Annotated in this window: 64 protein-coding genes (2 of these 64 cut by a window edge); 60 read left to right on the top strand and 4 right to left on the bottom strand. The window is 51.7% G+C overall.

Features of this window, described 5'->3' with window-relative positions:
• The 28 genes from MKY59_RS07740 to MKY59_RS07875 form a co-directional block, all read left to right on the top strand.
• On the top strand, positions 1-425 hold the 3' portion of the coding sequence (locus tag MKY59_RS07740; RefSeq protein ID WP_339276931.1) for a radical SAM protein. 535 nt of this gene lie to the left of the window's left edge; only the last 425 of its 960 coding nucleotides appear in the window; its start codon lies off the left edge, out of view; its stop codon occupies positions 423-425.
• Positions 426-606: 181 nt separating this feature from the next.
• Positions 607-1,593, top strand: a complete 987-nt coding sequence (locus tag MKY59_RS07745; RefSeq protein WP_339276933.1) for a phosphodiester glycosidase family protein — start codon at positions 607-609, stop codon at positions 1,591-1,593.
• A 2-nt stretch (positions 1,594-1,595) separates the two neighbouring features.
• Positions 1,596-2,615 (top strand): bifunctional glycosyltransferase family 2/GtrA family protein, encoded by a 1,020-nt coding sequence (locus tag MKY59_RS07750; protein WP_339276935.1) that lies wholly within the window; start codon positions 1,596-1,598, stop codon positions 2,613-2,615.
• Positions 2,616-2,775: 160 nt separating this feature from the next.
• Positions 2,776-3,522 carry a metallophosphoesterase family protein gene (locus MKY59_RS07755; RefSeq protein WP_339276937.1) on the top strand — a complete coding sequence of 249 codons (747 nt, stop codon included), beginning with the start codon at positions 2,776-2,778 and terminating at the stop codon, positions 3,520-3,522.
• A 42-nt stretch (positions 3,523-3,564) separates the two neighbouring features.
• Positions 3,565-4,272 (top strand): AAA family ATPase, encoded by a 708-nt coding sequence (locus MKY59_RS07760; protein ID WP_339276939.1) that lies wholly within the window; start codon positions 3,565-3,567, stop codon positions 4,270-4,272.
• A gap of 16 nt (positions 4,273-4,288) precedes the next feature.
• On the top strand, positions 4,289-5,299 hold the full coding sequence (locus MKY59_RS07765; protein WP_339276940.1) for a hypothetical protein: 1,011 nt from the start codon (positions 4,289-4,291) through the stop codon (positions 5,297-5,299).
• Between the two features lie 14 nt (positions 5,300-5,313).
• Entirely contained in the window at positions 5,314-6,360 is a 1,047-nt protein-coding gene (locus tag MKY59_RS07770; RefSeq protein WP_339276941.1) for a hypothetical protein, read from the top strand.
• 21 nt (positions 6,361-6,381) lie between these two features.
• Positions 6,382-6,873, top strand: coding sequence for an isochorismatase family cysteine hydrolase (locus MKY59_RS07775; protein WP_339276943.1), 492 nt, complete (start codon positions 6,382-6,384; stop codon positions 6,871-6,873).
• A gap of 12 nt (positions 6,874-6,885) precedes the next feature.
• On the top strand, positions 6,886-7,413 hold the full coding sequence (locus MKY59_RS07780; protein WP_339276945.1) for a hypothetical protein: 528 nt from the start codon (positions 6,886-6,888) through the stop codon (positions 7,411-7,413).
• 85 nt (positions 7,414-7,498) lie between these two features.
• Positions 7,499-8,143 carry a hypothetical protein gene (locus tag MKY59_RS07785; protein ID WP_339276947.1) on the top strand — a complete coding sequence of 215 codons (645 nt, stop codon included), beginning with the start codon at positions 7,499-7,501 and terminating at the stop codon, positions 8,141-8,143.
• 67 nt (positions 8,144-8,210) lie between these two features.
• A complete protein-coding gene (locus tag MKY59_RS07790) occupies positions 8,211-8,579 on the top strand; it encodes a hypothetical protein (protein WP_339276949.1) in 369 nt (122 codons plus the stop codon).
• Positions 8,580-8,587: 8 nt separating this feature from the next.
• On the top strand, positions 8,588-8,935 hold the full coding sequence (locus MKY59_RS07795; protein WP_339276951.1) for a hypothetical protein: 348 nt from the start codon (positions 8,588-8,590) through the stop codon (positions 8,933-8,935).
• 51 nt (positions 8,936-8,986) lie between these two features.
• Entirely contained in the window at positions 8,987-9,388 is a 402-nt protein-coding gene (locus MKY59_RS07800) for a hypothetical protein (protein ID WP_339276953.1), read from the top strand.
• Between the two features lie 54 nt (positions 9,389-9,442).
• On the top strand, positions 9,443-9,925 hold the full coding sequence (locus tag MKY59_RS07805) for a hypothetical protein (protein ID WP_339276955.1): 483 nt from the start codon (positions 9,443-9,445) through the stop codon (positions 9,923-9,925).
• A gap of 357 nt (positions 9,926-10,282) precedes the next feature.
• Positions 10,283-10,948, top strand: coding sequence for an HAD family hydrolase (locus MKY59_RS07810; protein ID WP_339276956.1), 666 nt, complete (start codon positions 10,283-10,285; stop codon positions 10,946-10,948).
• A gap of 87 nt (positions 10,949-11,035) precedes the next feature.
• Positions 11,036-11,290 carry a hypothetical protein gene (locus MKY59_RS07815; protein WP_339276958.1) on the top strand — a complete coding sequence of 85 codons (255 nt, stop codon included), beginning with the start codon at positions 11,036-11,038 and terminating at the stop codon, positions 11,288-11,290.
• A gap of 18 nt (positions 11,291-11,308) precedes the next feature.
• Positions 11,309-11,815: a YcxB family protein gene (locus MKY59_RS07820; protein ID WP_236416159.1), complete on the top strand. Its 507-nt coding sequence runs from the start codon at positions 11,309-11,311 to the stop codon at positions 11,813-11,815.
• A gap of 20 nt (positions 11,816-11,835) precedes the next feature.
• Positions 11,836-12,723, top strand: a complete 888-nt coding sequence (locus MKY59_RS07825) for a PhzF family phenazine biosynthesis isomerase (RefSeq protein ID WP_339276961.1) — start codon at positions 11,836-11,838, stop codon at positions 12,721-12,723.
• Between the two features lie 64 nt (positions 12,724-12,787).
• Entirely contained in the window at positions 12,788-13,243 is a 456-nt protein-coding gene (locus tag MKY59_RS07830; protein ID WP_339276962.1) for a GNAT family N-acetyltransferase, read from the top strand.
• A complete protein-coding gene (locus MKY59_RS07835) occupies positions 13,227-14,075 on the top strand; it encodes an inositol monophosphatase family protein (RefSeq protein WP_339276963.1) in 849 nt (282 codons plus the stop codon). Before MKY59_RS07830 ends, MKY59_RS07835 begins: the two co-directional genes overlap by 17 nt.
• Positions 14,059-14,907 carry a GNAT family N-acetyltransferase gene (locus MKY59_RS07840; protein ID WP_339276964.1) on the top strand — a complete coding sequence of 283 codons (849 nt, stop codon included), beginning with the start codon at positions 14,059-14,061 and terminating at the stop codon, positions 14,905-14,907. Before MKY59_RS07835 ends, MKY59_RS07840 begins: the two co-directional genes overlap by 17 nt.
• Before the next feature lie 22 nt (positions 14,908-14,929).
• A complete protein-coding gene (locus tag MKY59_RS07845; RefSeq protein ID WP_339276966.1) occupies positions 14,930-15,538 on the top strand; it encodes an HD domain-containing protein in 609 nt (202 codons plus the stop codon).
• 10 nt (positions 15,539-15,548) lie between these two features.
• Positions 15,549-16,025, top strand: coding sequence for an NUDIX hydrolase (locus MKY59_RS07850; RefSeq protein ID WP_339276968.1), 477 nt, complete (start codon positions 15,549-15,551; stop codon positions 16,023-16,025).
• A gap of 125 nt (positions 16,026-16,150) precedes the next feature.
• Positions 16,151-16,942, top strand: a complete 792-nt coding sequence (locus MKY59_RS07855) for a hypothetical protein (protein ID WP_339276969.1) — start codon at positions 16,151-16,153, stop codon at positions 16,940-16,942.
• Between the two features lie 46 nt (positions 16,943-16,988).
• A complete protein-coding gene (locus MKY59_RS07860; protein WP_339276971.1) occupies positions 16,989-17,684 on the top strand; it encodes a zinc dependent phospholipase C family protein in 696 nt (231 codons plus the stop codon).
• A gap of 28 nt (positions 17,685-17,712) precedes the next feature.
• Positions 17,713-18,273, top strand: coding sequence for a GNAT family N-acetyltransferase (locus tag MKY59_RS07865; protein WP_339276973.1), 561 nt, complete (start codon positions 17,713-17,715; stop codon positions 18,271-18,273).
• A 45-nt stretch (positions 18,274-18,318) separates the two neighbouring features.
• The gene (locus MKY59_RS07870; RefSeq protein WP_339276974.1) at positions 18,319-18,846 is read left to right on the top strand and encodes a PH domain-containing protein; all 528 of its coding nucleotides are present in this window, start codon (positions 18,319-18,321) and stop codon (positions 18,844-18,846) included.
• A complete protein-coding gene (locus MKY59_RS07875) occupies positions 18,846-20,399 on the top strand; it encodes a PH domain-containing protein (protein ID WP_339276976.1) in 1,554 nt (517 codons plus the stop codon). The genes MKY59_RS07870 and MKY59_RS07875 overlap by 1 nt, the downstream gene beginning before the upstream one ends.
• Positions 20,400-20,909: 510 nt before the next feature.
• Here MKY59_RS07875 and MKY59_RS07880 read toward each other — a convergent pair.
• Positions 20,910-22,070, bottom strand: coding sequence for a glycosyltransferase family 1 protein (locus tag MKY59_RS07880; protein ID WP_339276978.1), 1,161 nt, complete (start codon positions 22,068-22,070; stop codon positions 20,910-20,912).
• Between the two features lie 268 nt (positions 22,071-22,338).
• Here MKY59_RS07880 and MKY59_RS07885 point away from each other — a divergent pair, with 268 nt between their 5' ends.
• The 4 genes from MKY59_RS07885 to MKY59_RS07900 all read left to right on the top strand — a co-directional run bounded on the left by MKY59_RS07885 (position 22,339) and on the right by MKY59_RS07900 (position 24,322).
• Positions 22,339-22,911: a Clp protease N-terminal domain-containing protein gene (locus MKY59_RS07885; protein WP_339276979.1), complete on the top strand. Its 573-nt coding sequence runs from the start codon at positions 22,339-22,341 to the stop codon at positions 22,909-22,911.
• Positions 22,912-22,922: 11 nt separating this feature from the next.
• A complete protein-coding gene (locus tag MKY59_RS07890; RefSeq protein WP_339276981.1) occupies positions 22,923-23,483 on the top strand; it encodes a hypothetical protein in 561 nt (186 codons plus the stop codon).
• A gap of 215 nt (positions 23,484-23,698) precedes the next feature.
• Positions 23,699-23,992, top strand: a complete 294-nt coding sequence (locus tag MKY59_RS07895) for a hypothetical protein (protein WP_339276982.1) — start codon at positions 23,699-23,701, stop codon at positions 23,990-23,992.
• A gap of 18 nt (positions 23,993-24,010) precedes the next feature.
• Positions 24,011-24,322 carry a hypothetical protein gene (locus tag MKY59_RS07900; RefSeq protein WP_236416124.1) on the top strand — a complete coding sequence of 104 codons (312 nt, stop codon included), beginning with the start codon at positions 24,011-24,013 and terminating at the stop codon, positions 24,320-24,322.
• A 145-nt stretch (positions 24,323-24,467) separates the two neighbouring features.
• Here MKY59_RS07900 and MKY59_RS07905 read toward each other — a convergent pair whose 3' ends face one another.
• Complete coding sequence (locus tag MKY59_RS07905; RefSeq protein WP_339276983.1) at positions 24,468-25,241, bottom strand: sporulation protein; 774 nt, start codon at positions 25,239-25,241, stop codon at positions 24,468-24,470.
• 182 nt (positions 25,242-25,423) lie between these two features.
• On the opposite strand from MKY59_RS07905, the gene MKY59_RS07910 reads away from it, so the two are divergent.
• Genes MKY59_RS07910 through MKY59_RS07920 form a run of 3 tightly spaced genes read left to right on the top strand, consistent with a single transcriptional unit; the run spans position 25,424 to position 27,135 of the window.
• A complete protein-coding gene (locus MKY59_RS07910) occupies positions 25,424-26,101 on the top strand; it encodes a class I SAM-dependent methyltransferase (RefSeq protein ID WP_339276985.1) in 678 nt (225 codons plus the stop codon).
• A gap of 30 nt (positions 26,102-26,131) precedes the next feature.
• A complete protein-coding gene (locus MKY59_RS07915; protein WP_339276987.1) occupies positions 26,132-26,587 on the top strand; it encodes a hypothetical protein in 456 nt (151 codons plus the stop codon).
• Entirely contained in the window at positions 26,584-27,135 is a 552-nt protein-coding gene (locus MKY59_RS07920; RefSeq protein WP_339276988.1) for a GNAT family N-acetyltransferase, read from the top strand. The genes MKY59_RS07915 and MKY59_RS07920 overlap by 4 nt, the downstream gene beginning before the upstream one ends.
• Here the strand turns inward: MKY59_RS07920 and MKY59_RS07925 are convergent.
• The gene (locus tag MKY59_RS07925; protein WP_339276990.1) at positions 27,117-27,770 is read right to left on the bottom strand and encodes a hypothetical protein; all 654 of its coding nucleotides are present in this window, start codon (positions 27,768-27,770) and stop codon (positions 27,117-27,119) included. The genes MKY59_RS07920 and MKY59_RS07925 overlap by 19 nt on opposite strands.
• Positions 27,771-28,009: 239 nt before the next feature.
• Here MKY59_RS07925 and MKY59_RS07930 point away from each other — a divergent pair, with 239 nt between their 5' ends.
• From MKY59_RS07930 to MKY59_RS07995, 14 genes are all read left to right on the top strand, one after another.
• Positions 28,010-28,540 carry a YfiT family bacillithiol transferase gene (locus tag MKY59_RS07930; protein ID WP_339276992.1) on the top strand — a complete coding sequence of 177 codons (531 nt, stop codon included), beginning with the start codon at positions 28,010-28,012 and terminating at the stop codon, positions 28,538-28,540.
• Positions 28,541-28,544: 4 nt separating this feature from the next.
• Entirely contained in the window at positions 28,545-29,054 is a 510-nt protein-coding gene (locus MKY59_RS07935; protein WP_339276994.1) for a GNAT family N-acetyltransferase, read from the top strand.
• A gap of 374 nt (positions 29,055-29,428) precedes the next feature.
• Positions 29,429-29,830 carry a hypothetical protein gene (locus MKY59_RS07940; RefSeq protein ID WP_236416113.1) on the top strand — a complete coding sequence of 134 codons (402 nt, stop codon included), beginning with the start codon at positions 29,429-29,431 and terminating at the stop codon, positions 29,828-29,830.
• Positions 29,831-29,852: 22 nt separating this feature from the next.
• On the top strand, positions 29,853-30,629 hold the full coding sequence (locus tag MKY59_RS07945) for a class I SAM-dependent methyltransferase (protein ID WP_339276995.1): 777 nt from the start codon (positions 29,853-29,855) through the stop codon (positions 30,627-30,629).
• A 73-nt stretch (positions 30,630-30,702) separates the two neighbouring features.
• Entirely contained in the window at positions 30,703-31,392 is a 690-nt protein-coding gene (locus MKY59_RS07950; RefSeq protein WP_236416111.1) for a response regulator transcription factor, read from the top strand.
• Positions 31,389-32,393, top strand: a complete 1,005-nt coding sequence (locus MKY59_RS07955) for a sensor histidine kinase (RefSeq protein ID WP_236416109.1) — start codon at positions 31,389-31,391, stop codon at positions 32,391-32,393. Before MKY59_RS07950 ends, MKY59_RS07955 begins: the two co-directional genes overlap by 4 nt.
• 100 nt (positions 32,394-32,493) lie before the next feature.
• A complete protein-coding gene (locus tag MKY59_RS07960; RefSeq protein WP_339276996.1) occupies positions 32,494-33,249 on the top strand; it encodes an ABC transporter ATP-binding protein in 756 nt (251 codons plus the stop codon).
• Positions 33,246-35,171, top strand: coding sequence for an ABC transporter permease (locus MKY59_RS07965; RefSeq protein ID WP_339276998.1), 1,926 nt, complete (start codon positions 33,246-33,248; stop codon positions 35,169-35,171). The genes MKY59_RS07960 and MKY59_RS07965 overlap by 4 nt, the downstream gene beginning before the upstream one ends.
• A 493-nt stretch (positions 35,172-35,664) precedes the next feature.
• A complete protein-coding gene (locus MKY59_RS07970; protein ID WP_339277000.1) occupies positions 35,665-36,597 on the top strand; it encodes a hypothetical protein in 933 nt (310 codons plus the stop codon).
• An 86-nt stretch (positions 36,598-36,683) separates the two neighbouring features.
• Positions 36,684-37,184, top strand: coding sequence for a GNAT family N-acetyltransferase (locus MKY59_RS07975; RefSeq protein WP_339277002.1), 501 nt, complete (start codon positions 36,684-36,686; stop codon positions 37,182-37,184).
• A gap of 42 nt (positions 37,185-37,226) precedes the next feature.
• Entirely contained in the window at positions 37,227-37,664 is a 438-nt protein-coding gene (locus MKY59_RS07980; protein ID WP_339277004.1) for a GNAT family N-acetyltransferase, read from the top strand.
• Positions 37,665-37,776: 112 nt separating this feature from the next.
• Positions 37,777-38,199 carry a hypothetical protein gene (locus MKY59_RS07985; RefSeq protein ID WP_339278351.1) on the top strand — a complete coding sequence of 141 codons (423 nt, stop codon included), beginning with the start codon at positions 37,777-37,779 and terminating at the stop codon, positions 38,197-38,199.
• A 201-nt stretch (positions 38,200-38,400) separates the two neighbouring features.
• Positions 38,401-39,627 (top strand): RtcB family protein, encoded by a 1,227-nt coding sequence (locus MKY59_RS07990; RefSeq protein WP_339278352.1) that lies wholly within the window; start codon positions 38,401-38,403, stop codon positions 39,625-39,627.
• 46 nt (positions 39,628-39,673) lie between these two features.
• Positions 39,674-40,852 (top strand): DUF4272 domain-containing protein, encoded by a 1,179-nt coding sequence (locus MKY59_RS07995; RefSeq protein ID WP_339277005.1) that lies wholly within the window; start codon positions 39,674-39,676, stop codon positions 40,850-40,852.
• Positions 40,853-41,043: 191 nt separating this feature from the next.
• On the opposite strand, the gene MKY59_RS08000 is transcribed toward MKY59_RS07995, so the two are convergent.
• Entirely contained in the window at positions 41,044-42,078 is a 1,035-nt protein-coding gene (locus MKY59_RS08000) for a LacI family DNA-binding transcriptional regulator (RefSeq protein WP_339277006.1), read from the bottom strand.
• Positions 42,079-42,630: 552 nt separating this feature from the next.
• On the opposite strand from MKY59_RS08000, the gene MKY59_RS08005 reads away from it, so the two are divergent.
• The 11 genes from MKY59_RS08005 to MKY59_RS08055 form a co-directional block, all read left to right on the top strand.
• Positions 42,631-44,013 (top strand): extracellular solute-binding protein, encoded by a 1,383-nt coding sequence (locus tag MKY59_RS08005; protein ID WP_339277008.1) that lies wholly within the window; start codon positions 42,631-42,633, stop codon positions 44,011-44,013.
• A gap of 116 nt (positions 44,014-44,129) precedes the next feature.
• Positions 44,130-47,060, top strand: a complete 2,931-nt coding sequence (locus MKY59_RS08010; RefSeq protein ID WP_339277010.1) for an extracellular solute-binding protein — start codon at positions 44,130-44,132, stop codon at positions 47,058-47,060.
• 81 nt (positions 47,061-47,141) lie between these two features.
• The gene (locus tag MKY59_RS08015; protein WP_236416334.1) at positions 47,142-48,047 is read left to right on the top strand and encodes a sugar ABC transporter permease; all 906 of its coding nucleotides are present in this window, start codon (positions 47,142-47,144) and stop codon (positions 48,045-48,047) included.
• A gap of 1 nt (position 48,048) precedes the next feature.
• Positions 48,049-48,912 (top strand): carbohydrate ABC transporter permease, encoded by an 864-nt coding sequence (locus MKY59_RS08020; protein WP_236416089.1) that lies wholly within the window; start codon positions 48,049-48,051, stop codon positions 48,910-48,912.
• A gap of 10 nt (positions 48,913-48,922) precedes the next feature.
• On the top strand, positions 48,923-50,422 hold the full coding sequence (locus MKY59_RS08025; protein ID WP_236416088.1) for a gluconolactonase: 1,500 nt from the start codon (positions 48,923-48,925) through the stop codon (positions 50,420-50,422).
• Positions 50,403-51,023, top strand: coding sequence for a Yip1 family protein (locus MKY59_RS08030; RefSeq protein ID WP_339277012.1), 621 nt, complete (start codon positions 50,403-50,405; stop codon positions 51,021-51,023). The genes MKY59_RS08025 and MKY59_RS08030 overlap by 20 nt, the downstream gene beginning before the upstream one ends.
• 14 nt (positions 51,024-51,037) lie before the next feature.
• Positions 51,038-53,635 carry a DUF5696 domain-containing protein gene (locus MKY59_RS08035; RefSeq protein WP_339277013.1) on the top strand — a complete coding sequence of 866 codons (2,598 nt, stop codon included), beginning with the start codon at positions 51,038-51,040 and terminating at the stop codon, positions 53,633-53,635.
• Positions 53,632-54,531 carry a sugar ABC transporter permease gene (locus tag MKY59_RS08040; protein WP_236416082.1) on the top strand — a complete coding sequence of 300 codons (900 nt, stop codon included), beginning with the start codon at positions 53,632-53,634 and terminating at the stop codon, positions 54,529-54,531. The genes MKY59_RS08035 and MKY59_RS08040 overlap by 4 nt, the downstream gene beginning before the upstream one ends.
• A gap of 28 nt (positions 54,532-54,559) precedes the next feature.
• On the top strand, positions 54,560-55,570 hold the full coding sequence (locus MKY59_RS08045; protein ID WP_236416080.1) for a carbohydrate ABC transporter permease: 1,011 nt from the start codon (positions 54,560-54,562) through the stop codon (positions 55,568-55,570).
• Between the two features lie 298 nt (positions 55,571-55,868).
• A complete protein-coding gene (locus MKY59_RS08050) occupies positions 55,869-56,411 on the top strand; it encodes a hypothetical protein (protein ID WP_339277015.1) in 543 nt (180 codons plus the stop codon).
• A gap of 191 nt (positions 56,412-56,602) precedes the next feature.
• Positions 56,603-57,671: the 5' portion of an extracellular solute-binding protein gene (locus MKY59_RS08055; protein ID WP_339277016.1), read on the top strand. The gene runs 566 nt beyond the window's last position; 1,069 of the gene's 1,635 nt are visible here — the first part of the coding sequence; the start codon lies at positions 56,603-56,605; its stop codon lies beyond the right edge, outside the window.

Genomic DNA, 57,671 nt, shown 5'->3' on the forward strand with positions numbered 1-57,671 from the left:
AGAAGGTGTATGAGCTTGGCGTACGCATCCATGAAATACAGAACAGTATCGTCATGCCGCACAGCAATTGGGACAGGATTGCGACGCAGGAAGCGCTAGTTCAATCGGTGAATGAATTGATTGCGAACAAACGGGAGGATACGACGCTGTATTTCACGTGCATGGATCGCTTTGCCGAGCGGCTCGGGTTACATGAACAGCCGGGTGTATACTTCTCCAACTGCGTGGACGGCACGAAGCAGCTGCATTTGCACGGCAACGGAGACATCCTGATCTGCGAATTATGCCACCCGGTCGTCATCGGCAACATTTATAACGGTACATCGCTGAAAGACATTTATGTCCAGCAACCGGAAGCGCTTACGGAGTTTTTGACCCAACGCCCTTGCCCGGCCTACGATGCACTCTTTGCAAATAAAGCATAACGATTGGAACGATGATTTACTTCCAAGGTATATCAAAAGTAATGAAGGCAGCCTTATCCCTGAATAAAGGGAGGGCGGCCTTCTTTTTTTTGCCATACGGCAGAGCCGGCATGTTTCAGATTCATTTAAGCAACCGGCTCTATCATGTGCTTAAGAAAGAACTTGATGAGGTGAACGTCCAATGATGAAACCATATAATCCCCCACGGGAGCAGCGCTCCGGCACGAAAAGCAAACGAAAACGCATCTGGCTGACGGCTTCGATGGTTGTGGTTCTGGGCCTCGGAACCGTAGTGTACAGCCTCGCGGACCGTTATTTGATCCGGCACGTCGAAGTCGTCGTTGCGGCTGACAATACCGCACAGGCCAGCTCATCGACCGACGTCACGACGACTGCCGCGGAAGCCAATGCCAATTACGATGACTGGAACTATTCCAGCGACAGCCTGAACATCAGCATTGATAAGGTGCAGACTGGCTCCGGTTCGGACCAGATTACCTACTATGTTGCCGACGTTGTGATGAAGGATGCCAGCAGCCTGCAAGCCGCTTTGGCAGACAACAGCTTCGGAACGAACATTACCGAAGATACGTCGGACATTGCTGCAGCGAACAATGCGATCTTTGCCATCAACGGCGACTATTACGGTTTTCGTGACGATGGCGTCATCATTCGCAATGGCACGCTCTACCGGGATGAACCGGTCCGGGACGCGATGGCTTTGCTCAGCGACGGTACGATGAAGACGTACAGCGAAACGGAGGTCTCCTCCTCGGAACTGCTGGCCGAAGGAGTGACCAATACGTTGTCCTTTGGGCCGATCCTGGTAAAGGACGGCGAGATCACGAGTGATTTCAGCCATGTCGAGATCGACAAAAATTTCGGCAACCGATCCATTCAGGATGCGAATCCACGCACCGCCATCGGCATGATTGCACCGAACCATTATGTGTTCGTCGTTGTTGACGGTCGGCAGCAAGACAGCCGGGGCATGACGCTCGCCGAGCTGGCGCAGACGATGAAGGATCTGGGGGCGACCGAGGCTTACAATCTGGACGGCGGCGGCTCGTCAACGATGTATTTCATGGGCAGAGTCGTAAACAATCCGCTGGGCAAAAACAGTGAACGCGGCGTAAGCGACATCCTGTACCTGAAGGAGAGTGAATGATCATGACGATTTTAATACCCGCATATGAGCCGGATGTCCGTTTGCTCAACCTGATCATGCAGCTCCAGACGTTCCGGCTTGGTCCCATCGTCATTGTGGATGACGGCAGCGGCCCGAAATACCGGGGAATCTTCGAAACGGCAGAAGCTTATGGCTGTACTGTCCTGACTCATCCCGTCAACCTGGGAAAGGGGCGGGCGCTTAAAACGGGTTTCGGGCACATACGCGAATTCGGCCCTCAAGGATACGTGGTCTGCGCGGACAGCGACGGACAGCATTTGCCGCATGACATCAAACGCGTCATGGACGCGCTGCAGCAGCAAACCGGGCCGGGCATGGTGCTCGGCAGCCGGAAGTTTGCGGGCAAGGTCCCGCTTCGCAGCCGTTTCGGCAACAGCGTGACGAGAGGTGTATTCAAATTAACGACCGGAACGAAGGTGTATGATACCCAAACGGGTTTGCGCGGTTTTCCGTATTCCATGCTGGACTGGCTCTGCGAGGTTCCGGGCGACCGTTTCGAGTACGAGATGAACATGCTGCTGAACGCCAACAAGGAAGGGTACCCCGTCACGGAAGTGTTCATTGATACGGTGTATCTGGACCACAACAAATCTTCCCACTTTCGTCCGCTCGTCGACTCGTACCGCATCTACTTGCCGATTCTCATGTTCAGCACCTCGTCCGTCATATCGGCTTTGATTGATTTTGCGCTGCTGTTCCTCATCCAATACATGACCAGCAATCTGTTCCTGTCGGTGGTGACCGCGAGGTTGTGCAGCTCGATCTTCAATTATACGATGAACCGCAAATATGTCTTCTCAGGCGGCAAAACGTCGAAGATCAGCAAATCGATGCCAAAATATTTCGCGCTCGTTGTTCTGGTTTTGTTCATGAACTACGGCCTGCTGTATTTCTATAACCAACAGTTGATCATTCCACTGATCATTGCCAAGGTGCTGACGGAAGTGACCATTTTCCTGTTCAGCTATTGGGCGCAGCGCAGATTCGTATATCGTTCTTGAAAGGGGCAAGCGTGAAGCTTGCTCCTTTTTTGACTTGAAACGTGACCCGAGGAATGCTGGCAAGCGATCCCCATGAGAAGTTACGGCGACGAAATAAGTCCCGAAACTCCGTTGGCGTGGTGTATGATGGAATAACATACAGCTCTATAGGAGGGAAAACATGAAAACGATTGCTGTCATATCCGATATTCATGGCAACCATCTTGCGCTGGAGGCGGTGCTGCAGGACATTGCCAAGCGAGATGCGGATCTGGTCGTTAACTTGGGAGACAGCCTGTTTGGCCCCATCGATCCGCTGGCGACCGCAAAACTATTGATGGGACATGAACGTATGATTCACATTATGGGGAATTGCGACGCACTGCTGCTAAAGGCAGAGCATGAATCGCTTACCCATGCTTTCGTCAGGCCGCTGCTGGATGAAACCATGCTGTCATGGATCGGTACGTTCCGAGCAACCTGGTCTTACGAAGGGTTAATGTTCTGTCACGGGACACCTTGGCTGAATCATGCGTATTTGCTGGAAAAGGTAACTCCCGATGGGGTTCATTATAAGGATGCTGACCGATTGGAAAAGGAGCTTGATCCGATCCCGGAGAAGGTCGTGTTTTGCGGGCATAGCCATGTGTTCAAATCGCTGCACTTACCAGGAGGGAAAATGGTGGTGAATGCCGGCAGCGTCGGACTGCCCGCCTATGAGGACGAAGAGCCCTATCCACATGTCATGGAATCCGGAACTCCCTATGCAGAGTATGTTCTGGCGCATCGTCAGGAAGCAGGGAACTGGGTTGTGGAGCATGTCCTGGTCGAATACGATTGGGAACAAGCCAGCCGGATTGCCTTGCAGAACGGACGAGAAGACTATGCGTTTGCATTGCGAAACGGGGAAAGCCAAACCTTAAGGTAAGGTTGCTTTATAGACTGACCCATCAAGAAAAGGAGTGAGCCCATGTTTTTGCGGAGCGTGGAATTGATGAAAGAGCACGTGGACAAGCCGCGTCAATATCCGTTCACCATCCCGGCGATCAAACATTTGACCCGGCTGAAATTCCGCTGCAACGTCACGTTTTTCGTAGGGGAGAATGGATCGGGCAAGTCGACGCTGCTGGAGGGCATTGCCCACCAATGCGGCTTCAACACGGCCGGAGGCGGAAAGAACAACGTCTATGACGTGCATGCCTCCGAATCGGCGCTGGGCGATTATTTGCGTCTGGCCTGGTTGCCCAAAATGTCCAACGGCTTTTTCATGCGTTCGGAATCGTTCTATCAGTTCGCCGAGCATATTGACGATGTAGGAGCAACTGGACGATATGGCGGACGCTCTTTGCTGGAACAATCTCATGGTGAATCTTTTTTGAGCCTGTTCGTGAATCGCTTCGATTCGAAAGGCATCTATCTGTTGGACGAGCCCGAGGCAGCGTTGTCGCCGGCCCGGCAGCTGTCCCTTTTGCGAATATTGCATGACATGTCATCCACGTCCCAATTCATCATCGCCACGCACTCCCCGATTTTGCTCGGATATCCGGATGCGGAGATTTGGAGGTTTGACGAGAACGGCATTTGTACGGTGGACTATGAGGAGACAGAGCATTATCAGATCACGCGCAGCTTTTTGGAAAACCGGAGGCGGATGCTGGATGAATTATTTAGAGATTAAAAGAGGAGGTTGTTATATGAAAACCGTTCATTGGGCTGATCTATGCATGACTTACACGATTGATCGGCCTAAGACGAAGGAAGAACTGAAAAGAATGCTGCTGACCCTTAAACGTTTGGCAGAAGAGGGATTGAATTTTGCGGTTTACGGGGAAGAGGTTCGAAAACAGTTCATCATTGCGGTACAAGGGGAGCAACAATTCAATCAGATGATGGAGCGGCTAAGGCATGAGTTTGGGTTGGAAGTGATGGTTGCGGAGCAGGAACCCAAGGTATTGTATAAAACGACGATTGGAAAAACGGTAGAATCGGAAGGGAAATACATTAGGGGGTATGCAGGAGGCATACCTAAATTCGGCGTTTGCTCACTCAGGTGTGAACCTCTTCCGCGAGGCGAAGGGTATGTATTTGTAAATATGATTGAAGATGATGAAGTGATTCCCGAGGAGTACATTCCAGCGGTTGAAGAAGGTGTGAAGAGCACGATATATAGGGGACTTACCGGCGGTTTGCCTATCGTCGATGTCTTAGTCCGTTTGTATGACGGGGCATACCATGAAAAAGATTCAAGCGTATTTTCATATAAGGTTGCTGCATTTATAGGTTTTAGGAATGGGTACAGTCAGGCCGATCCTGTTCTTCTTGAGCCGTATATGAACGTTGAAATGAAGGTAACCCACAACAATGCCAACCTGCTGTTACTTGCTGCACAACTCCTTGGTCCTAACAGTAATGTGAGCGAACATGTGGATGGCAGCATTTCGTTGACGGCTGAAGTTCCTTTACGGGAGTGGCTTCAGTATCGTGAGCAGATTCAAGAAAACCTGACAGTTGCCGGGCAATGTAACGTGGAGTTGGCGTATTATGATCCGGTCCCGGAGGATCTGAAGGACACGATAATTGAGACATCCCATTTGGCTGATGCGTATTACGAAGATCTTTTTCAATGGGAAAAGTGGGGCAAGGAGTCTGAGGATCATTATTTGAATGACTATGTGGATTCATTCTGGGGAGATCCGAGAGGCTAAAACAGGAGGGAGGAGTGAAGAAAGTGCAGATCAGCAACACTGAAAATTATATGTACATAACGGTATCGAGACCGGATACCAAAGGAGAATTTGAAGGTATGTTCCGTGCCTTAAAGAACATGGCTGACGAGGGTTTGAATTTTGATATATACACGGATGAGGATCATAAACAGATCATTCTTGCAGGTCCGGGCGAATTGTATCTTAGAGAAATGGCAGAACAATTGAAAGATCGGTTTGGAATGAAATTGTCGGCAGGAGAGCCGCAAGTATTGTACAAAACGACGATTCGCCAAGCGGCCACCGCTGAAGGACGGTTCATCAGACAGAGCTCCGGCAGGGATAGTTACGGGCATTGCTGGATCGCCATCGAACCGCTCCCCAGAGACGAGGGTTACATGTTTATCAATGAGGTTGAGGATGAGAACATTATCCCGGCAATATATATTCCGGCGATTGACGAAGGTATTCAGAGCATCATGCACCGTGGAATTCTAGGACGCTTTCCCATTGTGGACATCCGCGTACGCCTGCTCAACGGTTCCTACAACAGCACGGATGCGAGCATGATGGCTTACAAAATCGCCGGATTTCTTGGGTTCCGAGAAGCCTACAATCAGGCGTCGCCCGTTGTACTCGAACCATGGATGAAGGTCAGGTTTCCCGTTGAAGAGAAGCACATTTTACAAGTGAACGATGTACTGGAACGCATCAATGCACGCAATATAGAATATGTGGAAATGACGGGAGGAGGCGCTGTTGTTGCAGATGTAGCGCTGCGACTCCTTATGCCGGGGCAACTATACCAGATCGTGAGCGGCATGGAAGCTTCCACCCGATCTTATTTCAATAATAAAATACGAAATAACAGGGATTTCATGGTACAATTTTCATATTATGATGAAGTTCCTCCTGAACTCGAAAACGATATCATTGATCGGTCCGACTTGAAAGATGCCTATCATTACAGTCATGAATATCACTTTTCTGAACACTGGGATACAGAAGAAACAGAGCGGCATCTGAAGCAATTGATTGAATCGTTTTGGGGAGAGGGTTGAACCACGATAGGAGTCGATATATTGAGTATAGCTTTGGTTATAGTAGACATGCAGGAAACGGTCGTAAGGAACAAGCTGGATCAACAAACGATTGACCACGCTTGCGAGTACATCAATCACGTGGCGGACCAGCTTCGGTCCAACAGTCACTTTGTCGTTCATGTGCAGGACGTGGAGGGTATGGACGAAGCCGGCCGGGAGCAGCTTCATTTCATTCCCGAAGTCGATCTGCATGACGTTGATTTTATCATCACCAAGGAGAGCTCGAATGCGTTCTGGCAGACCGAACTGGAGCAGGTGCTCGAAAGCAAAGGCGTGAAACTGGTGATTATCGCCGGATTTGCTGCAGAGGAATGTGTTCTGTTTACATACAACGGTGCGCTCGAACGGGGCTTCAAGGCAGTAATGCTTCAAAACGGGATTCTCAGTATACATACGGATGCGGTAGCTTCTGTGTATCGGGATCGAAACGTGATTTCGTATCCGGTTGTCGATTATCTGACGCGAGTCTAGGCGTACAAACAAATGAATCAAATATCGGTGCCTGAACGATTGGAAAACGAATTGGAGTCCCTGCGCATGTCCAATACGTCGATGCAGGTTTTCATGGAATTGCTTGCACTAAGCGGATCGTCGCTAGCTTCAACCGACCGGGACAAACAATTTGTCATTTGGCTTGCCCAGAGGGACCAGAACGTTTTGGGCAGGGGGACGGTAGGTTTCGATCTTGAGGAGATGCCGTGGCTGCCCGAAGACGTTGAAGAGAGCAAGATCTTTTTGTTATCCGTCATTGATGGGGTCATCGCTCGAACACGATGGTCCGTGTTGGATTACGAACCGAATGAAGAATGGGTGCTTAGCCGTTTTGAACATTTTCGCCGGATGATCGAAGCCTTTGAGGAAGAAGATGTGGATGCCCGGCATTACCTGGAGTGGAGTGCGTTGGATGATGACGAGGACGAAGGAACCATCCCCGATGGATATCCCATGTGCGCGGCTCATGGCGTATATTTGTCCTGCTTGGGCTGCATCATCTGCAATGCCGACGAGTAAATCCCGGCTGTCCTCGCAGTGTCTGCATCCCCTCCCTTATGGATGTGCCCTCTTTCCAAAATAAAAAAGAATGGAGTAATGCCAGATGCCATGGCCCATGGTTCATTTTGCGATTGCTGCTGCGATCGAGCCCAATCCGTCTCCCGAGTTTTTGCTCGGGAGCCTTGCTCCTGATGCCATACATACCAGAAGTAATGATCGGTCCGAAAAAGCCAAAACCCATCTGATGATTGAAGCAGGCAGGTTTGCGACCGATGAGGAACTGGGAGATTTCCTTGAAATTAACAGACACCGGGCGATCTCTGATCCGGCTTTTATGGATTACTTACGCGGATACATCGCCCATGTGTACACGGACCGTGTATGGACGTTTGATATCTACCCTCCTTATGAAACGCATCCCGATGGCAGAAGAGTATACAACCAGGATGTGGCGAAGCTGGAGTTCATGCTGCTGCGCAACCGCTCTGATGCCCGTCAATGGTTGGATCGGCTGAGCGAAGGCAAAGCTTATGCATTGGCAGGTTTGGGGGAAGAGGAAATTTATCCATACCGGGAAGCTAAGCTGGATTTCCTGAATGATGCCTCGCAAGAGCCTGATACAGATTTGACTGTAATCTCGATGGCGGAAATGGATACGTTTATTCAGGATACGGCGGATTCGCTTAGAGCATTGTTTGAACAATGGGGGTGCAGTTCATTTATCGCTCAAGTCGGGGAGCCGGAATGAAGGGGAATAAGCTGGATTCGTGTTGAGACTCGATGAAGTTCGTCAGCGAAACAGAGGTGAGTTTTTTATGTATGCGGTCATCGCAAATGTCATTACGGATAACCAGCTTCGAGTTGGGGCCAAGGTATACATTTTATTTCATCACGGCATGGCAGAAAGCGCATTGGTATATGGCATGTCCAAGTATGGGAGAAGGATCGAAAAGTACATCTCATACAAAAAGCTGGAGAGATTCCGGGTCTGTTGGGTGCCTGAACATATTCGGCCTCGGATGCACGAAAACTGGATGCATGAGGACCGTTGGGAAGCGGCTCGGCGTGCTGACTGGCTCAATCAGATGTGGGGCAGGGTACGGGTATTCGATCCGCAAGGCAATCTGGTCAAGGACGGCTTATCTGCTGAAGAGGCGTATCGCTCCTTGATGCATGGAAGGTAGATCAAACGATGAAATTTGTTTATGAAAAATTTTCATGCGACGTAGATATTTTCCGTCAGGGAAACGATATCATGGTCCGATTTTATAATGGTCAGAACGAACCTGCCGCCGATGAAATCGTGAATCTGGTCTTCGTTGATCCGGGATACGGCTATTTATCATTGAAATGCAAAGGAGAACATGAGGGACTATTGAGCGGTTTTTTGGATGAATCGTGGTTTGTTTCCGAGGATATGGTGGATGCGGCCATCGCGTTCATCGAAATCCTTTCTCCTCACTCGCATGGTATCTATCTTCCATATCACGTGTCACGATTCAAACGTACTGATTATGTGGAGTACAACGGAGAGTATTGAAATGAAGAGTTCGGTTAAATAAAATACTGAAAAAAGCGGGAAGGGACTTCGATGAACGAAGAGGCTGTACTTGAGCTGTACGGATTGGACCCTGATCCTGCGTACCGGGAACCGATCCGTCAGTTGTTGGAGCGCGAGATTGAACATATGGCGGCTGAGGATCACGAGCTGCTGCGAACGTTGTGCGTTATGCTGTTTTGTATCGGGCAAGTGGAGGACACGCAAATGATATGGCAAGCCAAGCGAAAAAATCAGGATGCCGCCAGTTACATCGATGTTCAATTGTTATGTGGAGCTGGATATCAGGCAACGGTGGACTATCTTGAGCGACATGACGATCCTCAGGCGAAAAAGGAACTCCAGTATCTTAAAGAATGCGAACCTTTTGATTTCATCGACTTTTCCAAGGAAGAGTGGGTGCAAGGGTATAAGCAATATTACGGCGTCACGTAATTTTGATAGCATATTTCGCAGGGAGAGAGACACAAATGGGGAATTTTAAGAGCGATGGATAAGTTAACTGCCGAGTTTCAGATGGCAACCAAGGAGGCATTCCACCATGTTTCCAAACACAAGCGTGTGCGAAAGCCTGTCGTGGAGTGGTCGCTTCGGCTGTACATTAACGGTATGAAGCTGAGTGAGGACGAGGTTTTTGTCCAAGCGGAATTTTTCCGCTCGTTGTTGAAGCCTGGGAAGTATCCCATGTTTACCTGCACTTGCGGTATCTTTGGCTGTGGAGGATATTACGTCGACGTGCTGCATGAGGAAACAGGGATCAGGTGGATTACAGAAGAGGCTCCTTTTGAAGACAAAACACTTCCTCACTCCCACAGGTTTTCCTTTTCCAGAGATGACATGATCCGCTTCGCAGAAGATTTGCTGCATGGTTATGAGCAATTGGATCGGTTGATGGCGTCCGTCAACCTGAAGTTCATGGATGACTTGGAGACATATCGCCAAACCGTTCATTTTCTAAAAAAAGGTGATTGAGATGACGCAGCAAGATGGAGCCGATTCACGGACTGTGCCTGAAACCGGAAGGGGATGGAACCAGGTAGTATATGTGCGCTGGCGAGTATTCGGATGTGGATAACTTCTTTTTGATCAATTTTTACTTTGGGGTGAATACCCGATTTTATCATAACGCTGCGTCATTCAGGTGGAATTTTCTCGCCTGTGGCGCAGCTTTTTTGTTGAAACGAAACAGAGGCGCGGGGCGTTTTCTTTATATCCGCTCAGGCGGTTCGCAAAATGGGAGAGATCGGTTATGATAGATTTGTTGTGTTTTTCCAACATATCCATATTCATCATAAGCGCGTGCTGATTTCATTCCTGAGGAGGAAACGAATGGACGCCATTTTCTTGGACTTCTACGGTACGGTCGTGCATGAAGATGATCATATTCTTCCATCGATCTATGAGCAGGTGCGGGCGGCGGCAGGTGTGGACTGTACAACGCACGACATCGGGAGCTATTGGTGGCAGGCCTTTTCGCGAATGTTCCACGATAGCCATGGCAGCCGTTTCGTATCGCAAAGGGAACTGAATGTACGGTCTTTGGCGGAAACGCTCAGGCACTTTCAAGCAGACCTGCAACCACGGGAATTGAATCGCGAGCAATTGGCGCATTGGCGGCGCCCCGGCATTTTTGCCGACTCGATTCCCTTCCTGAAGGCCGTACCGCTGCCGGTATATTTTTTGTCCAATATCGATACGGACGACATTATGGCATCGATGGCACATCACGGATTGAACTCAGGAGGAGTCATCACGAGTGAAGACGTTCGTGCCTACAAACCAAGACCGGAGATGTTTCAAGAAGCACTCGCCCGGTACGGACTGCAGCCTGAGCGGGTTATACATGTAGGCGATTCTTTGGTCAGCGACGTGTATGGTGCGCAGAGCGTCGGTATTCGGGCCGTTTGGTTGAACCGGAACAGCAGACCTTTAAAAGGAGATTGTATCCCAGATAACGAATGCAGCGATCTGATGCAGGTCCTGGATTTGCTATGAAGGTTGATTTTGGGGAAGGTACTGCACTCGTAGTGGTCTTGTGTGATTGATTATTGCGGTTTATATAGAAAAGAGGTGCGCGATGAGGTGAACGAAGTGGATCTGTTTCAACTTGTAAACAACGTGCAGGACGAGTCGTCCTTTCTACAATTTATGCTGGCGTTAAGTCGTGATCGGCAGGATAGAGCCGATGAATGGCAGAACGATGATATCGCTTCTTTTGCGGAATCGGCAGCGAGATGGGGGGCAGCGTCCAGCGAAGGATTGCCATTTTATGAAAAGCCGGACAACGCATGGAAGCGATGTGCCCAGATTTTGTACATGGGCAAAATTTATGAATGACAGGGAGTGCAAGTCAGCGTGGAACAACAAGACAATACGATTCGGATTCATATTACGGAAGAGGATTACTGGCATCTGAACAAAACAGCGATCCTCAAAATGTACGGCATCGGCATGCTCATCGCGGTGGTGGCGCTACCGATCCTTATGACGGTCATCTTTATGCAAATGGGGCGCTCCTTGACGTATAGTATTATTGCTTCATTGTTGTTAAGTGCATTTGTCGATATCTATACATATCTTCGCACGAAGGGCAAAATCAAAAAGCTGGCTCGTCAGAGCAAAGGCATTCTGGGTGACCAGCAGCTGGAAATCACAGCGTCGGAAATTCGTTGGAGCAATGATATGACTTCAGGGACGACGCAGTGGCAGGGATTGGAAAGCTTTCAGGAAACGAAGGCATATTATTTTATATTCATCAATAAAGCAAGCGCGCACATTATTCCGAAACGTTCTTTTCAAACAGAAGTCGAGGCAGCTGACTTTGCACGACAAGTAAGGACCTATATGCAGGCTGCCAAATAAAATAAGTGGGGAGTTAATCCATGAGCGAAATTACCGTATACCATTATGATGCCTTTGCATCCACACCGGGCAAGGGCAATCCGGCAGGGGTTGTATTCGGCGCAGATCACCTGAGCGAATCCGACATGCAGCTTATTGCGCACAACGTCGGTTTCAACGAGACGGTGTTTGTGCTGAGCTCGGATACAGCCGATCTTCGGTTGCGTTATTATACCCCAGGACATGAGATCAATCTGTGCGGCCATGCCACGATGGCTTCGCTGTTTGGTTTGAAAACGAGAGGGATGTTAAACGGCAAAACGTCGGTAGTCATCGAGACCAATGTAGGCAACCTGCCGATTCGTTTTGAGCAGGACGAGGAGACGCTGCGCATGGAAATGAAACAGGATCAGCCTCGCTTTTTGCCGTTTAACGGCGACATGGACAGGCTGGCGGCTTCCATGGGTCTCAGGGCAAGCGATATTGATCCGACGGCTCCAATCGTATATGGAAGCACCGGTACGTGGACGCTGCTGATTCCGATCCGCAGCCTGGAAGCATTCGATCGCATGAGGCCGGATAGTCAGCTTTTTCCCGACATTTTGCTTGAAAATCCCAGATCCTCCCTGCACCCGTTTTGTATGGAAGCCCATGATTCGTCGGCATTCATGCACGCCCGGCATTTCTCCTCTCCGTATTCGGGGACGGTGGAGGACCCTGTAACCGGAACGGCATCCGGAGTGATGGGAGCTTATTATCTGACCTATGTTCAACCCGGACAATCCCATGCCGAGTTTACAGTCGAACAGGGACAGGAGATCGGGCGGGATGGAAGAGTTGGAGTCAAAGCGCAAAAAACTGCGCAAGGCATGGAGATTTATATTCATGGAACGGCTGTTTTTGTGCGTGAGCTAGTCATTCAGTATTGATTTTCAGGTCACCTAAACGAGGTGAAATCCTAGACCCGAACGTAACGCGGAGGGAGAATTGACCATGTTAAAGATCGTGGATATCCGGCAGAGGCCGGAGCTGTTGCAGTCCGCTGTACAGTACTTCTGGAAACAGTGGGGAACGGAAACGAACCTTGACTTTTATCGGGACTGCATCGAACGGTCCATGGTAACCGACAGCGTGGTGCCGCGTTTCTATGTGCTGCTGGACGGAGAGCGGATCGTGGGCGGATATGCTTTGTTGCAGAGCGATTTGAACAGCAGGCAGGATTTATTTCCTTGGTTTGCATGCCTGCACGTCGATTCGGAATATCGCGGCCAAAATCTGGGCGGACAGCTGCTAAAGCACGGAGTGCAAGAGACGCATAAAATAGGGCTTGGCAAGCTGTATTTGTGCACCGACTTGATCGGGTATTACGAGAAGCAGGGTTGGAGCTATAACGGAAAAGGTTACCTGTTCAATGGGGATGAAGTACGAATCTATGAATATTCCATCTGAGCGAATAGGAGTGAGTGAGATCGAACAGACCATCCAAGCCGCCCGCTTATTGGCGGAAAACATCATCCGGAAAGCAGGCCAGGTGGCGCTGGATCAATTTGATCGCATTACCTGTCTGGTGGAGAAAGACGAGTTTGGCGACATCGTTACCGCCGTGGATCACGAAGCGGAGCAGCTTATTTGGGATGCGATCAGCAGCGCCTTTCCTACTCATGCCATCCACAGCGAGGAATGCGGTCACAATGGCATAACCAGCGACTGGCTCTGGATGGTCGATCCGCTGGACGGAACGAACAACTTTGCGATCGGATTGCCGTTATTTTCGGTTTCCATCACGCTGATGTATCAGGCTGAACCCCTGCTTGGCGTCATATATGAACCAATGGTTGATCGTTTATTCGTTGCGGTTCGCGGACAAGGGGCGTTCTGTAACGATAATCAGCTGTTAGTCAAAAAGAAACAGGAGATCCGCAAAGGTACTATTGGCTGGATTCAAGGACATGCAGTACAACATGAACAACGGGCCGTGAAGCTCCGCTATCATCTGGATGTTTCTTTTAAACGAATGATGCGTTTGTGGGCTCCAACCTTGCAATGGTGCATGTTAGCCAAAGGAAATATCGATGGCATCGTGCTCTACAACTCTGAAGGAGACGATCTGTATTCAGGCGTATTGATGGCTCAGGAAGCAGGCGCAATCGTCATGAATTTTCAGGGAAATGCGTTTAAAGGAAGAAACACCGAGCCTTATCTGATCGCCTGTCATCCCGAGCATCGCGATTATTTTCTGAATACAGTCAGGGAGGGTCTGGAAAATGATCACGGAACTTAATCCGCATGAGTTCGGGAAGGTGAGGCATCTCGTTGATTCAAGCGGGGGCGCCGAAGTTAGAGCAGTTGCTGATTGCATAAATCCAGGACGCATATATGTGAATGAAGAGCTAAACGGAGCCTTGTTCTGGATTGAAGGTCAAGGTGGATTTCAACTCATTGGTGATTTTTGGCGCGGGACGCTGCTGGTTGAGTTGGAAACATTCATGCGAGAAACGATTGAGCCGGAGATGCGAAGACTCGGTAAGGACTGCATCGAGATTGCCATGGCGAACGAGCGTGGGGAGAAAGCCTTTCGTCAAGCCATGGTTCATCGAGAGACTTTTTCCGATGTCCAGTATGTATTCGGTTTTCTTGGGAAGCGTGAGCAGAGGGCTGTGGCGCTTGCTCATCCTATGCCGAACGTTTCTAATGGTCCAGATGAAACGGTAAGCGTCGTCAGAATAAGTCGTGAACTTTTGGAAGATGAGAGCTATGGGAACCGCGAATTTCTGGCGGGGAAAATCCTTCAGTTTTGGCATTCTGGCGAAGCTTTTTTCCAACATGGGTTGGGGTACGCTGTAGTGCAGCATCACCAAATCGCCAGTGTGTGCTTCTCGGCGTTCGTGGCTGGACGCATCCATGCCATCGATATTGAAACCATGGAGCTATATCGTTATAAAAGGTATGCTTCATTGGCTGCAAAAGTCTATATCAATGAATGTATAAGAAGAGAAATAGAACCTTACTGGGATTGTTCCCCTGATAATGAAGGATCGATCCGTCTTGCCAAGGGGCTTGGAATGTCTTTGAATTTCGACTACCGGATTTGTTGGTATTCGATATCTAAATAGAGAAACCATGGAGGATAGCGATATGAACGAAGCCTTGCTGGCGGAGATGCAGTTTTTGATCGAAATCGACAAGTTGAAAACGATTGAACGGAAAACAAGGATCATGCATGGGGACAGGCTGGAAAACGATGCAGAGCATTCTTGGCACCTGGCCATGATGGCACTGATTTTGCATCGGCATGCAAACCATGATATCGATCTGTTGAAAGTGTTCAAAATGCTGCTCGTCCACGATCTGGTTGAAATTGATGCCGGGGATACGTTTGCTTATGATCTGAAAGGGCATGAAGACAAGCACGAACGTGAATTGCAGGCAGCACGCCGACTGTTTGGTATGCTGCCACCGGAACAAGCGGATGAGTTGATGGGGTTATGGGTGGAATTTGAGGCCAAAGAGACACAGGAAGCGCAATTCGCGGCATCCTTGGACCGGTTGCAGCCGCTCATACATAATTACCGAAACGAAGGCGATACATGGCAGAAATATGGCATTACAAGCGAACAGGTTACGAATCGAAACCGGGAGATCGAGAATGGCTCCGAAGCGCTATGGGGCTATGCTCAGGAGCTTATTCGCAGTGCAGTAGAACGGGGAATTCTGAGGTCGGAGTACGAACAACAGAACCACTGAGGAGGAGACTATGGGATACATTATGGAGCTTCGGGAAAAGGTTGGGTCTCGTCCACTGATTATGGCCGGTGCGAGCGTGCTCGTTTTCAATGAACTTGGCCATTTGTTGTTGCAAAAGCGTGCAGACAGCCTGGATTGGGGCACGATCGGAGGTTCATTGGAACCGGGCGAATCTCTGGAAGAAGCGGCGCACAGGGAGCTTTGGGAAGAAAGCGGTTTAAAGGCGAACACTCTGCAGCTGATCACCGTTATATCGGGAGCGGATGCGTATTACCAATATCCCAACGGCGATGAAGTCTACAACGTTACGGCCGTCTTTAAAGCGATTGGCATCGAAGGCACCCCTGTCCTGATGGACGATGAGGGATTGGAGCTCCGCTATTTTGATTTGAACGAACCTATTCCGAATCTTAACTCCTATGCAGCACATGTACTAAGCGAATCGGGATTCCTTCAGAACGTGCAAAAGGAGGGAGCAAAGGTATGACGCAGGATTTCTATTGCGAAGAAGTTCTTAAGAAATCTCGCACAATATTATCATTTTTCTCTCAGTGAATTGCTCATTCGTCGCCGGTATAATTGGGCTATACTTCCAATAAAGTGAGGATGAGCATGATGGATGCTTTTCTGGAACAGATTAATGAGTTGAATGAGCTGCAAAAGGAACTGGTGCAGATTCATCCGTTGTTTACGAATCACTATCCGATCGTTGTGGCCAATGAAATGTTATTATACATGTATGATTATTCGCCTGAGAAACAGCAGTACGAGTGGGTCAAAACGGTACCGGATGACCTGAATATTCCCGAAGGATGTTTGGCGGCAATGCCGGTTCATCATTTGAATGAACGTACGTGCGCGATCGTCACCGATGAGGCTTTTCAGAGCTTTGAGATGAAAATATATTTGTTCCATGAGTTCGTGCATTGCTACGTTCACGAGCATTATGAACACATCGGAGACCGGGTTGAAATCAAACGCACCATGGAGAAAAGAAGGCGAGTAACGTGGGAGCTTGATTACGAGTTCCCATATGACGATGAAACCATCGTGCAGCGAATCGGGATCCTGCAGGATGCCCTGAAAGATCAAAAGTTGGATCGCATTCGTCAGGCCAGACAAGCCTTGTTCCAGGCATTAAGCGAGGAAGCGGGCGAATACTGGTGCTGGCTGGAGTGGAACGAAGGTTATGCCAGATATATCGAGAACCGGATTCGCAGCCGTTTCGGCCTGGCCCTTAACCATTTGGGAGAAGATGCGCCGTATAATCGTCTTCTTTTCTATGAATGCGGCTCTGAATACATTCGCTTGCTGATCGAAGGCCATTCAGAACTCCATACCGACCTTGAGCAGCTATTCGACATCCTTCAATCCGAACGATTGGAGCAGCTTCAAACGCATTAACATGTGAATGAAGGATCGTGCCTTAACGAAAAAGGGGGATAAGAATATGCCTTTGCCGATGGTTCATCTGAATATCGCTTCATTACTGGCCAACAAGTGGCATGTCGGTGAGCACCAAGGAGCGTTCTATCTGGGGAATATCGCGCCCGATTCGATCCATATGCGGGATGGAGCGACGCGCGAAGACAAACGGCATACGCATTTTGAGCCCAAGACCGAGGGCGATTACATGGCAAGGCTGCAGGAGCGTTATTCAACGCTTGTCGAGCAAACCAATGACGAAGGGCGAAAGTGGTTTGTGCGTGGTTATTTCATGCATGTGCTGACAGACTACATATGGTTTCGGAGCGTACATCCGCAATTCGTGAAAGAAGTCACCGGCCTGGAGCGGGATGAGGGGATGAAGCAGGCACGGGACCAGTTGAACCGCTTATATTATCAGGAAACGGATCAGGTTGACTTCGACCTGTATCAGCAGGCGGAGTGGAGTTCCGAAGTGTGGCAGTGGCTTGGCCGGACCCGTGGCTACGACATGCAGGATCTCCTGATAGCCGACGAGATGGAGCGCTGGCGGGATCGCACATTATCCTTTTTGAAGGAAGGATCGCAGCAACCCGGCATTGTTCCGCAGTACATTACGGCCGAAATCGTTGAACGATTTGTGTCCGAAACGGCGAAGCGGCTTCAAGCCGTGCTTCAGGCGTGGGATGCCCGAATCCCTCTCTTAGAACAGACATCCTAGAATGATTGAACAGAAAGAGTGAGACGACATGACAGAACAGATTGTGATCCAAAAGCTGGCGCCTTCCGACGTTGAGGGAGCGCATCAAGTATTCGAAGCCTCCATCACAAGGGCGTTTGCGCAGGAGGGGCTGGGTTCGCTGCAGGACGATATCCGCCATGAGATCGAACAGAAAAAGGAGCTTCTTCAGGCTGCATTGCAGCAATGGAATGTGCCGGAGGCAAACGTGTTTTTCCTGCTGGCCAAGCATGAGGGGCGCGTGGTCGGCACGATATCGTATGGGCCTTGCGGCGAGGAAATCCGGATCTGCACGGATCAGCGAATTACGGAGATGGGCGAGCTCGGCAGTTTATACATTTTACCGGAGTTTCAGGGGCGGGGGATCGCTTCGAAATTAATTCGGGCGCTGGCGAGCGAGTTGGACCGCCAAGGAATCCGCCAATTTTGTCTGGATAGCGGATATGGGATTGCCCAGCAGAAATGGCGGCGCAAATTCGGTGAACCGTATGCCGTCGCCGAGGACTTCTGGGGAGAGGGAGTCCATCACATGGTGTGGCTGTGCAATGTGAAGGATTATGCGGTAAAATAAAAATTCCGGAAGATGACGATCTGTATGATGCAGGGGTCATCTTTTTTGTTAACGAACCATATGAAAGGAGTGTTGTATGCCATGCAGTGGAACCTGCCGGAGCAGCGGTTATCTCCGGATGCGGTCAACATATGGAGAACGAGCGCGTACATAAGCAATGGAATTGGATTCATCATTCTCGCCGCATTGCTGGCATTGGATCACGTTTTTGACTGGTGGACATGGATAGGTTGGGTGTTGTGGATCATTGCAGGGCTCTCAGTACTGTATGCGGTTTGGGAAATATGGATTCATCCTTCATTATTGTACCGGTATTGGCGTTACGACGTGAGTGAAGAGTTCCTGCAGTTGAAGCATGGAGCCTGGAAAAGGGTACACCAAATTATCCCGATGGCCAAAATCCAGTCGGTCACGACGGAGCAAGGACCTTTGCTGCGCAGATACGGATTGTATTCCGTCTCGGTCGGCACCATGGGTGCGTCCCACCGCATTCCGGCTTTGTCGGAGGACGTGGCGGTGGCGCTTCGGCAGCAGATCGCTTCCTATGCAAAGATCAACGAGGTGGACGAGTGATGGAGAAGAAACGACATCATCCGCTCAGCATCGTATGGGGAATGTGGAAGCTTGCGAGAAACAGCGCTGCGTTTGTGATCTATTTGTTTGTTGTCCGTTACGATACCGAAGCGAAATGGGTTACGTACGGGCGATGGATTTTCTATGCTGCCATGGTCATCGGCGTTGTTTCGGTGATCTGGAAATGGTATGCCGAGCGTTATGAAACGGACCGGGCGGCATTTCACGCCTATGAAGGCGTGTTTAACCGAAAGAAACGTACGATCCCTTATACGAAAATCCAGAATGTGCATCGGCATACGTCCTTGTTCCATCGTTTGTTTGGGGTGACGTCCATCCGTTTCGAGACAGGCACCAAGGGAGATGAAGCTGCGTTTCATGTTCCGGTGCTGACGTTGGCTGAAGCTGGGCGATTGGAACAATGTGTGGTGGGGGCAACGTCCAACGCTGCTGCCGCAAATGCAACGTTCATGAACGCTTCGGCTGCAGGTGAGGATGCGCAAAGCAATCTGGCGGTAAATCACGTGGAGGAAAACGAGACCGCACATTTTTTGAAGCAAACGGAGCAAGCCAAACGAGCTATTCACTTTGAATCCACGCGCCGGGATACGGTGAGAGCTTCTTTTACGTCACTCAGCTTCCTGGTGCTGATCCCCATTCTGGGTTCGTTGTATTCAGGCATTCAGGATTTTTTCCCGGATGAAACCGTGACGCGAAGCTTTTTGCTGACTTGGCTGGATCAATGGTGGACGGCTGCCATTCTTATCGTGGTGCTGATCATCATAGCCATGCTGGCGGGCATGGTGCATACCTTTATAAAGTATGGGAATTACCGGATTACATCCGATGATTCACGGATTTATATCACCAAAGGCATGCTGGAGCAATCGGCATTCTCGATTCAGAAGCAGCGCGTACAGGCGGTGAAGATCACGCGAAGTCCGATGAAACGGTTGCTTGGCTTGGCCGAAGTGGAGTTGGTCACGGCGGGCGGCGTTGGTGAAGATGAGCAGGAGGTAAACTCGCTATATCCATTTTTGCCGGTGAAACAGGCTTATGCCATCATATCAGAGATTTTGCCATCGTATGAAGTCAGTGAAGACATGCAGAGGCTTCCAACCAAATCGCTATGGTTACGTTTGCTTGCGCCCAGCTGGATATGGCCGATTGCTACAGGGGCACTCTGGTATTTCAAACCGGTGTGGTTGGGTCAGGAAGGTGCGTGGTGGATGGTGTCGGCCCTGCTGCTGGTGTTGATCGTGACAGGGCGGGTCGTGGAATTTTTCCATACCCGTTATGTATTGAACCGGAACTTCATCCAATTGCGAACAGGGGCCTTCACTTCGACGTTGTTCATCTCCAAGCGGGAAAAAGTGATCGAAGCGCGCATTACGCAAAACGGGCTGCAGCGCTGGTTCGGGGTGGCATCCATTCAGACGGTGAATCGTGCCAAACCGGTGGTTCATCAGGCCGTTAAGGACGTCCCGTCCAATATGGCGGAGGCATTCCGACTTTGGTACGTGGAGCGGACACGAGACGTGCAGACTCGTTAAGCTTTATAACAAACAGGTGCAGAAGCAACGCCGGTTGGCGCTGTTTATGCACCTGTTTTTTCAATGAAGCCGCCTAGAAGTTATGGCACCGCATTAAATGTTTCATTCGGACCATTATCATTTTCATTCATATACGTTCCGTTTTTAGTAATCGGATAGGTAAATCTGCCCGTGATGCTCATCTCCGCCTGCACTTCCCCGGTAATAACCTCCCAACCACCAACATACGGATAGGTCTTCAGCGTGGCTTTTTGAGAAAGATAGGGCGTAACTTCGAAAATGACATGGGACGACTTATCTACCCGAATTCCGTCCCCATGCATTTCGGCGACAGTCACAATGGAATGGCAGGAACTTGTTGCGAACCTCGCTTTATAGCTGCGGGAAATGTGCTTGGCTGGTGTGGGTCAACCGGCAGCAGCACCGGGAACCATCTGTTAACGTACAATTTTTCCGGCAGTCTGGTACTTATGCGAGCACTTTGCCCAAGGGATTTTCAAAATTAAAAAACTATCCAGCCGTAATGATGCGCTGATTGGCAGATCTGCCCCGGCGCTCCACGGCTTCTTCGTAATCTTCAATCAACTTGTCAAAAATCTGCTCCCAAGAACGCTGCTCCGCCAAACGTCTGCCTTCAAGACCCATGCTCCGCAGCGCTTCTTCGTTTGCTCCCCAATATGAAATCTCCCGAACCAATGCCTGCCCGTCGCCAGGTTCGAACAGGATGCCATTTCGGTGTTGTGTTACGAGGTTTTTGACTCCACCTGCGTTGGCAACCATGGCAGGCAGGCCGGAAGCCATGGCTTCCAGCACGACATTGCCGAATGTTTCGGTAGGGGAAGGAAATACGAACAGATCTGCCGATGCATACATCGTGGCCAAAGCTTCTCCATGCAAATAACCCGTGAACGTGACGTTGGACGGTGCGCCTTGACGAAGTTTGGGAAGCTGCGGACCGTCTCCGACGATGACCCAGTGCACGCGGGATTGCATTTGTTCCGGCAAATGCTGGATAGCGTAGGCGAGCGTGTCGATATCTTTTTCGGGAGCGATGCGACCGACGTAGAGAAGGATCAGCGGGGCGGAGATATTGTATCGTTGGCGAATGGATGGAGTTCGTTTATCAGGGGTATACAGCTCGCAATCAACTCCGCGCGACCACAGCTTCAAGCGCTGAATGCCTTGCTGACGCAGCTCCTCGAAGGTTTCCTGGGAAGGCACCAAGGTGGCGTCGCTTGCCCGGTGAAACCACTGAATATATTTCCAATAGAGCGGAATCATGCTTTTGAGCTTGTAATATTCGAGGTATCGGTCAAAGTGGGTGTGGTAGGAGATGACGTGCGGCAGATGATGTTTGAGGGCGTATTTCAGGCCGGGAAGCCCCATATTGAACGGGGTGGCGATATGCAGTAAGTCGGGACGAAAGGCTTGCAGTTCCCGATGAATGACCGTTCGGCTAGGAAGTGCAATCCTGCACTCGGGATACAGGAAAAAGGGAATATTCGCAACGCTGTGCACCGCCGTAGCATGATTTCCGTCAATGACCGACTGAGGGGTAAACAACAGATGTTCAATGTTCCTCCGGTTGAGGTGTTTGCTCAGGCGGTGCAGCGTGCCGGCAACTCCGTTCGTGTCCGGAACATACGTGTCGGTAAACAAGGCCAGGCGCATCCAGATGATCCCTCCCGTGACTCTTGATGCCAAGAGCATAACAGCAGAACGTTTTCCGCGGGTTAACGGGAAGTAAAATTCCTATTTAGGAAACGAACCATGAGGGTTTCGTTTGCGTTTAGTACATAAGGCGTGCCTCTATGGATGACGCGATTGCGCATATTATAAAAGGCGAAAAAAGGTTCGTTCGCCTGCTGCACCGGACCGGCGTGGCTTCCGCCTCATATTCTGCTATGATGGAGTACATAGAGACAGGAGGCTTGGATGATTGATGGAACGATTGAAAGAGGAATTGCGCGAGTTGCTGCCGTTGGAGCAGTTGGAAGAGATGACGGGGGAAGAGATCGTGGGCTCTGTGGCGATGGATATGTATCGCACCGAATTCGCGACCGTCAGAGCGGGAGGCCCCGAGCTTCCGCAGCTGTTGCGCGACATGATGCTCATCATCGACCTGGATACGGAACTGACGATGGAGGGCATTTCCGGTTACTTGGAGAATACGGCCGGACTGCAGCTGGCGGAGACGATTGCGGCCATGCAGCGTATTGGGCATGAAGAAGATGCGGCGATTCTGGATCGGATTCGAGAGATGCTGTCTGCGACCGGAGTGACTCCTGATCAGCTGAGAGCAAACGTTAACGAACAGCAAGAGTATGATATTACGAGTTTGCAGCAAACGCATGGTCAGGTCATCGGCGATTTAATGCAGCAAGTACAGGAGGAAGCCGAGAAGCTGAGTCTGCTGGTGGACAACGAAGGAGCGTTTGAGCGCCTGTTCGATTATGCAGAGGCGAACAAGGAGCAATTAAAACAGGAGTTGGAACAGATCTTGTCCAAATAATGGGGGATGTGATGGACCTGGCTTCGAACAAACCTTTTGTCATCGCGATTGCGGCAATTTCGGGCGGCGGCAAAACAACCGTTGTAAGCGGTTTGGCAGAACGCTTGTCTTGCCCGGCTTTGTCTTATGACGACTACGATTTGGAGGGTCCGAACGATTTCATCGCATGGACGCGTCGTGGCGGGGATTGCAACGAGTGGAACGTCGAACCGATGGTGACGGATTTGAGGCAATGGTTGGATAGTCCGTCTTCGACACCCGCTTATATTTTGCTGGACTACCCGCATGCATATTTGAATGATCGGATGAAAGATTTCATCGACCTGGCTATATTCATTGATACCCCGTTGGATGTAGGGCTGTGCAGAAGGGTTGCCCGTGATTTCTCCGATGCTGCGGCAGACGACATCCGCGAAGAGCTTGCACGATATGCGGGAGGTGCCCGCGAAGCATACCTGATCATGCTGGAGACGGTTAAACCCGCTTCGGACGTTGTGCTGGATGGAACGCTGGAGCCGCAGGTGTTGGTGGAACAGATCCTGAATATGCTTCCGCCAGCAAGAGCTATTTAAGTTGGACTAAACACTGACCTGACAACGGAGAAGGCAGAACCAATCTGGAGAAGCGAAGCGTCCGGCTAAAAGCTTTCTGAAGGAAAGCTGCATCGAAGGGAAGGCGTATCCCCGGATTTCAGGGAATGCCAAGAAGTCTACTGCAACCAAGAATTCGCTTGCTTGAAAAACGTCATGCCATATCGGATCTGAAGACGAATATCGGAGGAGAAGCGATGAGATTCAACAAAAGGTTGTTGCTTGAAACGATCATTGTCTGCTGTCTATTGCCTGTTCTGCTCGTGATCGGGAGTATGATTTATGGAATGCTCATGACGAGAGCTTATGTTCCCGATGTAACTGCATCGTACATGGCGGGTTCGCCGCTCCCAAGCCAGGTTTCATTCGGGAGCATTGCCGTAATGGGCGGTGTGATGGAATACGTAACGGCAGCAGCCGGATTGCTGTTGTTTGGCGTTGCGTATTATGGGGTACGTTCGTTCATTCAGCGTCGTATGCAGCGATCCTGAGCAGAGGAGATGTCCGCAATGTTGATCAAAAAAGCGGTATTCTGGCTGTCGCTGCTTAGCTTGACGCTGTGTGCCATCAACAGATTCGGATATGATGAACATAACATTTTATTAATCGGATTGAATCCGATCTTAAACGCCGCTGCGTATACCGAACCGCTGCGCCATTGGATTTTTGATTATGAAAATGTGTCACGACCGTATGACAGCGCAGCGATCAACGTGTTGTATCCGGCGTATCTGCTGCATTGGCTGTCGTTTATGCTGACGGGTTATCTCATCGATTTAGGCATTCGCCTTCTGAAAAGGAGGATACGACCTGCGGCGTGATACGAGATGGCTTTTATACGCAAAAAGCGTGCCCGAATCCGTGGTGAGCGGAACCGGGCACGCTTTTTTACATCTTCTATTCCAATGTCATGGACAGTGATCGTTTATATTGGGTGTTACGGGTTTGCAGCGAATGTTCCATAGGTCATATGTGCTTGGAAATGATTTCTTCCAACCCTTGCGCAACAGAAGCAGGTCCGCGCTGCAAATGTCTGGCTTCCAGCGTAAAGCGGACATAAGTTTCGTCCGTACCCATCGCTTCCGAGAAAATGCCTGAGAGGCCGCGAGCGCGTCTGTCGATCTGCATCAGCAGTTCGAGCGTATTGCCCATTGGATAGAACAGTACCTCGATCTCATCCAGATAGCCCCGGAATTTGCTGGTCGGCACAAACTCGAATTCCTGCACAAACGGCAAATTGCCGCCAAGCCTCGGTGCGTAGTCATTGGTCACCTCGCGCAGCCTGAATCCGAGCATATCGATGGCATCCAGCACGACACCCATTTCCTGGGTAGGCACGACCCGAATCAGATCGCGGTCCGAAGGGTCCAGCGCACTGGAGATGTCGAGTCCGGTTTCGACCCATACTTCCGCGCTTTGAAGCGTAAGCGGCAGGTTGTCTGGCAGGTCGAACGAAAAATGTTTTTCCAGACGTTGGCCAGGCTGAAGCGTAAAACGGTCGGTCAACAAATATTTGGCGACCACCGCAGTCTCTTTGTGTTTCCGATCGTCGCGCTCCCGAATATAGTGAGTGTTAATCGTGAGGTAGATGCGGTCTACATTTTGTTCGACATCTCCTCCTTGTATGTATACGGTTCCCGAGAGAACGCCGCCCGGAATCACTTCCGGCGTATCCAATTCCGTATTGACTTTGGCGGCACCTACACCTACGCTGGCTAACATTTTTTTAAAAAAGGACATGCTCTCAGCCTCCACATGATATTTGGTATTTGCTAAGGAATAATTGCGACTTCGTGCTTAATACGCCGGTTAGAGGATCGCCGTTTCAAAAATGTTTCCATGGTCGCCCGGTCAGATATTTACAGGGAAAATCAGGGACATGTAGAATGTTGTGTAATGCACCTTTTGAGGGAGGGATCGCCATGGGCATGGAATGGTACGACATGATTGCCAAACGGAACGGAGGTTACCGGGGAAGAGCGAATTTCAAGATCGAGGGCATTTCGGCGGAACAAATCTATGAAGAACAATTGATTCGAATGCTTCCGGCCTATGATTCCGTACTGGACGCCGGTTGCGGGCACGGGGAGTTTACATTGCAAATGGCGGCTTATGCGGCCCGGATCACAGGCTTTGACAACTCGAAGGGATTGCTGGCCATCGCGCAAAGGGCACTGGCGTCCAGCGGCGTCACAAACGTGGATTTTGTCTACGCCACAACCAAAACCGAACTGCCTTTTGAAGATGGACAATTCGATCTGATCTATGACCGCAGGGGGCCGACCTCCATCCTCGAACATAAGCGGGTTCTGCGCAAGGGCGGCGTGGTCTTTGGCATTCATACGGATGTGAGCAAAGTGAAGGAACGATTGCTTGCGAACCAGTATGATGCCATGGAAATCCGGGAGTTCAATGACGCTTGGGTTGTATTTTCGGATGAAACGCAGTTTGCGTTGTTTCTATCGGATGCCCCGGGCAATCCGGACTACACCGTGCCTGAGATGAGGGAGCAGCTTGAACTGCGGGTGAGGGAAAATACGGTGGATGGCCGCATCGCGGTCAGGGAACGCAAATATATCTGGAGAGCAGAGAATCATTGATGCATGCGTGCGCAAAGGAGTGAAAACGGAATGTCCCACAGCAGGGAAATGACGGCGGAAGAAGCGTCCCGGGAGGGCGTGAAAACGTATTATGAGCAGATGGCGAACGGGGAGAAAAAGTACAAAATGCTGGGCGATGACGGCAGTTATTATTGCAGAACGGCCGCTTCTTCGGAAGGAGCCTGGCAAAACAGCCATGTCCATCACCAGGTCACGGAACATTATTTTGTGCAATCCGGTTGGATTGCTTATGCTGCATGTGCTGAAAAGGATCAAGCTGCCAGTGTCAGCATCCTCAAGGCCGGAGACCATGTCATTGTGCCGCCAGGCGTACAACATAATGTATATATGGCTCCGCACAGCGTGATCCATACGATCAAATTCGGTGCCAATACGGCGGGAGACTGGCACGCTTCGCCTGAGCTGGATCAATTCACGCGCAATCTGACGGAGAGCGAACTCCTTGGGAGGTTTGCAGAACGATGAATGTATTTCGGAAGAATGACATCACCGTGCGCCAATTGAACCGTGATGATGAGAGGCACCTCGTTCGCTGGTTGTCTGACCCGGCGGTTCTGCAGTATTACGAAGGCAGGGATCGGCCGCATGATGCACAAATGGTAAGGGAGCATTTTTACGACGAACAGGATGAAACCATCCGTTGTATGGTCGAGTATCGGGAACGCCCCATAGGATATATTCAGTACTATCTGCTTGAGGAAAACGAACGACACGAGTACGGGTATGATGATGTGGACGAAATCATTTATGGAACGGATCAATTCATTGGCGAACCGGACTATTGGAATAAGGGCATCGGCAGTTTGCTCGTGCAATCCATGGTGGCATTTTTGGTGGAACAAAAGAAAGCGCAGCGTGTCGTGATGGACCCTCAAGCGTGGAACGCGCGGGCAATCCATTGCTACGAGAAATGTGGATTCCTTAAGGTCAAGCTTCTGAAGGCCCATGAATGGCACGAGGGTGAAATGAGGGATTGCTGGCTGATGGAGTACCGTCATTCATCGCCAACATAGTATGCAAAAATTTGATCCACCGGCTTAAAGTACAAATATCCGTCTTCCCAGGGCTGAAAGTGCAGATCCATACGGGAATCCTCCCAGTTCTCCGGTGTCCCTTTGGTGGCAAGCCGTCCGGGAACGATCGGTTCTTCAATCACCTTCGGAAACTCCTGGTAGCCGAACAGCAGGTTTTCGTGCATCGCAATAATTTCATACTTGTCGGCATGGAATGCACGCTCCTCCTGAAGCTGATAGTGATAATAAATGTAACTCGCCATCATCTCCCGCTTCAGAAATGCAATTCTTCCCGCACGGCGCTCTACCGGTGCTTTGCGCAGCCAATGCTCCTTGCTTGCGGGTTCGTTGAAGTGAAACACATTCACCATGGGGATCCATGTTCTGGGCTTCGCTTCTCCGGGCCAGTCGACAAGGTGGGGGGCCAGCTGCTGAACCGATTCGAGCGGGTCCGTTTCCGCTTCCATGCATTCAAAATACAAAAAGACATTGTTCTGCCAAGCGAATGCCGCTGCCGTCATGAAGACGCCTTCCCTGACTAGTTGGCGCACGGAATCTTGCTGCTCCAAAGCCAGTCTGCCGCTTGCTTCTTGACCTGGCTTCCATATTCCGCGGAACATCCTGCGGATGATCATGATGTATCCCTCCACCCGTTCTATTTTACACGTTAAAAATTCGCCGAATTTCCTGAAGCCGTCGTTGCAGTCCATGCTGTTCAACTCATTTTTCCAGTTTCCCCTACAGTTTAGTTGGAAAGGATGGGTTGGTCAACCGCTTACATGGTTCGGTATTGCACAACGCTGGGTCATTGTGCGAACATGATATCATCATCCATTGGTTTGAATTTTCTGGTAGAAAAGAAGGAGGAACAGCTATGACACAGGATTTGAGATATCCGGTTGGCACGTTTGTACATACGGGAGAAATTACTCCCGGGCAGCGGCGGTTGTGGATTCAGGACATCGCGGAGCTGCCTCAAAAAGCGCGTGAAGCCGTGAGCGGATTGAGCGAAGAACAGTTGAACCTGCCTTATCGTGAAGGCGGTTGGACGATTAGGCAAGTCGTGCACCACATGGCGGACAGCCACATGAACAGCTTGATCCGTTTCAAACTGGCACTCACGGAAGAGACCCCGACGATTCGTCCATATTATGAGGACCGCTGGGCTGAATTGGATGACTCCAGCGAACTGGATATTGAAGTTTCACTGCGGCTGCTTGAATCTTTGCATCAGCGCTGGGTGTATTTACTTCAATCGTTGACGGACGAGGATTATGCCAGAACGTTCTACCATCCGGGCTCGCAGGAGACCACACGTTTGGACTACAATCTCGGCGTTTACGCCTGGCACGGCCGTCACCATGTGGCGCATATCACTTCTTTGCGAAGAAGATTGGAGATATAATCGGGTGGATATTCAGATCAGGTTGCTGAATGATCAACGAGATCCGGCCATCATTTCGCAGGCTTTTCGCGATCAGGGATGGGAGAGGTCGCCTGAGCAATATGTCCGCTATTATATTGAACAGGAGAACGGGGATCGCGTGACGTTGGTTGCCGAACTGGACGGCGTTTTCGCCGGATATGTCAACGTGTTGTGGCATTCCGATTATCCCGCTTTCCAAGCATCGGGGATTCCGGAGATTAACGATTTGAACGTGCTGATGCGATATCAGCGCCAAGGCATCGGCACCAGGCTGATGGACGAGGCGGAGGCGGCGATTCGTGAGCGGACGGATACGGCGGGCATCGGCGTGGGCATTTTTTCGGACTATGGAAAAGCGCAAATTCTCTACGCCCATCGGGGTTACATCCCGGACGGGAAAGGGATTTACAAGCACGACCGTTATCTGAAGTACGGGGATGAGATTGTCATTGATGATGACGTCATTTTATATCTTACGAAAAAGCTCAAGTAGAACTCTCCGGGAAGGCGAACCGATGCCTGCATATGCCTGATCGTGCGGCAGAATTTCCGCGCTGGAAGAGGGATGAGCTTGAACGCTTTGACGAGTATTGCGAACGTTTCGATCGGGAGATGAGTGCCGGCTGGTCCCGGATCGTTTCGCAGGTCGGGCATCATCGCACTGGCGGAAAGAACGGACGAATCGTGACCACATTCAAAGGCGTTTCGAAGCATAGGTTTTCCTATGATTCAGAACGCTTTTTTTATTCTAAAATGCATTGGTTTGTTCATGGTTGAAGCATGAAAAATAGAACTATACTGGTTGAAAATGTTATAATGGAGTGTAACGATTTACTAGGGAAACCGGGCGAGGGGGAGGTGGTTTGCGTGTGGGAAACGTATGAATCGAGACGCGGACATGTGCAGGATTTCGATGTTCGTTACCGCTTCTATTCGACAGAAGAAGGCGGACGCAAGAGCCTGCCCTTTCAAGGATACCGGTGCGATTTTCTATATGAAAATGAAGATCCCAAAGTAGACTCGCTATACATGATCCATCCCGAATTCGAGGATGAGCACGGAGCGCTCATGCTGGACATAGACCGCCCGGTGAACCGGGAAGGGACGGCGCGAATGTGGATTCTGATCCCGGAGATGAGGGGAAGGGTGCATCGTGACCGGATTAAAACGGGAACCAAGGGTTTTTTTATGGAAGGTTCGCGGCGCGTGGGTGAAGTGGAAGTGACTCGGGTAGTGGGGTTAATGACCAATCCTATAAAGGATACATAACGACAGCAAGATGGGTGATGGCTTGATCGGAAACGTTGAACCGATCGACATCTTTAATCTGAGGGGAGCCATGGTTATGGAGAAAACGATTAAAAGCGTGCAGGACGTCTTTGAAATGCTGGATGCGGAGTTTCGTTCGCCGGAGCAATTTTGGGAACCGTTTTATGCGGATCGCAGCCGCCCCATCCCTTTCTTTTCGAACAAACCGGACGAAAATCTGGTGGAGTACGTGACATCCAATCTCTTGTCTGGTGACAAGGCGTTAGAACTGGGATGTGGCCCAGGGCGAAATGCGTTGTATCTGGCCAAACAGGGGTACCGCGTGGATGCTTACGATTTGTCCGAGACAGCCATTGCTTGGGCCAAGGAACGTGCTGCTGCTGAAGCGCAGCTGGAAGTGCATTTCGAATGCAAATCCGCGTTCGAGTTGAACCCTGCAGCACAATATAACGTCGTCTATGATTCAGGCTGCCTGCATCATCTGCTTCCGCATCAACGGATACCGTATATCGACATGATCCACCGGGCATTGGTGCCGGAAGGCATGTTTGCGATGACTTGCTTTGCGCCGGGATATGGTGGACAAGGCGGGCCTGAGAGCGTGATGAACGACTGGCAGGTCTACGAGGAAAAATCGATGCGAGGCGGCCTGGCCTATACGGAAGAGAAGCTGCGATACATTCTGGGAGACAGATTCGAGTGTGTCCGTTTTCGTGCAATGCAGGCAATGGAGCCGGATGATTGGCGATTCGGAGTACCATTTCTATGGACCACGCTTTGGAAAAAGCGGGAGATGTAAGTTGCATGTTTACAATGATACAATCGTACAAGAAGTTTCTATTGTTTTTTGAAAAGGAATGATCATCAATCCTATGTTTAAAATCATGTTCATCGAAGATGACGAATCGTTGTTCACCGAAATCAGGGACAGACTCGGACAGTGGTCTTACGACGTGCACGGCGTGAATGATTTCGACAAAGTGCTGCAACAATTCATCGCCATTCAACCGCAGCTGGTCATCATCGATATTCAGCTGCCCCGGTTCGACGGGTTCCACTGGTGCCGGATGATCCGCTCCCATTCCAAGGTGCCGATCATTTTCCTGTCCTCTCGCGATCATCCGACCGATATGGTGATGTCGATGCAGATGGGGGCTGACGATTACGTGCAGAAGCCGTTCCACTTCGACGTGTTGATCGCCAAAATTCAGGCCACGCTGCGCAGAGTGTACAACTACAATGCCGAGCAGGCCGAACTTCGCGCCTGGCGGGGAGCTACGGTCGAGTATGTGAAGAACGAGCTTGCCTGCAACGGGCATACCGTGCAATTGACCAAAAATGAAATGTTTATTCTCAAACAGCTGGTCGAGCGCAAAAACCGGATCGTCACGCGGGAGGAACTGATCCGCAGCCTGTGGGACCACGAACATTTCGTCAGCGACAACACGCTCACCGTCAACGTCAACCGTTTGCGCAAAAAGCTGGAGCCGCTCGGCCTCGATGCCTATATCGAAACAAAGGTTGGCCAGGGTTACATGGCGACGGAAGAGGGAGAAGCATGATTTGGCGTTATCTGCGCGAACGAGTAAGCTGGCTGCTGCTGCTGCTCGCATTGCAAGCGGTGATCTTGTTCGTAGCCTATGTGGATTCAAGCATTCCGCTGCAGTCCTTGCTTTACGTCGTTGTACTGAATGTCGTGATCTGCATCGTATTCGTGTGGGCAAGATATCCGGCGGAGACCCGGTTCTACCGTCGGATGGAAACATGGGATCACACCTATGATCTATCTGAACTGGGCTCCCCCGGCAGCCCGCATGAGCAGATCGTGCACGATGCCGTCGTTGCCCAGACGGAGAGATACCGGAAAGAATCGACGGCCAACATGCTGCTGCTGGAGCAGGAAAAGGATGAGATGGTGGCCTGGATCCATGAGGTGAAGACACCGCTTACCGCCCTGCAGCTTATGATTGAGCGGATGCCCGACGACAGGCTGAAAGGCCAAATGACCTACGAATGGGTACGCATCCATCAGCTGTTGGATCGGCAGCTCCATCAGAAGCGCATTCCGTTTATGCATAATGATCTGTTTATTGAACCGACGGAGCTGGAACCGATCATCCATGCCGAGATTCGCGCCATACGGTCATGGTGCATCTCCAAAGGCATCGGTTTCGAGGTGGAGTTGGCGGAATCCCACGTACTCACCGACGGGAAATGGCTGGGATTCATCCTGCGGCAGTTGCTCAGCAATGCGGTGAAGTACAGCCCGTCTTCCGACGTCGTCATTGCCAGCAGGGCCGTTCAAGGGCATGTTGTGCTGACTATTCAGGATCGGGGGCGAGGGATCGACGCCCGCGATTTGCCGCGTATTTTCGATAAGGGCTACACGTCGGCGCAAGGGCGCATGGAAGGCGCGGCAACGGGAATGGGGCTGTACCTGAGCCGACAGGTCGCCGAGGCGCTTCGCATTCGACTGGACGTGTCATCCGTGGTTGGGGAAGGCACCCTGGTCACGTTGACCTTTGCGCGGGAGAACGAGATGGCGCACCTTTCAGGCATGTGACAGCATTGTCACATGCTTTTTCATATTGTTCGGCGAAACGCAGGATGGTGTGCGGATTTCACTTTATGATGGAAGCATACCTAAGAGGAGTGGATGGGACATGTCGATACTGGAAGCAAAGAGAATTCATAAGGTTTACGGCAACAAATGGAATAAGCAGGAGGTGCTGCGCGGTATCGATCTCGGCGTAGGCAAGGGCGAATTCGTCGGCATCATGGGACCTTCCGGCTCGGGGAAGACCACGCTCTTGAACGTGCTTTCTTCTATCGATCGCGTCAGCCAGGGCACCATCGAGATCGAAGGCCAGGAGTTTACAGGCATGAAGGAGAAACAGCTGGCCGAATTCCGCAAACGCCATTTGGGATTCATTTTTCAGGATTACAATCTGCTGGATACGTTGACGGTCAAGGAAAACGTGCTGCTGCCGCTCTCGATTACCGATCTGCCTAAACAGGAAGCCCATCGGAGGTTCGAGCAGATCGCCCGAGAGCTGGGTATCTATGAATTGAAGGACAAGTACCCGTCCGAGATTTCGGGAGGGCAGAAGCAGCGGACATCGGCCGCGCGGGCGTTCGTTCATCAGCCAAGCATCATTTTCGCGGACGAACCGACGGGGGCGCTCGACTCCAAGTCCGCTTCCGACCTGCTCGGCAAGCTGAGCGACATGAATCGGACGCGCCAGGCGACCATTATCATGGTGACGCATGATCCGCTGGCGGCGAGCTATTGCAGCAGAGTCATTTTTATCCGCGACGGGCAGATCTATACGCAGCTGCATAAGGGAGATGAGTCGCGGCAAGCGTTCTTTAACGGCATTATCCAAACGCAAGGCGTGCTGGGCGGTGTGCAGTCGTGAGTCTCAATCAGATCATTTTCCGGAATTTGCGCAAAAATTTGAAAAATTATTACCTGTACGTTTTTGCGCTGATTTTCAGCGTGGCGCTGTATTTTTCGTTTGCTACGTTGCAGTACGATCCCTCCATGGACGAAGTGGAACAATCGACAAAAGGAGCTGCCGCCATCGGCGCATCATCGGTGCTGTTGGTCGTGATCGTCGGCATTTTCCTGCTGTATGCCAACACGATTTTTATCAAGCGGCGCAGCAAGGAGATCGGGCTGTTTCAACTGATTGGCTTGACGAAAGGCCGAATTTTCCGCATTTTGACGGCAGAGAACGCGATCCTGTATTTCGGGGCCATGGTGATCGGGGTGCTGATCGGATTCATCGGCTCCAAGCTGGTGCTTATGATTCTGTTCAAAATATTGGAGATCGAGGCGATCACGAAGCTCTATTTTTCGCCGTTGGCCTTGGCGCAGACGGTTGCCGTGTTTGCCGGCCTGTATGTGCTCATCATGCTGATGAATTACACGTTCATCCGTGCTCAGAGCATTCTCTCCTTGTTCAAGGTTACGTCGACTGCGGAGCAGCGGATCGGCCGCATGTCCTTCGGTCAAATTGTGATGGGGCTGTTGGGGATTGGATTGATTGCTTACGGTTACGTGCTGTCCGCACGCATGTTCAGCGGGGAAGTGCTCGATATGCAGCAGTTGATGTACACGATGCTGCTGATTCTGTTTTCGGTCATTCTGGGAACATATCTGTTCTATAAAGGATCGGTAAGCTTTGTATTCAATCTGATTCGCAAAAGCAAACAGGGTTACCTTTCCATTAATGAGGTTCTGTCCCTGTCCTCCATCATGTTTCGCATGAAATCCAATGCGCTGCTGCTTACGATCATCACGACGGTGTCCGCACTCGCCATCGGCATGCTGTCACTGAGTTATATTGCGTATTACTCGGCCGAAGCACAGGCCAGGGAAAGCATACCGGAGGATTTTTCCTTTGCGCAGGCGGAGGTCATGGAATCGTTCGTATCGTCGTTAAAAGAGAAAGGCATTGAGGTTGAGGTGCAGCATAGGCAGCCCATATATATCGAAATTGATGCCAGTCAGGTCATGCATGATTCCTCCGACGGAGAAATGTTGTCCAGTTCCGTAATTAGCGATGCCATGGTCGGCGATCTGGACGTGAAGCCTGGCGAGGTTGTATTCATGGGGTATGGCAACGTGGTGAGACAGCTGATATCCATCGAGGAACAGGGACCGATCGTGCTGCACGGACTGCACCAGGCCCTGGATCAGCAATTGGTTGGCACGTCCAAGCAAGGCGTACTTCCAACCTATTACACCAAAGGTACGCCTGTTGCTGTCGTCGACGAGACCGTCTATGCCAAGCTGGTGCAGGATCTTGACCCGAAACTGCAGAAAGGGGAGCCGACCGATTATTATGGCGTGCGCATTATCGACCGGGGGAAAACGGAAGAGGCATATGGCGTTTTTCAATCACAGAAGCTGGAGGTGCCGAACTTCTCGCAAATCGAAATGCGGAACAATCAGCGCACCACCATGGGGTTGATCATGTTTATTGTCGGTTTCCTCGGTTTGACGTTCCTGATCACGTCAGGCTGCATCCTGTATTTCAAGCAGATGAACGAAGGCGAGGAAGAGAAGGACAGCTACACCATTTTGCGCAAAATCGGGTTCACCCAGGGCAATCTGCTTGGTGGCATTCGCTTCAAGCAAATGTTCAACTTTGGCATCCCGCTTGCGGTGGGGTTAAGTCATAGCTATTTTGCGGTCAAGTCCGGCTGGTTTTTCTTCGGCACCGAGTTGGTTACGCCAATGGTCATTGTCATGATTGTGTACGCGCTGCTGTATTCGGTCTTCGGGCTGTTATCGGTGTGGTACTATAAACGTGTCATTAGGGAATCGCTGTAGCCGGTGGAGGAAGTTAGACGGAGTTAATCGGGATGTTGCTACCGAAGCCCTCAAGCAGCAATACCGTGATTTCCAAAATCTGTAGATAGTCGCATTTTACGATGTTGAATATGAAAAAAACTAGTAGGGAGAATGTACCTACTAGTTTTTTTGTGTGATGGACTGCTATGAAGTGCGGACCCTCTAAAAATTGGGGATAGCAGCGACGGGGAGAGGGGACTGCGTTCGCAGTGGCCTTGTGTGATTGATTAGTGAGGTTTATATCGTTTTATGTTGGGAAATGAACAGGCTGAGAAAGCCAAAAATTCTTTTTATATCATGAATAAATTGCTATTATGAAAATAGGAATTTTGTCTAGGGTGAGATACATAACGGTATATTTGAATATGTTGAACAAAGTTGCATTGCTTAGCGTATGGACTGACAACTGCAATTAACTTCAGACTGGTACGATTTTATGAAAGAAAAGCAAAAAATCAATGGAGGTTCTACGATGCAAGTAATAAACGGCAAATATATTTTGAGTGAAGATGAATTTCATCAGTTTGAAACGTTTATGCAATATGGGAATTTGAGAGATGCAAAATATGTTTTTGTCGGTATGGAGGAGGGATTATGGCGTTTTAATTATGACGAAAATTTAGAAGGAAGATTAGGTTTCCTCTCTCAACATCATGAATTTGTTCATTACGTAGACGAGAAGCATGGATATGAAGGGGGTTGGTATGTTACAGATACACATTCCGCTCCCGCACTTCTTACAGCTATAAATGGTAGTTTGAAAAAAAGGGGCAGGCCGGAAAGCTGGGAACTGGATAGAAAAATCGACCAAACGATGCGTATGCAAATTCGCTTAGCAGCTCTGCTTGAGGCAAACCTTGATTTTTCAGTACTAAAATATTTCACAAAAAATGATGACTATAGCACGTATCCCTTACATAAAAGGGACGGGGAAACAGCAATGTTTGACTGGTATCCGCTTCCGAAGAAAAGCAAAACGGATTTCCCTTATGTCGTTTCAGGAAAATTCGAAAACAGCAGAGAGTATTATAATTACTATGATAACCATGCAACCAATAGAAAACAGTTGATAAGAAATCTCTATGATCATTATCCGATGAATATAAGCATTATTTATGTTGGGAAAGACCGGGGACAATTCAAACTTCTTAAGCACTATGAGGACTTAGGTTTTGAATTTCATGAGTATAGCACTGGGACGATCCCTTCAGGCTTAGATTTACAGCCCGGCAACAAACCAAAAATGTTTATGATCGGTCGAAGAACCAGAGTGGATGGCCACTTGCAATTAGCTGTGATGACACCATTTTTGGGGATGGGGCAGTGCAGTTTCGATGACATAAATGTTATAGCGGCATGGTTGCATTTGGAGCAAAAAAAGGGTGCAAAAAAGGGCGGTATTTAAAAAATAGTCTGGCATAAATTATGTCTTTACGAATTTCAAACTGCTGGCAAGAAGAAGATAAATCGAAAGCAAGGTGGGGAAGAACCATGTTGACCATTCAACAAGCCGAACTTCAACACAAATCAACGCTGCGCAATCTGTTGGAGCTCTACAAGTATGATTTCAGCGAATACGACCCGGAGGACGTCAATGAAAACGGATTGTATGAATATATGTATCTGGATCATTATTGGACAGAACCGGGGCGACATCCGTTCTTGTTCAGGGTAGATGACAAGCTGGCCGGATTTGCGCTCATTCGCGAACTGCAGCAAGCAGGGGAAGAGAGCGTATACGAAATGGCCGAGTTTTTCGTGATGCGGAAGTATCGAAAGCAGGGCGTGGGCGCGCAAGCAGCCGTTCAACTATTCAATCGTTTCAAGGGTACGTGGAAAGTCGCCGAAATGGAAGAAAACGTGCCTGCCCAGCATTTTTGGCGCAAAGTTATTGCCGGTTATACCTGTGGAACGTATGATGAAATTCGGGAAGAGGGCTGGGAAGGGCCGATTCAGCAATTTTCCAATCTACGGATTTCGAAGAGCGGCTGACACCGCAACAGTAAACGACATAATCGAAGGGGAGCATGCCGGATGGTTACCATACGAAAAATTGAACAGCAGGATCTGCCTGCGCTCAGTCAGTTATATGATGAATTGATAGGTATGCCTGCCAATGTAGATCAGATGGAGCGTATGTTTCGTTTCATCGCGGAGAATGAGCAGTATTATTTGCTCGGCGCATTCCATGAAGGCAAGCTGGCCGGATCGGTGATGGGCATCGAATGCATGGACCTTGTGGGGGAATGCAGGCCTTTTATGGTCATTGAGAATGTGATCGTGTCGCAGCATGTGCGCAAGCAGGGGGTCGGACAGAAACTGATGGCCGAGATTGAGCGGATCGCGAAGGAGCGGAATTGTGGTTATATGATCCTGGTGTCCGGCGACCAGCGGAAGGAAGCGCATCGGTTTTACGAGAAGCTGGGCTTCGGTGACGAGAAGGTGCAGGGGTACCGGAAGCATTTTGACTGAAAATGGTGAAAGGCGGCGAAATTGATATTTTCCCGGAAGGATTACTTAAGAGAAAAGGCGAATAAGGGATAGACTCGAAAAGTAAAATTCTGGGGGTATTCGCTTGGTGAACATGCTCAAAAAATGGGCTGCTGCCTTTATGATCTTTACCTTGGTCTTGGCCGTCGTTTCGCCGACTTCCCATGCTGCCGCCAAATCGGTCAAAGTCACGGTGACCCTGGTAAGCGCTGAATTGGTGGAAAACAATTCGGTCGGCAACGAATGGGCTATTGCGGCAAGCGCGAACGGAAAGAGCCTGGACGAAGGCTCGTCCATCACGCTCAACCTGAAATCCACGGATACGCTGAAGCTGAAAGCCGTTGCCGAGGAGCAGGACAAAATTCCGGACGTGGGCAGCCAAACCTTGAACGTGAAGGTGTCCTCGATCACCAAATCGGTGAACAAAACGGTCAAGGTGGTCGTAACCGAGAACCGGGGCCGCTATTCCGGCAACACGGCGACGTGGGAGTTCAAGTTCAAGATCAGCAAAAAGTAAACGCCTTGCTGCTGTTAGGACATGTGCTGTGGCAAGAAAAGAGGGTGTGCGCCAAAACGCATGCTCTCTTTTTGCTTTTAGGTGAAAGGCCTAAAGGAATGAATAGGTTTCCGTGACCTCCTGTATTTGGTAGAATCAAAGGATATATGAATTCAGAATATACATGCTTTATTTTTTATTTTATAGACGAAGGAGGCTTCGATTACGATGCGTATCATCGATAACATCAAAGTATGGGGGGAACCGCTGGAGAACGCAGTCAGCCAGGCCGTGACCTGTTCCCTGCATGGTGACGTGCTGGGCGTGACCCTGATGGCCGACCATCATAAAGGATACTCGCAGCCCATTGGCGGCGTGGTGGCATACCGCGGCATGATTAGCCCTTCCGGCGTCGGATACGACATTGCCTGCGGCAACAAAGCGATTCGCACCAACCTGTTGTGGAGCGATATCCGTGACCGGATTTCCGGCATCATGGACCAGGTCCAGGCGGAGATTTCGTTCGGGGTGGGTCGAAACAACCCGACGCCTGTCGATCATGAGCTGTTCGACGATGCAAGCTGGAAGCTGTTCGACAGCATTGAGCCGGGGCTGCAGCAGAAGCTGAAAGTCCTGGCGCGCAACCAGCTCGGAACGGTAGGGAGCGGCAATCATTTTGTCGATCTGTTCGTGGAAGAAGCGACGAGCAAGGTATGGGTGGCCAACCATTTTGGCAGCCGCGGCTTCGGGCACAAGGTGGCGAGCGGTTTCCTCAATCTTGCGGCAGGACGGGAATTCGGCGGCAAGGCACCAGGGGAATCCATGGATCAGCCGCCTACGCTCCTCGATCTGAACAGTGAGTTGGGGCATATGTATTGGGATGCGATGACGCTGGCGGGCCGATATGCGTATGCCGGGCGTGATTACGTCATCGATCAGACGGTACGCATTCTTGGGGCTAACGTGGAATATGCCGTGCATAACCATCACAATTTTGCGTGGAAGGAGCAGCATATGGGCGAAGAGGTTGTCGTTGTCCGTAAAGGAGCGACGCCGCTTGCCCCCGGGCAGCTTGGTTTTGTCGGCGGCAGCATGGGCGATATTTCGGTCATCGTGGAAGGCATGGACAGCGAGGAAAACACAGCCTCATTCCGCAGCACGGTGCATGGAGCCGGCCGCATTATGAGCCGTACGCAGGCCGCAGGCAAAATGAACTACAAGCTGCGCAAACGCATGGGCGGCGAGATCAGCGAACGGCAAATGCATGAGGCCATTCGGGCGTATGGCGTCGAACTCCGCGGTGCTGGCACGGATGAAAGCCCGTTTGTGTATAAAAAACTGCAGGATGTATTGAACGCCCATGCAAATACGCTAAAAATCAATCATGTCCTGCGTCCGGTCGGCGTGGCGATGGCAGGCAGCAACGAATTCGATCCTTACAAGGATTAGGCGATAGAGTCAACGCAAGCACAACATGGGAAAGATGGTGAACGGTATGAAAAATTGCGCATTGTACAGCTCTCGTTTTGATCTGGACGAGCTGTATGGAATGATTACCTCTCTATATCCGGAAGATACGATCGAGCAGCAACCGGACAAAACCCATATTCGGGTGACCCGCAAGAAATGGTTCAGCAAAAAAAGCAAAGGATTCAACATCATGACCAGCCAGACACATCCCGAGGAATTCGGTCCGATGATTCAGGGCATGATGAATTTCTTTGGGCAGATCGAGGCCGAGAGGCCCTTGGTCCAGGAAAAAGTACTGATCAAATGCTCCACGCTGAACATGGTGATCGGCATCGAAACGGATGAAGACATCGACGAAACGTTCTATGGGGAACTGCTGCAGCTTGCATCCGCGCTGGATGCGGTCATTTTCTGGGGAGGAGGCTCGCTGCTGAATGCCCAGGGGCAATTATTGCTTGACATGGCTGGCCGTTCCGAAGTCGAGGATTACACGGTGACGGCACATACCAGCTATTTGCATGCCGATTTGCAAGAGACCGAGTCCGGAAAGAAAAGGAAGGCGAGATCGGAACGGATATTGGCCGAGCAGGGCATTCCCTATAACGCGAATCTGCCTGTACGAGCGGGGGAAGAGCATACGACGATTCGCAGCAAAGAGGAAGTCGCCGCCCGGGCGGTGGCGCTCTGCATTGCAGCGCTGAAGGGCGAGTGCCTCGGGGCCGGCGAGAGTGCCGAAGACACGGCAGCGCTGGTGCAGGAAGTGATCGACAAGTACGGGGCGGAACGTTTCTTTTCTCCGGCAGAACGGAATTTCGTGCACCAGCTTGGTGCCGAACATCAGGACGTCATTGCCTATTCTTGGGGATACGAAGCGTATGCGGTGATGCTGTGGGCGTTGGGGTACATCGACCAGTTGGGTGCGCCGACAGAAATCTGCAATGTCAGCCAGGCGGTAGGCCATTTGCAGCGGAAGGAGGATTTTGCCGCATTTGTTGCCGATGCCACGATGCGCGGCAAAAGCGAAATCATGGACGAGGCGGATCTTATTTATCGTTATAACTGGGTATGCGTGGATAGCCGCATCAAGGAGCAGGAGCCTCCCGCTGGCTTGATTGGCGGGGTGGCCTATGAACGTCACCGGGCGCTAAACTGGTTGATTTGTTACATGGATCAAGATTGGGACGATGTCCGCACGGATACGTAGGTCCGTCTATATAAACCGCAATAATAAATCCCACTAGTGCCCTGCGAGCGCAGTACCATCTTCCGATCGCTGTTTATTCCTTTTTGCTAATCCAACGAGGATAACCATCAAATACATGAATCAGCAGAAATCCCCTGTACCGGAAACGTGCCAAGGTACAGGGGATTTCTGCATATGAAACATGGACCGCGCTATCCGTTGGGCTTGCCATACTGTTCGCGAATGATCACGTCGGCCAGGATCAGTTTTTTCTCCACGCTGCTCTCCGGGTTGAGGATGCGCCATAACATCTGGTCTACGGCACGAGCGCCAAGCAGTTCCTTATTGACGTTAACCGTGGCCAGCAGCGGAATGTTGTCGTATACGTTGTCAAAACCGGTGACCACGCACTGTTCGGGGACGTTGATTCCCAAGCTTTGCAAAGCTTCGATGGTATACAGCGCATAAAAGTCGTTGGCACACACGAATACCTCGGGCAGCTTCCCCTCCTCGATAATCGACGAGAGCACTTGCCGAAAATCGATGTCGGGAGCGATCAGCTCCGGCCATTGGTTCATTTCGATGTTGTCGCCCATGAGTACTGCCCCGTATGCAACCCAGCGCTCGTAAAAACTTTGCGCATCCCCGATATCACCCACGAACTGGAAGGATTTAAATCCTTTTCGAATAAGGTAGAGCATGATTTCACGCATGGAAGCGAAGTTGTCGGTGAAAATGCTGTCGGATTGAAATACCGGGTCAAGGTGATCCACCATCACGACGGGGATTCCGAGCCGCTTGATCTCCAGCAGTATAGGCGTCGAGATCGTGCCGACTGTAATGATGCCGCGGATGGCATCCGGGTTCAGCAGGGTGAACAATTGGTCGGCGGAAGGCTCGGTGAGCGTCAGAATATTGATGTTCTTTTGGTTCAAACGGGATGAAATCCCGTTAAACACCGGCCCCCAATAGATGGATTCCTGGTTTTGATAGCGTACGTTGGGAAACAGGATCAGAATCGTTCCGCTCCAGCGCACGTTTTGGGGATCTTGCAGATCATTGCCGTTATGTTGATCGCCGGACAAGGTGCTGTTGTCCTTAAAATACCCAAGTTTGCCTGCAGCTTTAAGGATCATGTCCCGCGTTTGCTCGCTGACGCCTGATTTGCCGGAAAGCGCGCGTGAGACTGCAAATTTCGACAGTCCTGTAAAGTGCGCAATTTCCTGAATTGTTACCTTCGTCTTCATCATACCATCCTTACACTCGTAGTTCTGCCGTTTATCCGTAATGAGCCATCAAGCTGACTCTAGTATACATGATTCATTTTCATGAATCTAATGATGGATTGCCATAACCGGACCAAAATGAATACGGGCAAATCGAGAGAAATCTACTAATCAAGCACAACCAGTCTACTGGAATGAAGTATCGTTTCGGTTCGCTGTTATCCCTTAATTTTTTTGCGGTTTATATACATATTTTTTTGTTTTGTTATTTCTGTTAAATAACATGATGTGTAGGAGTAAAACGATCTCTGTAGATGAGGAATGAATTCGGAAACAGGATAATATCGTTATAACAGGGGTTTTTAAGCTTACACAACCATGATACCAGAAAAAATAGAAAAAGTTAACAACAAAAATGTTGACGCTTACATTTCCATATGTTAAATTTTGTTTGTCATAACCAAACAATAAAATAACGAATATTGAAGATTTTATAATTTCGTTAGGTTTGGTTGTTTATTTTCTTTTGAAGGGGAAAGTGGGTTACACACATTCGGGGAGGTTGTGGGAAGCATGAGAAAAACGTGGAATTTTTTATCGCTTCTGTTATTGAGCATGGTTTTGGTTATTTCCGGTTGCAGCGGCGGAGGGGGAACTTCGCCAGCAGCCGAAAATGAGCAAAACGCTGAATCAGGCACCGACACGGGAACCGCCCAAAACAACACGGAGAGCAATACAGAACCGCCTGCGGCAGACGTGCCGGACTTGAACGGCAGGGTCATTAAGGTTGCTGCCTGGTGGGACCTGAAGCCGGCGGGGGAAACGGCATCCGACAAGGCGCGCCTTGACAAGATAGCCGAGGTGGAGAAGAAGTACAACGTCAAGATTGAGTTCGTGAACGTGCCTTTCGAAGAATACATGAACAAGTTCACGACGACCGCGCTCGCCGGCGAGCCGTTTGCGGACATCGTGCAGATGGAGTATAAATCGGCGCTTCCGGCCATTCTCAAGGGTCAATTGCTGCCCCTGTCCGAATTTACCACCGACGAGAACAATATCAACAAGGAAGCGAACCTGATGACCAAATATCCGGCCATCGCCGGCGACTACTATGCATTCGATACACCGACCAGCATCGGTCTGGGGATGCACTATAACCGCGATTTGTTCAAGAAGCTGTCGCTCCCCGATCCGCAGGAGCTTTACAACAAAGGGGAGTGGAATTGGGACAAATTCCTGGAACTGGCGAAGCAGGCAACCAAGGATACGGATAACGACGGAAAGATTGATGTGTACGGATACTCGGGTTGGGCGATTGACGCGCTTCGCCACTTTACCGCAGCCAATGGCGGAACGATCGTAGACGACGAAAATGCCAAAGAAGGATTGTCCGATCCGAAAACGATTGAGGCCGCCGAGTTCGTCAAACGACTCTATAACGTGGAAAACGTCGTGAAAGTGAAGACCGGCGACAAAACCAATTGGGAAGAGTCCAACACCTTCAAGGACGGGGACGTCGCCCTGTTCACCGCTGCGGAATGGCAGCTTGGCGATATTACGTTTGCCGCCGGCGTCGTCCCGATTCCGAACGGCCCTCAGGGCAGCAAGGAAGTGACCTACGCCAACAATGCAGCTTCAGCCAAGTTCATTCCCAAAGGGGTCGAAGACCCGCAAATCGTGTATCAAATCTGGGAAGAAACGTTTGACATCTCGCAGATCGAAGAATATCCGGGCCAGGATTACCTGGAAAGCCGTTATACCGACGAGAGGGATATCGCCATGATTCGCGAGCATATCGCGGGCACGGGGCGCATCCTGCTGGATGATGCCTATGCAGGGTATCCGATCGGCGATTATGTAAACGATATCATCAAAAACAATGCGTCCGTGACCGCCACCGCCGAAAAATACAAGGCACAGGCTCAGGCCGCTGTCGACAAGCTCGGCAAACCATAATTCCAGCACAATCGGAAAGGGGTGTCGCGTGCCCGCAATGATGCACGGATGCCCCTTTTTCCGAGGTGCCGACGGAGGCAATGCTGGCATCAGCCTTGATGAGGAGGACTCGCAGGATGGCTGGAATGCAACGACGAAAAAAAAGAATTCTCACAGCTGCGATCGGGGTGGCTGCAGCGTTGTGCGTCATGCTTGTTCTGATTAACGGCATGGACGCGAAGAGCGAGGAAGTGCCTTCGGGACCCCTGCCCGAGATACAGGTGGATGCCGTTTTGCAGCAAACCAGGCAAAAGAACGGTTACGAGCAATATTTGTCGCGGGTGGGCACGGATGCCAGGCCCGAGGTAGACATCACTATCGAGGCCGGAAGTTATGCGCGGGCCGAGGGAGACGATGTGCGCCGGCTCGAAAACTACGAAGGCATGGAGGGTGTATCGTTGTACACGGGGGAAACGGGTCTCGTGGAGTGGGAGATCGACGTTCCCGAGAGCGGGCTTTACAACCTTTCCGCCGTATATTACCCGGTTGAAGGCAAGAGCTCTGCCATAGAGCGTGCGCTCTACATCGATGGCGAGCTTCCTTTTGCGGAAGCGGCTTATTTGCAGTTCGACCGTGTATGGGGCAATGAGAAGCAGGACGTCCAGCAGGACAATCAGGGCAACGATCTGCGCCCGAAGCAAGTGGAGAAGCCGCGTTGGATGGAGGAGACGTTTCGGGATTCGGACGGTTATGAACAGGAAGCCTTTCGGTTTTATTTGGCCAAAGGCAAACATGTGCTGACGCTGAAATCTTCGCGCGAACCGATGGTGATCCGTTCACTGCGGCTGTTCAATGACAAGCAGGCCGTGCCGTACGCGGAAACGGAGGCGGCCCGGCAAACGGATTTGTCCGGACAGCCGAAGGGGATCGTCCTGCGGATCGAAGGGGAAGCGGCCATCGCCAAATCCTCGCCCACGCTGTACCCGACCAGCGAAAGATCGAGTTCGGCCGTATCGCCGTACAGCGCTTCCCGGATTCGCGTCAACACCATTGGAGGCTACAACTGGCGCCTGCCGGGCCAATGGATCGAATGGGAAGTCGACGTGCCGGAGACCGGACTTTACCATATCGGCTTTACCGCCCAGCAAAACTTTGTGAAAGGCATCTATTCGACCCGCAAGCTGACGATCGACGGCGAGGTGCCCTTCGCCGAAATGAACAAGGCGCCGTTCCGTTATGAGAGCGGTTACCGCGTGGACGTTCTGGGCGGCAGCGAACCATATCGGTTCCGGTTGGAGAAAGGCAAACATGTCATCCGGTTGGAGAACAGCCTCGGCGACTTCGCCCCGCTGATCCGCCATGTGGAGGACAGTTTGTACAATCTGAACTCCATGTATCGCCGCATTTTGATGATTACGGGCACCAAGCCCGACGAATTCCGCGATTATCGGGTCGAGCAGCAAATCCCGAACCTGCTGGAGGTGCTTGAAGGCGAGAGCAAGCGGCTCAAGCAAGTGGCAGCCCAGCTGCGGCTGCTGTCCGGGCAATCCGGCGATCAGGAAGCGCTTCTAAAGACGATGTCCCAGCAGCTGGACGAGATGGTGGAGGAACCGGATACCATTCCAAGACGGCTCGCGGCCTACAAAACGAATGCGGGCGGGCTTGGCACCTGGGTGCAGCAGGCGAGAGAACAACCGTTGGAGATCGATGCGTTGTATGTTACGTCGGTCGATGAGCGGATTCCCGAAACCGGCATGGGGCCGATGGCCAAACTCGGCCACGAAGCCAAAACGTTCTATAATTCGTTTTTCATCGACTACAACCAGATCGGCAACGTGGCATCCTCGGAGGAACAGCGCGCGATTACGGTATGGATCGGCAGCGGACGCGACCAGGCGAATACGATGAAAGCGATGATCGACGAGACGTTTACGCCGGAGACCGGCATCAGCGTCAATCTCAAACTGGTCAACATGGGCACATTGCTGCCTGCTACGTTGTCGGGAGACGGACCGGACGTGGCGATGCAGATCGGCAACGACTTGCCCGTCAATTTCGCGATGCGCCATTCTGCCGTGGATCTGACGCAGTTCGGCGATTATGCCGAGGTGAAGCAGGAGTTCCGCGACAGCGCCATCGTGCCTTACGAATACGATTCGGGCGTCTATGCCCTGCCGGAAACGCAAACCTTCAACATGCTCTTTTACCGCAAGGACGTGCTTGAGGAGCTGGGGCTCGACGTGCCGCAGACTTGGGAAGACGTGGAGAGCACGCTTGCGATCTTGAGCAAAAACCATATGGAGTTCGGCATGCCGGTCGTGGCTCAGGCCAACATGCAGGGGGTTAACATCCCGCCGAACTCCCAGTACGCCACGATGCTGCTGCAAAACGGCGGGGCGTTCTACCGCAATGACGGCAGAGAGTCCGATCTCGACTCGCGAATCGGCATCGAAACGTTCAAGCGCTGGACCGAGTTCTATACGGATTACAAGCTGGAACGGGAGTACGATTTCGCCAACCGCTTCCGTACCGGGCAGATGCCGATTGGTTTGAGCGACTATACCACGTACAACCAGTTGTCCGTGTTTGCGCCGGAAATTCGCGGCTTATGGGGATTTGTGCCGGTTCCCGGCACCGTCCAGGCGGACGGTTCGCTGAATCGGGACGTTCCGAGCACAGGCAGCGCCGTCATGATGCTGCAGAACGCGCAGGATAAGGACGCCGCATGGGCGTTCATGAAATGGTGGACCAGCACGCCGATCCAGGCCGAGTTCGGCCGGGAAATGGAAGGGCTTATGGGCGCAGCCGCGCGTTATCCGACGGCCAACATCAAAGCGCTGGATTCCTTGCCGTGGCCGGCCGAGGACTATGCCAACCTCAAGAAGCAATTCGAGAGCGTGCAGGGCATTCCGGAAGTGCCGGGCGGGTATTTTACGGGACGCCACCTGTTCAATGCGTTCTACAAAACGGTCGTCGGCAACGTCGAGGCCAGGGAATCCATCATGGACTACACCCAATACATTCAGGACGAGATTCGGATCAAACGCAAAGAATTCGGTCTTCCGTAAGCAGAGGGAGGGTTAACCGTGTCGCAAATATCTCTCCGGGATGGGCAGGACGCCTCTCCCGGCCAATCGCCAAGAAGGGGCATGAAGGCCTGGTGGGGCTGGAAGCTGAAGGAAGTGAAGGCAAGCAAACATTCCTATGTGCTTCTGGCTCCGTACATGCTCCTGTTCACCCTGTTTACCGTCATCCCCGTCGCGGTCTCCATCATTCTCAGCTTCACGTACTTCAACATGCTGGAGTTTCCGCGGTTCATCGGTTGGCAGAACTATACGCGGCTGTTCCTGGAGGACGACGTCTTCCTGATCGCGATCAAAAACACGCTGCTTTTTGCCATCATCACCGGTCCGGTCAGTTATATCGCGTGTTTCGTGTTTGCCTGGATCATCAATGAACTGACGCCGAAATGGCGGGCATTCATGACGCTTATTTTCTATGCGCCGTCGATTTCGGGCAACGTGTATTTCATCTGGCTGATGATCTTCTCGGGTGACCGCTACGGCATCGCGAACGGCCTGCTGATCAAGTGGGGCATTCTGCTGGAGCCGATCCAATGGCTGAAAACGGAAGCGTACATTATGCCGATCCTGATTCTGGTCCAGCTGTGGCTCAGTCTGGGAACCGGGTTCCTCGCCTTCATCGCGGGACTGCAAACCGTAGACAAGTCGCTGTACGAAGCGGGCGCGGTGGACGGCATCAAAAACCGCTGGCAGGAGCTGTGGTACATCACGCTCCCTTCGATGCGTCCGCAGCTCATGTTCGGGGCGGTCATCCAGCTCACGACGTCGTTTGCGGTTGCGGACGTGTCGATCGCGCTGGCCGGATTCCCGAGCGTGAATTACGCGGCGGAGACGGTCGTCACCCATCTGATCGATTTCGGAACGACCCGGTTCGAGATGGGATACGCCTCGGCCATTGCCACCGTGCTGTTCATGATCATGGTCGGCACGAACCTGTTGGTGCAGAGAATGCTGAGAAGGGTGGGGGAATAACATGGCCGCGATCGCTACCGGCAAAAAACGGATCAACCGCTCGCGCGCGGGCAACTTCTCCCTGTTCGCCCTATTGCTCGTTTTCGGTGCGTTTATGGTGCTGCCGCTCATCTATGCCATCAACAATGCGTTCAAACCGCTTGATGAGATTTTCACTTTTCCGCCGACCCTGTTCGTGAAAAATCCGACGTTCAGCAATTTCACCGATCTGATGAACCTGCTGAGCGATTCATGGGTGCCGTTCTCCAGGTACGTATTCAACACCGTGTTCATTACGGGCATCGGCATCGTGGGCCACGTCCTGCTTGCTTCGGCGGCGGCTTACCCGCTGGCGAAGCACAAATTCCCGGGCAAGGCGTTCATGTTCCAGGTCGTCGTCCTGTCGCTGATGTTCACGCCTGCGGTCACGGCCATTCCGAACTACATGATCATGTCTTGGATCGGATGGATCGATACGTACTGGGCCGTGATCGTGCCTGCGTTCGCCTACTCGCTTGGGCTGTACTTGATGAAGCAGTTCATGGAGCAGATTCCGGATGCGCTGCTGGAAGCGGCCAAGATCGACGGCGCCAGCGAGTATCGCATTTTCTGGTCCATCGTCATGCCTAACGTGAAACCGGCCTGGCTGACGCTGATCATCCTGCTGTTCCAGATGCTGTGGGGCAGCGACGGCAATGGCTATATCTATAGCGAACAGTTGAAGACGCTTCACTACGCGGCAGGCCAGATCGTGCTTGGCGGCATCTCGCGTGCCGGGGCTGCTGCCGCGGTGGCGCTCATCCTCATGAGCGTGCCGATCACGCTGTTTATTTTCTCGCAGAGCCGCATCATCGAAACGATGGCGAGCTCCGGCATGAAGGAATAGGGGGATCGATATGGCACGCAGCGTAAATAAACGGCTTTCAAGCCATCGTTTCTGGCAATCCGCGGTCATGCCCTTTTTGGCCGCAATAATCGTTGTGCTTGCGGATCCGGCATCCGCGGCAGCCTCTTCGGCACCGTACGAGAGCTACAATTATAACTATTGGGAAGAAGCGGTACCTTCGCCGGATGCTTATTTGCCCTTGCGGACCATTTCGGGCAGCGACCTCGGCATCGGCGAATTCAAGGACCCCGGCGACGTGAACGTCTCTTCTGCCGGGAAAACTTACATTTTGGACAGCGGCAACAGCCGGATCGTGGTGCTGGACAACGAGCTGAAGCTGCTCCGGGTCATCGACGGCTTCATGCAAAATGGCAGTAAGGAGAGCTTCAACGTTCCGGGCGGTTTGTTCGTGGATCAGCAGGAGCGCATCTATGTTGCGGATACGGGCAACGGGCGCGTGGTCGTGCTGGATGAAGAAGGCGGCCTGCTGAACATGATCGCAAAACCGGAGTCCGACATTTTGGCAACCAACTTCCAATTCCAGCCCCAAAAGCTGACGGTTGACCATGTGGGACGGGTCTACGTCGTGGCTCAGGGCGTGTACGAAGGCATTATGCAATTTGATGAACACGGCGCATTCATCGGGTACGTGGGCACGAACAAGGTGGAACGCGATTACCGCGAGTACATCTGGCGCATGTTTTCGACCAAGGCGCAGCGCGCGCAGATGGTGCTGTTCGTGCCGACCGAATTTTCGAATGTGGACATCGATCCTAAAGGGTTCGTTTATGCAACGAACATCGATCCTGGCTCAAACGAGCCGATCAAACGTCTGAATCCGTCCGGCGAGGACGTGCTCAAACGCTTTGGCTATTTCGACGTTAAGGGTGACGTCGCCTACCGCAACAGCGTCGGGCCTTCCAAGCTCATCGATGTCAAAGTGCTGGGGAATGGCATGTACAGCGTGCTCGACGCGACGCAGAACCGGGTGTTCACCTACGACGACGAAGGCCATTTGCTTTATGTGTACGGAGGAAAAGGAAATCAGGTCGGCACGCTCAAGACCCCCGTAGCCATCGAACAATCGGGTCCGTATTCGCTGGTGCTCGATCGGGGCAAGGCGAATCTGGCCGTGTACGAACCGACCCGCTTCGGTTCCAAAGTGAATGAAGCGGTCGTCTTGCATTACCAAGGCGAAGATACGAAAGCGGTAAACATCTGGAAGGAAGTGCTGCAGCTGAATGCCAACTACGACATCGCGTATATCGGCATCGGCAAATCGCTTCTCATGGAAAAGAAAAACAAGGAAGCCCTTGGCTATTTCGAACTGGGCATGGACCGCAAGAGCTACTCGGTAGCGTACAAGCGATATCGGCGGGAGATGATGAAGGAGCATTTCGGAACGTTTCTGACCGCGGTCATCGCGTTGGTCGCGGCCGTGGTTGCCGCTCGGCTGGCGCTCAAATGGAGACGGGGAAGGGGGGCGGACCGTGAAACAGGACTATATTAAGTTTCCGATGCATCTCATTTTTCACCCCATCGATGCGTTCTGGGACATGAAGTCGGATAACCGGGGCAGGCTGGCCTTTGCTTTCGGGGCGCTTGCGCTGACGATCGTGGTCATGATTTTGCAGAAGCAGTATGCCGGTTTTCTCGTCAATTATACCGATCCTCGTACCATCAACAGCCTGCGCGAGATTTTGACGATTGCCGTACCTGTTTTCCTGTGGTGCATCGCCAATTGGTCGATCACAACGTTGATGGAGGGGGAAGGCAAGTTCAGGGAAATTTTTCTGGTTACGGGTTACTCGCTGATTCCCATTGTCCTCATCAATGTTCCGTTGATTGTCATCAGCAACTTCATGGTGGCAGAGGAGACGGTGTTCTATTATTTGTTTACCAACATCGCTTTTCTATGGTTTGCGATGCTGCTGTTTATCGGCATGATGACCGTTCACCAGTACACTGTACTCAAAACGCTCGTGACGATGCTGCTGACGGTCATCGTGATGGGCATCATCGTATTTCTGGGCGCGCTTGTGTTCAGCATGCTGCAGCAGCTGTACGAGTTCGGCTACAACATTTACCGAGAGTTGATTTTTCGCACCTAAAGGAGGCGGCATCCGTGATCAAGAGGCAGCGATTATATACGGTGCTGGCCGGCGGAGCGGCTGTCATCGTGCTTGCAGCCGGGCTGCTGTACATGAACAACAAGGGCATTCCGGCGATTGATGCGACGGCATACGTCGAGGCATCGCCGTTGGCAGGGGAGGAAGCGGAGGTACCCGCAGAGAACCTGCGATACATCGATGATACGTCCGTGGGCGTTCCCGGCATGCGGCTGGTGGCGGAGGAAGGCGGACTGGGCCTCTATTACAACGAGGAAACGACTGAAATTGCCGTGCGCGACGGGCAAAGCGGCCATGTCTGGTACAGCAACCCGGCGAACAGGGAACAGGATGGATTGGCGTCCGGCTACGAGAAAGAAATGCTGTCCTCCCAATTGGCCGTTTCTTTTCGCGATGCCATCGGCACGATGGAAACCTTCCCGAACTTCAGCGCCAGCATCGGCAACAAGCAGTTTGCGGCGGCCAATCTGGAGCAGGGAATACGCGTCACATACACGCTCGGCGATACTTCGCTCGGCATCGATGCCTTGCCCCGGCTAATCGGCAAGCAGCGTCTGGAAGAAAAGGTATTGTCGAAGCTGGAGGCGTCGGCGGCGAAATACGTTTCCGCCCGCTATTACCCGACCAAGGACAATCCCGATGTGCTGGAACGCCTGGACGGACAGGTATCGAAGCCGCTCGTGCTGAGCAAGATGCTTGATGCGTTCGGGAAGGCCGGGTATACCGAGGAGGATCTGGCTTACGACAATCAGGAAAATGGCATCGAGGGCGGCGGCGCGTCCGACAAACCAAGCTTCGTCATTCCCGTAGAATACCGGTTGGACCAAGGCTCGCTGGTCGTGACCGTTCCGCTTGGCCAGGTGAAGGAGAACGGGCCATACCGCATCCGCAATATCGATTTGCTGGCCTACTTCGGCGCGGCCGGAGCGGACGAGAAAGGTTACATGTTCGTTCCCGACGGCTCGGGCAGCCTCATCCACCTGAACAACGGCAAGGTAAAAGAAGAGCAATACGTGCAGCGGGTCTACGGGGCGGACCCGAATGACAACTCTTATGCACGTCCCCAAGTGAGCGAGTCCGCGCATATGCCGGTATTTGGCCTGAAGAGCGGGGAGCATGCCTGGTTTGCGGTCATCGAAAAAGGGGATGCCATCGCCGGCATCGCCGCGGATATCGGCGGCCGTCAAAACAGCTACAATCACGTCTACGGCACATTCTTCCTCCGCGGGGAGGATGAGCTGGAAATGTATACGTCCCAGAATATGCAGGAAATCCAGCTGCTGAGCGAGGAGCCGTATAAGGGAGACATTCAGGTCAGATACACGTTCCTGAACGGGTCTGACGCAAATTATTCCGGCATGGCGCGCCTGTACCAGCAGCAGCTCGTGGAACGGGGGCAGTTGAAGCCGATCGGGGAAGAGGGTGGATTGCCGTTCTATGTCAACGTGCTCGGCGCGGTGGATAAACGCGCTTCGTTCCTTGGCGTCCCATATCGCTCTCTCATGGCCATGACCACTTACGGGCAGGCTTCCGAAATGGCGGCCAAGCTGCGGGAAGGCGGCGTGAACGAGGTGCAGATGCGATTTCAAGGATGGTTCGGCGGGGGAATCAGTCACCGTACGCCAACCGCCGTCAAACTGGACGGCGAGGTAGGCAGCCGTTCCGAGCTGCGAAGCCTGTCGGCCGAATTGAAGGATTCGGGGGGCGGACTGTACCCTGACGTGGCTTTTCAGCAGATTTACCATAACGATCCGGGTTTTGCCCCGGCTTCGGATGCGGCCCGGTTCGTGACCAAAGAAACGGCGGAGCTGTATCCGTACAATCCGGCCCTGAACCGGATGGACTTGACTAAGGACAGCTATTATTTGTTGTCGGCCGCGAAATTGCCGCATGTGGTGGACACCTTTGCAGGCAAAACCTCCGGTCTGGAGCTCGGCGCGTTGTCGCTGCGCGATCTGGGGCAGGTGTTAAGCGCCGATTATCGCGACAGCCGCGTCATTCACCGCGAGACGGCCAAAAACATCGTCAAGCAGCAGCTGGAGCGGCTGCATCAGGCTTATCCGGCGCTGATGCTGACGTCCGCGAACGCATACGCTTGGCCGTATGCGGAACATATCGTCGATGTGCCGTCCGGCTCCAGCCGGTTTAATATCGCGGACGAAGAGGTTCCTTTTTACCAAATGGTCATTCACGGATATGTGGATTATGCCGCATCGCCCATGAACACGACGGGGGACCAACGTTTGCGGAAGCAGCTGCTGCACAGCCTGGAGCTGGGGGCGGCGCCTTATTTCGAGTGGACCTATGAGCCTGCTTCGCGATTGAAAACGACGAATTACGATTCCGCCTATGCAACCGAGTATACGTACTGGCTTGACGAAGCGATCGAACTGTACCGGGAGGCCGACAGTGTGCTCGGGAAAGTGCGGAACCGCCCGATGGTGGCGCATGAACGTCTTCAGGACGGGGTCGTCCGCGTGGAATACGGCAATGGAACCGAGCTGCTGATCAATTACACGGCGAGTCCGGTGACGATCGGCGGCATCAAGATTGAGGCAGAGGATTATGTGCTGAGGGAAGGGGTGGAAGGATGAAAACCGTTCGCATGTCGCTCAAAACGCGAAGGGCGTTTCTCGGGTTAGCCTTTGTGTCCCCGTGGCTGATCGGCTTCATTTTCCTGTTCGCCACGCCCCTGCTGCAATCCATCCGCTTCAGCCTCAGCCGTTTGTCGGTTGCCCCGGGCGGATACGAACTGGAATTCCTCGGGCTTGAAAATTTCAAAAACGCGCTGCTGGTCGACGCCAGCTTCAACCGCGTTCTGCTCGATTCGGTAGGGGCCATGCTGCTGAACGTGCCGATGATCCTGTTTTTCAGCCTGTTCACCGCCACGCTGCTGAACCAGAAGTTCAAAGGCAGGACGGCGGCGCGGGCGATCTTTTTCCTGCCCGTCATTCTGGCCTCCAGCGCGGTTGCGGCCGCAGAATCCGCCGGTCTCATCAACCTGATGGGCGATGCAAATGCGGTCGAGGCGTCCGCCGGCGGCGGCACGGCCTTCAACGTCGTTTCCATCGTGCGCATGCTGGCCGACGTCGGCTTGCCTGCCGCGTACGTGGACTACATCGTGGAAGCCATCATGCGCATCTACGACATCATCAGCAGCTCCGGGGTACAGATTCTGATTTTCCTGGCGGCGCTGCAATCCGTGCCTGGCTCGATGTACGAGGTGGCCAAGATGGAAGGCGCGACCGGCTACGAATCGTTTTGGAAAATCACGTTTCCGATGGTAAGCCCGCTGATTCTGACGAACGTCATTTATACGATCATCGATTCGTTCGCAGGCAGTCCGGTGACGGAAATGATTTACCAGACGGCCTTCAAAACGCAAAATTTCGGACTCAGCTCCGCCATGTCCTGGCTTTATACGCTGGTGATCGGCCTGGTGCTGGTCGTTGTCGGCTGGGTGCTGTCCCGCCGCGTTCATTACAATTGACGGTTAATGCAGAAGGAGGCATCAGACTATGGCCGTGCCTGGCACAGATCGCATGGTGGTTGTCCCGAAGCCGAACTATCGCATGCAGAGGGTCCGCAACCAAACGTCGGATCTGCTCTATTCCATCTTCAGGTATGCGCTGGTCATCGGGATATCTTTTATCATCCTGTACCCGTTGTTTCTTAAAATTTCGGTGGCGTTCAAGGATAAGCAGGACATCTATAATCCCACCATCTACATGATTCCGCAGCATTTCACGCTGGAAAATATCAAACTGGCCGCCCAGGTGATGAACTACTGGCCTTTGCTGGCGAACACGCTTCTGTTCGTCGCGATTACGACGCTGTTGACGGCCATATCCTGCGCGCTGGCGGGATACGGGTTCGCCCGATTTTCGTTTCCGGGCAGCAGCGTGCTGTTCGTGCTCGTCATCCTGACCATCCTCGTGCCGACGAGCACGCTGATGGTGCCGATGTATTTGCATTTCCGCAGCTTTGACATTTTGGGCATCATCGGCCTGTTTACCGGGAAAGAAGGCGTTAACCTGCTGAATACGTACTGGCCGTCGGTGATTACGGCAGCCACCGCAGGCGGATTGAAAGCAGGGCTGTTCATTTATATTTTCCGCCAGTTCTTCAAAGGCATGCCGAAAGAGATCGAGGAGGCGGCGCTGATCGACGGTGCGGGCGGGTTCCGGACGTTTGCGCGCATCATGCTGCCGAACGCGGTGTCGCCGCTGATCACGGTGATCCTGTTTTCGTTCGTGTGGCAGTACAACGATACGTTCTACTCGTCCCTGTTCATGAGCGAAAGTCCGCTCATCTCGCTGAAGGTGGCGTCGCTGCCTGCGCAGGCGAACCAATGGATTCCACAGCTGATGGGATTCGGTTCGAGCTCGGGCATGAAGGCAGATCCGAACTACGTGGCGATGATCGTGGATACGGGCATATTGCTGGCCATTGCGCCGCTGATCATCCTCTATTTGTTCGTGCAGCGTTATTTCGTGGAAAGCATTGAACGTTCCGGCATCGTCGGCTGATTCGGTCAGCCTTCGAAAATGAATTTATGAATGTCGGGCGATAAGCTGTTTTTTTTGAATAGAATGTGGCTTGTGGTCGAAAAGGCGTTCCTGTCCGTTTTTGAGCGGATAAGGGACGCCTTTTGCATGCTAAAGCTTCATGGTGCGGAATTCACTGGCCCAACTTGCTCCGACATGAACCGGAAGGGGACGAACCATTTATGCTGACGTATTCCATAAAATGGTTCCCAAGAAGGTTCGACTCATGTACACTAGCACTATCATTGACAAAATCGATGCCAACGGAGGCTCATATAACATGAATCATCCAAGTGCCTATCATTATTATGACAAGCGGTTCGGTCCGTTCCGCAATCTGTCGAGCCTGAGCGAACGCGAGGCGGAAACGGTCACTGCCGGGCTGCGCGAGGAAGGGCGCAATTTCGCGAGTCGGCGATCCGCGGATTACATGGTTGTTCGGCGCAAGCTTGAGCGGAGAGCGCGAGAGCTGTTTATCGCCAAGGGCGGTCGGCCGATGAACCCGTATCCCCATTATCTGACGCTGGGAGCATGCGATTGGCTGGAATCCTGGTACGCGGAGCCGGATCGGATCAAGATTGGCTGGGAGCAATTGCGGGCCGATGCGGTAAGTTTTACATATGGCGATCTCTTTCCGACCATGCGCTACGAAGACGGCATGCCTTACCGGAAGAAAATATATACCAAAGCTGAAATCTTGGACGTGGTTCATACCTACGGCTGGCCTCAGGATTGGAACCGAAATGGTGACCAGGGTCCGGAACGATACATCGAGGTCCAGATCTGGGACGAAGATCTGATCAGAGAGCACGGAAGGGCTTGAATCCCTGTGCCATGGCGGTCTTCCCTGCTTGCAAAAAAGTGCAATTGCAGGAAATTCGAGCATTCGTTATAGTGTGTGAAAGCTTTGATCGATACGGGAAAGGCTTGCCGAGCCCGAAAATCAAAGCCCATTTTTCAAGCCTTAATCCGATTAATTAGATAGGTTTAAAAGGCTAAGGGAGGACGAAACCGATGCTGCACATGGAGAAAAAAAGGAATGAACAACCACCGGCGAAGACGCCGGCGGTCAAACGCAATAACCGCAATAATCGCAACCTGGCTTGGATCATCTCGGTGGTGTTGGTGATGACGGTGGTGCTGAGCGCATGCGGCACCGGAACCAAGGAAGAGGCGCAAACCCAAGGCGGTACAGTCCCTTCGAACGATCCGCTCGAACTCAGCATCATGACGATTACGCCGAGTGCCGTGCCGGCCGCGGACGACAATGTGATCAAACGGGAAATCGAGAAGGCCACCAACTCCAAAATGACCATTCAATGGGTATCCAACAATATCTACACCGACAAATTGAATCTGACGCTCGCTTCCGGGGATATTCCCGATTTGATCATGATCAACGATCCTTTTGGCAGCACGTTTACGAAAATGGTCAAGCAGGGCGCCTTCTGGGATATCACGCCTTACATTCAGGATTATCCAAACCTGAGCAAACGCATTCCGGACATTGCCTGGGAAACGACCAAAGCGGCAGACGGCAGCAATTACGGCATACCGCGGCCAAGGCCGGTGACGGGGGATTCGTTTTTCATCATCCGCAAGGACTGGCTCGATAAACTGAATCTCAAGGTACCGGAAACGACGGATGAGCTGTTTGAAGTGATGCAGGCGTTTGTGGAGCAGGACCCGGACGGCAACGGGAAAAAGGATACCACGGCGCTGGCTGCCTACGTCAGTCCGGACGATCTGGGTTGGGGCGGCAATCTGGGGCCGGTGCTCGGTGCTATCGAGAGCTCGTTCCTTGGCATTAACGGCAATTGGAAGTGGGACGAGGCTCAAGGAAAGCTGGTATATAGGGAGCTTCTTCCCGAAGTCAGGGAGTCCCTGCAGTATCTGACCAAGGCGTATGCAAACGGCATGATGCCGGAAGACCTGTTATCGCTCAAGCTGACGCAAGCAAGAGAGCTGTTCAAGCGCAACCAGGCGGGAATCATCGTGGACAAAACGGGCACCATGCGCAAAATCTACGCCGACGATCTGAAAAAGGTGGACCCCGATTTCAAATATACGGATTTCTATCCGC

Source organism: Paenibacillus sp. FSL W8-0426, from assembly GCF_037969725.1.
In the GTDB taxonomy this organism is placed as follows: Bacteria; Bacillota; Bacilli; order Paenibacillales; family Paenibacillaceae; genus Paenibacillus; species Paenibacillus hubeiensis.

Bases quoted from the DNA above. Each gene is read 5' to 3' on its own strand.
- MKY59_RS07835 (WP_339276963.1), top strand. From the start codon at position 13,227: ATGAATATTCCATCTGAGCGAATAGGAGTGAGTGAGATCGAACAGACC.
- MKY59_RS07800 (WP_339276953.1), top strand. From the start codon at position 8,987: ATGAACGAAGAGGCTGTACTTGAGCTGTACGGATTGGACCCTGATCCT.
- MKY59_RS07995 (WP_339277005.1), top strand. From the start codon at position 39,674: ATGAAAAATTGCGCATTGTACAGCTCTCGTTTTGATCTGGACGAGCTG.
- MKY59_RS07950 (WP_236416111.1), top strand. From the start codon at position 30,703: ATGTTTAAAATCATGTTCATCGAAGATGACGAATCGTTGTTCACCGAA.
- MKY59_RS07790 (WP_339276949.1), top strand. From the start codon at position 8,211: ATGTATGCGGTCATCGCAAATGTCATTACGGATAACCAGCTTCGAGTT.
- MKY59_RS08015 (WP_236416334.1), top strand. From the start codon at position 47,142: ATGAAGGCCTGGTGGGGCTGGAAGCTGAAGGAAGTGAAGGCAAGCAAA.
- MKY59_RS07855 (WP_339276969.1), top strand. From the start codon at position 16,151: ATGATGGATGCTTTTCTGGAACAGATTAATGAGTTGAATGAGCTGCAA.
- MKY59_RS07925 (WP_339276990.1), bottom strand. From the start codon at position 27,770: ATGATCATCCGCAGGATGTTCCGCGGAATATGGAAGCCAGGTCAAGAA.
- MKY59_RS07975 (WP_339277002.1), top strand. From the start codon at position 36,684: ATGTTGACCATTCAACAAGCCGAACTTCAACACAAATCAACGCTGCGC.
- MKY59_RS07750 (WP_339276935.1), top strand. From the start codon at position 1,596: ATGACGATTTTAATACCCGCATATGAGCCGGATGTCCGTTTGCTCAAC.
- MKY59_RS07890 (WP_339276981.1), top strand. From the start codon at position 22,923: ATGGACCTGGCTTCGAACAAACCTTTTGTCATCGCGATTGCGGCAATT.
- MKY59_RS07915 (WP_339276987.1), top strand. From the start codon at position 26,132: ATGTCCCACAGCAGGGAAATGACGGCGGAAGAAGCGTCCCGGGAGGGC.
- MKY59_RS07970 (WP_339277000.1), top strand. From the start codon at position 35,665: ATGCAAGTAATAAACGGCAAATATATTTTGAGTGAAGATGAATTTCAT.
- MKY59_RS07920 (WP_339276988.1), top strand. From the start codon at position 26,584: ATGAATGTATTTCGGAAGAATGACATCACCGTGCGCCAATTGAACCGT.
- MKY59_RS08050 (WP_339277015.1), top strand. From the start codon at position 55,869: ATGAATCATCCAAGTGCCTATCATTATTATGACAAGCGGTTCGGTCCG.
- MKY59_RS07760 (WP_339276939.1), top strand. From the start codon at position 3,565: ATGTTTTTGCGGAGCGTGGAATTGATGAAAGAGCACGTGGACAAGCCG.
- MKY59_RS07860 (WP_339276971.1), top strand. From the start codon at position 16,989: ATGCCTTTGCCGATGGTTCATCTGAATATCGCTTCATTACTGGCCAAC.
- MKY59_RS07845 (WP_339276966.1), top strand. From the start codon at position 14,930: ATGAACGAAGCCTTGCTGGCGGAGATGCAGTTTTTGATCGAAATCGAC.
- MKY59_RS07930 (WP_339276992.1), top strand. From the start codon at position 28,010: ATGACACAGGATTTGAGATATCCGGTTGGCACGTTTGTACATACGGGA.
- MKY59_RS07795 (WP_339276951.1), top strand. From the start codon at position 8,588: ATGAAATTTGTTTATGAAAAATTTTCATGCGACGTAGATATTTTCCGT.
- MKY59_RS07880 (WP_339276978.1), bottom strand. From the start codon at position 22,070: ATGCGCCTGGCCTTGTTTACCGACACGTATGTTCCGGACACGAACGGA.
- MKY59_RS07850 (WP_339276968.1), top strand. From the start codon at position 15,549: ATGGGATACATTATGGAGCTTCGGGAAAAGGTTGGGTCTCGTCCACTG.
- MKY59_RS07905 (WP_339276983.1), bottom strand. From the start codon at position 25,241: ATGTCCTTTTTTAAAAAAATGTTAGCCAGCGTAGGTGTAGGTGCCGCC.
- MKY59_RS08010 (WP_339277010.1), top strand. From the start codon at position 44,130: ATGGCTGGAATGCAACGACGAAAAAAAAGAATTCTCACAGCTGCGATC.
- MKY59_RS07985 (WP_339278351.1), top strand. From the start codon at position 37,777: ATGCTCAAAAAATGGGCTGCTGCCTTTATGATCTTTACCTTGGTCTTG.
- MKY59_RS07960 (WP_339276996.1), top strand. From the start codon at position 32,494: ATGTCGATACTGGAAGCAAAGAGAATTCATAAGGTTTACGGCAACAAA.
- MKY59_RS08045 (WP_236416080.1), top strand. From the start codon at position 54,560: ATGGCCGTGCCTGGCACAGATCGCATGGTGGTTGTCCCGAAGCCGAAC.
- MKY59_RS07875 (WP_339276976.1), top strand. From the start codon at position 18,846: ATGGAGAAGAAACGACATCATCCGCTCAGCATCGTATGGGGAATGTGG.
- MKY59_RS07980 (WP_339277004.1), top strand. From the start codon at position 37,227: ATGGTTACCATACGAAAAATTGAACAGCAGGATCTGCCTGCGCTCAGT.
- MKY59_RS08025 (WP_236416088.1), top strand. From the start codon at position 48,923: ATGGCACGCAGCGTAAATAAACGGCTTTCAAGCCATCGTTTCTGGCAA.
- MKY59_RS07895 (WP_339276982.1), top strand. From the start codon at position 23,699: ATGAGATTCAACAAAAGGTTGTTGCTTGAAACGATCATTGTCTGCTGT.
- MKY59_RS07825 (WP_339276961.1), top strand. From the start codon at position 11,836: ATGAGCGAAATTACCGTATACCATTATGATGCCTTTGCATCCACACCG.
- MKY59_RS07865 (WP_339276973.1), top strand. From the start codon at position 17,713: ATGACAGAACAGATTGTGATCCAAAAGCTGGCGCCTTCCGACGTTGAG.
- MKY59_RS07745 (WP_339276933.1), top strand. From the start codon at position 607: ATGATGAAACCATATAATCCCCCACGGGAGCAGCGCTCCGGCACGAAA.
- MKY59_RS07780 (WP_339276945.1), top strand. From the start codon at position 6,886: ATGAATCAAATATCGGTGCCTGAACGATTGGAAAACGAATTGGAGTCC.
- MKY59_RS07765 (WP_339276940.1), top strand. From the start codon at position 4,289: ATGAAAACCGTTCATTGGGCTGATCTATGCATGACTTACACGATTGAT.
- MKY59_RS07805 (WP_339276955.1), top strand. From the start codon at position 9,443: ATGGATAAGTTAACTGCCGAGTTTCAGATGGCAACCAAGGAGGCATTC.
- MKY59_RS07910 (WP_339276985.1), top strand. From the start codon at position 25,424: ATGGGCATGGAATGGTACGACATGATTGCCAAACGGAACGGAGGTTAC.
- MKY59_RS08020 (WP_236416089.1), top strand. From the start codon at position 48,049: ATGGCCGCGATCGCTACCGGCAAAAAACGGATCAACCGCTCGCGCGCG.
- MKY59_RS07810 (WP_339276956.1), top strand. From the start codon at position 10,283: ATGGACGCCATTTTCTTGGACTTCTACGGTACGGTCGTGCATGAAGAT.
- MKY59_RS07830 (WP_339276962.1), top strand. From the start codon at position 12,788: ATGTTAAAGATCGTGGATATCCGGCAGAGGCCGGAGCTGTTGCAGTCC.
- MKY59_RS07840 (WP_339276964.1), top strand. From the start codon at position 14,059: ATGATCACGGAACTTAATCCGCATGAGTTCGGGAAGGTGAGGCATCTC.
- MKY59_RS08005 (WP_339277008.1), top strand. From the start codon at position 42,631: ATGAGAAAAACGTGGAATTTTTTATCGCTTCTGTTATTGAGCATGGTT.
- MKY59_RS07955 (WP_236416109.1), top strand. From the start codon at position 31,389: ATGATTTGGCGTTATCTGCGCGAACGAGTAAGCTGGCTGCTGCTGCTG.
- MKY59_RS08000 (WP_339277006.1), bottom strand. From the start codon at position 42,078: ATGAAGACGAAGGTAACAATTCAGGAAATTGCGCACTTTACAGGACTG.
- MKY59_RS07900 (WP_236416124.1), top strand. From the start codon at position 24,011: ATGTTGATCAAAAAAGCGGTATTCTGGCTGTCGCTGCTTAGCTTGACG.
- MKY59_RS08040 (WP_236416082.1), top strand. From the start codon at position 53,632: ATGAAAACCGTTCGCATGTCGCTCAAAACGCGAAGGGCGTTTCTCGGG.
- MKY59_RS07755 (WP_339276937.1), top strand. From the start codon at position 2,776: ATGAAAACGATTGCTGTCATATCCGATATTCATGGCAACCATCTTGCG.
- MKY59_RS07785 (WP_339276947.1), top strand. From the start codon at position 7,499: ATGCCATGGCCCATGGTTCATTTTGCGATTGCTGCTGCGATCGAGCCC.